Source organism: Neobacillus bataviensis LMG 21833, assembly GCF_000307875.1.
Classification (GTDB): Bacteria; Bacillota; Bacilli; order Bacillales; family Cytobacillaceae; genus Neobacillus; species Neobacillus bataviensis.
Map to the genome: position 1 here is coordinate 1 of NZ_AJLS01000003.1, position 57,671 is coordinate 57,671.

Here is a 57,671-nt window from a genome sequence, read left to right on the forward strand (position 1 = left end):
CTTGGAGTTTTGTCCTTTAGTAATTCCTGCGCATGGTAACGGACTAGTTGGCCTAGTAATTGATCTAATGATGTTAAGAACCTTTGACCTTTACCACTTTATGAATCGCCGGATACAATACATAGCCAATCCATACCCCTAGCAAATTCAAGATTAAATCATCAATATCCATACTGCCGCGCTTTGTAACGTGCTGAGTTATTTCAATTAGCAGAATGATGAAGGCAGGGATAAAAATTAACTGAAGTCTAGATGGTTTCTTGTTTAACAGCAGAGCAGCCACGCCAAACGGGACGAAAAGCAAAACATTTGCCGTTATATTATAAAAAGCAATAAGAAAGCTCCCATTTCCGGTGAGAAACTGCACGATTGTTTTGAATGGGACCCAATTTATTTGACTATAATCTTGGTTTGCCGGGCGGAAAAATAGTAAAACCAACAAGCCGCAACTGTATAAAATCAGGATACTTTTAATGATAGGTTTCGAGATTTGGATGGTTTCTTTTCGCACATAGTAAACCAGGAAAAACCCCAATATTGTTACACACATCCAAACAACGGCCAGAACAACAGGATGGAGATAGGATAAAAGCCGCAGCCAAACCGGTAACAAAGCTATAAATAGAAGCTGGGACAAACCCAATGATAACCAAAGTGAATTATTTTTCATTTTAACGATTAGTTACCCCGCTCCTTAATAGAATAATTTTTAAAATTTAGTTTTCCAAAAGTTAACGAATGAGTAACATCTAATTCATATTTTATTAATAATCTAGCGTTATAGTTAATAGTAGAGGGGATAGCATGCGTGGCTATCATGGTATTTGGCGAAGGTGGAGCCGATACTTGCTTTGAAATGTTTAACTTTTGTCATAAAAATATCATCCAACATCATCATGAGTTACTATAAATAGTAGCTCATGATAATCAACTCACCTTTTTTCCCCATTCTTCGTTCACCTTCATCAACGTATCCGGATTTCTTATATAAGTGTTGGGCTGCTTCATTCTGCAGGTTAACAGCTAAGACAATTTCGTTTATCTCGTCAAAATGTTCCTTCACGAAATCAGGCAATGCGGTAAGGACATTGCTTGCATGTCCTTTTCCTTGATGCCGGGAGTCTGTTGAAAAGGCTCTTAGCAAAATGGCATGTTGATTTTCTGAGTATAGCTTTACTCCCTCTTGTTTATGAAGAACGAAAAATGTAATGAGCGAATCTCCCTCCATAGCTAATACTGGATGCCGATCAGAATCTTCTTGCGCTAATTTTATTTGCTCTCTTGGAGTCCCTGTAAAACGAAGCTGACTTTCGGTTAATGAATATTGTTCTAAGGAGTTATGGAATTTTTCATTGTAAAAATTGAGTTGCATATATGGCTATCTCTCTTTCTATTAAGGCATCTGTTCTTCTATTTTAACTTTTTCGAAAAAAAAGCTCCATTGTTAAAAAGCTAATTTTCCCGATTCCCGAAATTTTCACATAACTCCGTTTAAGAAATCATCTTTTCATGGACTTTCCCTCCATCGTGCCTTAAAATTTTTCATCAATTTGGTTTTTATGTCATACTCTAAGGACAGACAATCATTAGGAGGATCACGATGTTTTTATCTTATCCTATTTTGGCGGCGCTTTTAGGAATGCTATTCGCCCAATTCGTAAAAATCCCCATCCACTTTATAGCCACAGGAGAATTAAAATGGAATCTTATGTTTAGTACGGGCGGCATGCCTAGTTCACATACAGCAACCATTATTTCTTTGACTACAGCAATTGGGTTAACATCAGGATTTCAATCAAACGAGTTTGCCATTTGCGTGGTCGTATCGATGATTGTTATGCATGATGCCACAGGAGTCCGAAGACATGCAGGCTATCATGCCGAAGTGTTAAATTCATTGTTAGCTGATTGGAATCGTTTGATTGAAACCTTAAAAGATCCTAATTTAAAGAAAACAGAATCCAGGGAAAAGCTTAAAGAACTACTAGGACATCAACCGGCGGAGGTTTTTTTCGGAGCAATTACAGGAATCATTATTGGTATTCTTATCTACCAAGTGTATCCATTTTAATACCATAGGAAAAGGCGAACAGTGATGATCCTGCGCGCCTTTTGAAAGTCAGAAAGCACTATTCTTATTTTAAAATTGAAAAGAATGGAAGAACCAGAATAGCCAGAGTAAGAAAAATAACCGCAGCTGCCCCAAATTTTTGTTTCTCCCTCCATAAAGCGACGGCAAAACCAGCGGTATAAATAGCAATACCGATCAACACAATGACAGTGACTATTGTCAACCTATTTCCCCACCTTCTTTGGTTTTTTGCCATAATCCACAATTTCTACTTCCGCATTGACGTAAATGTCTGCCTTAAGGAAGGATTTGTTCCAATTGAATCTTTTAAATTCCTGATTCGTTCCAAAATATTTCCGGGCATTAAGGGACAATGGATATGGTACACCTTTAAATTCTGTCTGTATTTTTTTTAACACCTTCTCATGTTCTATTTTCGTATGGCGGGCTATTGCTTTTTTTAAGATTTCTCGACTTTTTTTCTTTGAAAAATCGATTAAGGACGGGTTTGACATCACTTCAAACTTCAATGGAAGATTGATAAATATCTTTGGTCTGGGATCCTTGAGGTTCATTTTTATCTTATTGTTTTCTGTTTTCATGATTCTGACTGCAATTGATTTTTGTTTTCCGGGAAAGGGGTTAGGTATATCCAGCAAAAAATCATTAATGTTTGTTGTATCATCAAGAGTATTGACGATACTTGTTTCTTGACCGGTCAATTTACCAATCATCACGCCATTCTTAAACAGTGCAGACCCGATAAATTGAGTATCATCAAATTCTCCCGATGCATTCACTTGCCCCGCATAGTACTCATCTTCCCCTTTATATTTTGGATGCTTTTCCCTTACAGCTGTTGTGTTCATGGCTAAAAACAAATCTGTTCCCCTTTCCGTTGTTTTAAAAAAGCGAAAAAGAGTGGAATCGGGGATAAGTCCATTTTCAATTCCATGATCAATCATGTATTGATAATACTTATGTGGTCTTGTTTCCATTTTGGGATGATTTTTCAAAAAATACTCACTTGCCTTTTCTTTCGATACAGCCAAATACGCATTTAAACGAATTTCCTTATCATAGGTAGCACTGTTAATGATAGGATAAAAGGTTGGGTCTTTTGCAAGTTCCTCAGAAACAACAATAATTCTTAAAAGATCATAACTAATAATTCGAGAGATAATCGCATTAGCCGTCACCTTCGCTGCAATAAAATCATTAGCATCAAATGAGATAATCTCCCTCGGCTTTTCCGTTGAACCGCCGCCACCTTGCATACTTCCTACCTCGGGATTAGCAAGTAACATCGTAACTTTGATTTTCCCTTTATGTTTGGAATGATCCAGTCCAATCCCAATTACATAGGACTTATCTTCGAGTTCTTCACGATCCCAACAACCTGTTAAAGGAAAAACAATGATGAAAATCAGCATCATTCTACAAACCGTTTTTGTTATTTGCATGTTTAAATTCTCCTTTTAACAGTGCGGCCAGCCATAAAATGAGCGAAATGGCCGCAAATGAAGGGCCGATTATGGATTGAACCATGGATCTCCACTCAAGCATGACCTCTACAGGTGATTCCGGTATAATCCCAATCAGTAAATAAATGGCTGCAAGTGATGGGATTAAGAATTCAAAGTCCTTTATTTTAAAAATATGACCGAACACCAGAGCATTAATGTACAAAAAGGCGCTGAAGCGAATAAACGCAGATATAATCCAAATAACGAAAAAGATGATTTCAATATTCGGAATATAACTTCCAAGTGAAATATAACGAATGGCCGAATGAAACGGATAACCTATTCCCCCTAAAGATTGGTCAAACAAGCAAAGGAATAAAAGTGTAGCCACACTGATTTGGATACTAACTAAAATAAAAGCAATCCAAGTTCCCTTTCGAAAATCTTTATTTGACTTTAAGTACGGAACGAGCATAGTAAGCAGAAAAAAATCCGCGCAAAGGTTTAGGCTTTGTGTACTTTTCTTTACTATTTCAAGTTTTCCTGGACCCCAAATAGGCAGTATTCCTTGAATATTACTATCTTGTGTGCTTAAACCTAATGCAATAAAAAAGGAGATTATAACCCAAAAAATAACAAGATAGGCAACAGACCCGACATGTTGAATCCCCTTTTTGGCACCATAGGCACAAACGGCCATTAAAACAGAATAAAGAACGTAGACGGGCGTTGTACTAAAATAAAATGCCCTAATGATATCTGTATAGGTTCTCGATTCGAACGACATACCAAACGAAGTAATGATAAAAATAAAAAGACAAACAAAAAAACCAATGTACTTTCCAAGTAATTTTTGAATCAAAAAAATAAGATTTTTCCCCTCAAATAACGACATTGTCTTCAGTAATAAAAAGAGTGGAATAAAAAAGAGTCCTGCCGATAGGATAGGGACCATCCAGGCTGCATTTTGCACCTTATTAAACAAAATCGCCGGAGTATTTTCTGTTGCTTTCAAACTAACCATTAAAATCGCGATGGACACATATTCTCGAATACCAAGTTTTCCAGGCTGCTGATTCATTAGATCGTTATCCCTTTCTTTGTTTGACCATATCCTTTGGTTTTACATAACCGGGTCGAAATCTTACTTTCATGGGAACATGACGAATAATTAAATCCTTTCCTGAGAAGAAATGAGGTGTCATTGGTGCAAAATAAGGTGTGCCAAATGATTTTAATGAAACTAAATAATATAGGCCGACAATACCTAAAGCGGTGACACCATAGATTCCAAGTAATCCTGCTGCAAAAATAAACACAAAGCGAGATAAGCGAATGGCAAAATTCATGCTCGTATCACTGATAATAAAGGAGCTTAAACCGCTTAAAGCAATCACAATGATGACAATAGGGCTTATGATATTGGCTTGAACAGCGGCCTGACCCAAAATTAAGGCACCCACAATCCCGATGGTTGGACCAATCGGGGATGGCACACGGAGTCCGGCTTCGCGAATTAGCTCAAAGGCAATTTCCATCATTAGGATTTCAACTACAGATGGAAAGGGGACTCTTTCCCTAGATCCCGCAATAGCCATTAACAAATCTGGGGGGATCATTCCCACATGATAATTTGTAATTGCAATATAAACGGATGATGCAAAAAGGGAGATAAATAAAGCAAGGAATCGCAACAACCTGATGAAATTACCATATGGTGTCCGCAGATAATGATCCTCCGGTGAATGGAACATGGCCCAAAAGGTAGCAGGCAGGACGAGACAATTGGGAGAATTCGACATTAATAAAATGATGTGCCCTTCTTCAATAAAAGAGGCTGCCCTGTCGGGGCGTTCCGTATTCAATATAGTCGGAAATAGGGATCTTGGCCGCTCCTCCAGATATTGCTCCAATATATTTAATTCAAGAATACTATCTACATTAATCTTATCCAGCCGATCTTTTATCTTTTGAAGCAGTTCATCATTTATCAGATCCTTTTCATAAACAAGGACTATCTCATTTCTAGATCGTTTCGTAATAACATGTACCTCGACAATCAGGTTTTCATTGTGAATTTTTTTACGGAGCAACGCAACATTATCGATTAACTTTTCATTAAACGCCTCTTTTGCCCCTTTGACAATGACTTCATTATCGGATTTTTCAATGCCGCGTCCTTGAATTTTTGTCGTTTCAAATGTATAGCATTGATCATCCCCATCTACAAAGAGCGCAGTGACGCCACAAGTGATGGATTCCGTAATCTTCCCAATATTGGTAGATGTCGTTTGGATAGGGAAGGACACAATATCTCGAATTTTCCCTGTATGCCTCGCGTTTCCAAGCAACGGTTCTAAAATGCCTCTTTGAATCTGTTCTTCATCTGACATCGTACAAAGGTAAATGATAAAGGCACGGCGATTTTGGGAACGGATCGTAAACTCACGTATTCTAACATCCATATTTTTCGGTACAGAAAAAATCGATTTAAAAGTCTCTAAATTTTCATCATACTGTCGACTAATATCTTGTTTCTTTAATTCAATCTCTTTCACATTGGATTTTTCACTAAATTGTGGTTCTGTATTGAATGTTTTCTTAAGTGATTTTAAAATCTTTTTCATTATTCTGAACCACCCCTAATTTATATCTAGTTTTCCAGTATTAGGGGAATTTATGTATATAAAAAGGGTGCGAAACCGTGTTTCGCACCCTTTTTTATTCTACTATTAAAACCCTGTGGTCATCTCATCTGGATTGGATCCAGCGCGGCTATCCTGATTTAAGCCAGAGATTTTTTCCATATCCTCTGCGGACAATTCAAAATCAAACACATCTGCATTTTCAATAATGCGATGTTCCTTGATTGATTTTGGAATGGTAACCACTCCATTTTGAAGATCCCAGCGTAAAATCACTTGAGCGACGGATTTATTATATTTGTGGGCAATGTCGACAAGAACAGGCTCTTCCAAAAGCTTCCCTTGTTTTAAAGGAGACCATGCTTCTAGTTGAATTCCTTCCTTCACACAAAATGCCTGAAGATCTTTTTGTGTTAAATGTGGATGGTACTCCACTTGATTGACCATTGGTTTAATTTCCGCTGAACTAATTAAATCTTCTAAATGATGAACATGGAAGTTACTTACGCCAATCGCGCGAACGCGCCCATCTTTGTATAACTTTTCTAAAGCCTTCCAGGTATCTTTATATTTATCTTTACCTGGCCAATGAATTAAATAAAGATCCAAGTAATCAAGTCCGAGCTTATTAAGGCTGGTTTCGAATGCCTTTAATGTTGTTTCATAACCTTGATCCGAATTCCAAACCTTTGAAGTTACAAACAATTCTTCACGAGCGTTTCCCGATTCACGAATCGCTTGCCCGACACCCTCTTCGTTCCCATAAACCGCTGCGGTATCAATACTTATGTAACCATTACGGATTGCTGCTTTTACGGACTCGACAACCTCTTCCCCTTCTTTAACTTTAAAAACGCCTAAACCTAGCCACGGCATTTTTACACCATTATGTAATGTAGTCGTATCTTTCAAATTAGTTGGCATTATTTATTCCTCCTTTTTATACCTAATTTTAACATACAACTGAAAGGCTTTTCATTTTTCGCATACTAGATGGATGGAGAAATAAAAAACATTATTCAGTTGCTTTTTGCCAATGATCAGGTTTACTTAATGAAGCTGGTAATTTAGTAGCCATATCGCCCTTGGCTGAGTTAATTTGTGCCTGTGTGAGAAAAATACTCCCTGTAAGATTAGCACCACATAAATCAGCATCTCTTAGGTCGGCACCGATTAGGTCAGCCACTCTTAGGTCTGCTTCTCTAAGGTCAGCTGCAATCAGTAAGGCTCCTCGTAAGTTAGCACCTCTTAGGTTAGCACCTTTTAATTTTGCACCTACTAGGTCAATTCCACGGTTTATTTTTTTATTAGGCGGCACTTTCGCACGAACTAGTTCACTAGTTCGTATAAGTAGCTGATTGATCATTGCTCTATGGGCAGGTACATTTAGTTCCATAATAGATTTTGCACCTAAATAAGTTAGTTTTTCTGTTTCATCTAAAGCTTTCTGCAAGTCATGGTAAATAGGTTGAGTATCTTCTAAATTAAGAGCTTCATTTAAATAATAAAGCATTTCATGAAGCTGCTGCATGATCGGTAATACATCAAACATTTCCTTAGCCGACTCTGGATAATCCCGCCAATTATTTCCATCAAAGGTGACTTGTGATACCTTTTGCCCTGCACCAAAGCATTCATATACAGTGCAGCCACGAAATCCTTTATTTCTCAGATTGCTGTGAATCTCACAACGATAATCTCCTCGCAAGTTGGAACAAGGAGTCCCACTATCTTTATCAAGTGGAAAATCGGCAGACTTGGCATAAGGCAACGCTACACAGCATAGTCCAAAACAATTCTCGCAATCTGCACTGTAACGTTTAAAAGTATTGTCGTTTTTTGTTATTTGGTTTGACAAGCCTTACACTTCCTTTCGAAAAAGATTACCTTTTCTTATCAATATAATACAGATTTTAATTTTTTTAAATTATTATTATCTTACCGTTTTGAATAAAATATGGAAAAATAATAAATGATTTACAGCACATTGAGGAATACTAACATCATTCTCCCAAAAAGGTGGATCTTATGTTTCTTATTACAATTGGCTTTATCTCCATCCTTTGCGCCTGGAAATGGGGAGATTGGAAAAATTGGCGCCAGTATCTCAGCACCATCCAATATTTTATAATCGGTGACATGCTTTACAACTTGTTCACGCAGGATTTTCCGTTGTGGAACTATCCCAGTCCGCCAAACCTGCTGCCGAACCATTTGTTTAATAACCTCTTTATTATGTTCATTATCTATCCAAGTACGCTGCTCATTTTTTTGTTTCGTTTTCCTAAACGAAACTTCTTTAAGCAGCTACTATATATTTTGTTTTGGATTTTTCTTTGGGCAGTTTTCGAATATTTTATGGTTCGCCTTGGACTTTGCGTTTATCATCACGGCTGGACATATGGTTGGTCTATTTTATTTGCAAGCATAATGGTTCTTATGCTTTTGCTTCATTATAGATACCCTTTGTGGGCGTATATTTTATCAGTACCTATTACAGTCTTTTTCCTTTTCTGGTTTCATGTGCCGATTTTTACTATTAGATGATCATCATCGCAGCGAGATTCCTTCACCATTTCTTTATTTCACTTATGAAGGACATTTCCCACTTCTTTTCCCAACAAAATGTTCTTCATAACCCCAATGAAGGACATTTCCGCTGCATTTCCTAACAAAATGTCCTTCATACGATTTTTTAGCAGTTGAGAATTTACTCACTTTGTGATTGGATTAAGAATAAGGGGGAATCAACATGAACGGGAAAATGAGACTCATCATAACTATGCTCATTTTTGGGAGCATCGGCGTTTTTGTAAAAAGAATCGATTTGACTTCAAGTGAAATTGCATTCTTAAGAGGAGTAATCGGAAGTCTGTTCCTGCTTCTTGCTAGTTTCCTAGTGAAGCATAAGCCATCATTTAAAGCTATAAAGAAGAATGCAGTTCTTCTTCTGTTATCGGGTGCGGCGATTGGCCTAAATTGGATCTTCCTCTTTGAGTCTTATCGGTATACGACGATCTCCAACGCTACCATTAGCTATTATTTTGCACCAATCTTTGTCATGATGTTGGCACCGTGGGTTCTGAAAGAAAAATTGACGAGTAGGAAGGTTGTTTGTATTATCACAGCCATGGTTGGTCTATATCTAATCGTGAATCCTAGTGGAGCCGGCGGCGCAGGCGGCTCGGAACAACATGCACTGGGTATTTTCTACGGTCTTTTAGCGGCAGCATTCTATGCAAGTATTGTGTTAATGAACAAATTTATCAAAAATTTATCCGGCTTTGAAACTACGTTAGTGCAATTGATGGTAGCTGCTTTGGTCTTGTTTCCCTACATATGGTGGCAAGGTAATCTTGACTTTGCAGGTTTGAACTCAAAGTCTATTATTTTTATTCTGATCCTTGGCATTGTACATACAGGGTTTGCTTATTTTTTATATTTTACTTCAATCCAAGAACTAAAAGGACAAACAGTGGCTGCTCTAAGCTATATCGACCCGATTTCCGCCGTGATTATTGCGGCGATTTTCTTAAGTGAAGGCATGACAATGATTCAAATGATTGGTGGTGTTTTAGTTTTGGGTGCAACTTTTTTAAGTGAGTTACCCATCGTGAAAAAAGCGCAGTCTCCTACGACCTTTTAAAAATTTACTTTTTTAACACCTTTCCTTAACATCTTCTTCATCATTTCTTAATATCCTCAATTTACAATGGTAATGGTTGAACCATTACTTTTGAAAGAAGGGATATAGATGTTTTTGAAAAAATTGTCTGAAAGAAAACTTGTTACCATTGACTATGATAAAAATGGCATTTCACAAACCATAAAAGGGCGTGTCTATTGTCTTAATTTGCGTGAACAAATCCTTTCATTGAAAGATGAACAACAAAATTCCTTCACCGTCCGTTTATCGAGAATTAGAAAAGTTTATTAACCTTCAAATTCCTCGTTTCAATGAGAGCAATTTCATGCCCTTTTCTGCCAAGTTCTAATGAACAAATTACCCGAAACAATGCCTCCTCCTCTGTATATCCCTTAATCATGAGTTCGTTAACATGTTCTTTCAGTTCGATCCATAATATGGTATATAATAATATGAAACAATTAGCCTATTTTTTTCGTCTTAGATAATGAAGAAATTTTTGAAAGCGAAAGGAATATGCAGACTTGAAACGAAAACGGATAGGAAGTTCCATTTATTTATTTCTCCTTGTGTTGACCGCTATCCTATTCTTTATATTTTTTGATAAGGAATCCACTCCTTTTACGGACTCAAAAATAAATCATTCTGATTCTTACCCAACTGAACTTCATCCGATTGTGAAAGAACGGAGCAATCAATTGATTCAACAATCTGCGAAAAAGGGAATTGTGATTGTCATTACGGATGGTTTCCGAAGTGCCGAAGATCAGAACCGACTTTATGAAAAAGGACGGACAGCAGACGGAACGATTGTCACTTATGCAAAAGGAGGAGAATCTTACCACAATTTTGGGCTTGCCATTGATTTTGCGCTAAAAACTCCTTCAGGAGATGTCATTTGGGATAGGCAGTATGATGGAAATAAAAACGGGAAAGCGGATTGGGCCGAGGTCGTTGAAATGGCAAAGGTTCTAGGATTTCAATGGGGCGGGGATTGGACCCAATTTAAAGATTATCCCCATTTAGAGATGAATTTTGGCTTGACCATTGCTGAGTTACAAAATGGAGATCGACCTGCAGGGTCATCCATGACAGCGGATACCACGAAAGACGGACAGTAATAGTGACTGTTCGTCTTTTTTTTGGCAAAAATACTTTAGACGCTTTTCCCTTTAAATATAACTCCATTTGGCTCTAGCTTAGTTCACTATGTTATACTTTTAGAAAGTTTGTTCGTGAGAGAGGAGTTCATTTAGTGCCATTACAAAAATCCAATGCTAAAACACGATCGACCTATATATTTTTACTCGTTATTGGGATTGTGCTTGTCGCCTTTAATTTACGCCCCGCGATTACATCAGTAGGTCCGTTAATTGGAATGATTCAAGAAAATGTGGGGCTGGCCCATTGGAGTGCAGGCTTATTAATGAGTTTGCCACTACTTGTTTTTGCCACTATGTCACCCATTGTTCCAAAACTCGCCAACCGGTTAACAAATGAAATGACTTTACTACTGGGGCTAATCTCTCTTTTAATCGGTATAGGTATTCGATCCATCCCGATGACGTTTTTTCTTTTCATGGGGACTCTTTTGGTTGGCGCGGGTATTGCCATCGGAAATGTTCTTTTACCCGCTGTTGTTAAGGATAAATTCCCACATAAATTTGGTTTAATGACCAGCGTTTATTCCACTTCCATGGGTTTGATTGCCTCATTAGCATCAGGGATTAGCGTTCCGTTAGCAGATGGCTTAAATCTTGGATGGCAGGGGGCTCTGATCGTCTGGGGAATACCGGTAGTTGCGGCTATTTTCGTTTGGGCTTTTCTTCTCAAAATGAATCAAGGAAGTCAAAAAGGAATAAAACGAGTTAGTTCTGCCTCGACGATAATCTGGCGTTCACCCCTCGCTTGGCAAATTGCCATCTTTATGGGATTTCAATCCTTTTTGTTTTATGTAACGATTTCTTGGTTGCCTGAAATCTTACATAGTCGTGGAATGAGTATGGGGACAGCTGGCTGGATGCTTTCATTTACCCAATTAGTAGGATTACCTGCTAGTTTTTTTATCCCTGTCATCGCCGGACGATTTCGTTCCCAAGTATGGATTGCACTCTTGTTAAGTTTGTGTTCTATTTTTGGTTATGGTGGATTACTATTAGGTTCATCCTATCCCGTTTTAATCGCCAGCATTACTTTAATTGGGATTGGGTTGGGGGGATTGTTTCCACTCGCTTTGAGCTATATAGGTCTTCGTGCTCGGAATGCCAATCAGGCTGTGGAGTTATCAGGAATGGCACAATCCACTGGTTATATTCTAGCCGCAATAGGCCCTTTGTTTATTGGATATTTATATGATAAAACCCACATATGGACAGTTCCATTGACCACATTAATCGTGATTTCTTTAATAGTGATGGTTTTTGGGATGCTGTCTGGTCGTAATCGATTTGTTTAATAATTAATCAAGGCGAACAGCATCGAACTGTTCGTCTTTTTTCTTGGTTACTCGTGAATTTTGGCTGGTTACTCGCGAATTTGATGAGGTTACTCGCGAATATCAACTGTTTACTTGCGAATTAAGATTTAGCTTTTTCGTGACCGCACAGGTACATCTTACTTTACGAAACCCCTAAATCCTCTTTTCAAAAATTAACTATCATTCATTTGAATAATCCTATTGCTATTCTACAAACTATTAGCAAATCGTTATGCTGCCACTAGGAAAGGAAATCAAAATGAGGAAAAAAATCGTTCTTGTTATTTTAGGATATATCTTGCTAATCAATATATCTCCCGTACATGCGGCTATAAATACCCCGAGCAATCTGTATATAGTCAAATCAGGGGATTCTTTACCGGCAATTGCACATACATATGGCACGACTGTAGAAGATTTGAAACGAACGAATGGACTGCAATCCGATACATTAGCTGCGGGTCAGAAATTGTATGTTCCGATTCTTTATGAAGTGATGGCCGAGGACAGCCTTGATCAGATTTCAGCGGACTATCATTCCTCAGCTGAGGCAATAAAAATAACGAATGGTCTTACTTCTAATCAGCTATATTTAGGACAAAAATTAATGATTTCCCCTAAAAGGATGAACATGGACGGACAACATATTCTGATGACGAAGGAGGAATTTGGGAACTGGTTATTTCATAATCAATTTACTAGAAAAATAAACATCATCCAACATCATCACACCTGGTTGCCATCATATAAGCAATTTCATGGTTCCAATCATTTTAATATGCTGAAAGGGATGGAAAATTTTCATGTAAAAGAAATGGGATGGAAAACGATTGCGCAAAATATCACTACTTTTCCAGATGGGAAAGTCGCTGTTTCGAGGCCATTTAACATCGCTCCTGAAGGCACGATCGGGGTAAGAGCAAACACTACAGGGCTCACCATCGAAAATGTTGGTAACTTCGATATCGGTCATGATGTTATGACACAGGAACAAAAGGATACCATTGTGACAATCACGGCATTGCTTTGTATTAAATTCGGGTTAACTCCCTCCATTGACAGTATCACCTACCATCATTGGTGGAATTTAAGAACAGGTGAAAGGGTATTAGATAACGGTCCGGACTATAATGTTAAAACCTGCCCGGGAACTGGGTTTTTCGGCGGAAACTCCACTGCAAGTGCAAGGAATAACTTATATCCCCTCGTGGCACGTAAGATGCAAGAAATAGCAGCATCTATGGAAAAATAATAGGCGAACAATAGAGGTCATAGTTCGCCTATTTGATTCGCAAATAAATTGGCTGTATCCGCAAATAAAACTTGTAAATTTGCAAATAAACATACTGGATTCACTAACTAACCAAGATTAATCGTAAAAACAAGCCTAAAATAAAGACAAAACTAGATAAACCGCTGCACCCCACATGACCACGGCAGAGATTTTATTTAAAACGAGCATAAACCTTCCTGATTTATCGAGTTTTCCACTAAGCCGCCCCATTAGGGCTAGACCCACAAACCAAATCCACGAAACCAAGATACAAGAAACAGTAAAAATGACTTTTTCTTCTCCTTGGTAGCTTAACGAGCTTGTTCCAATTACTCCTATCGTGTCCAGAATGGCATGCGGGTTCAGTAACGAAACCGAGGCCGCGAACAACACTTGTTTCTTTAGGGGAAATTTCTTAGCGACTTCTTCTCGGTCCATACTTGGTTTGCTATTCCAGGTCGTCCAGCCCATGTAGAGTAAAAAAACAATCCCGCCCCCAATAAGAATCGTTTTTATCCAAATGGAACTCAAAATCAGTAGGGATACACCTAAAACGGATACCAAGATTAAAAGAGTATCACACAAAGCTGCTGTGATGACTACAGGTAATGCTTTTATAAATCGCGGCTGCATTGCCCCTTGATTGAAAACAAAAACATTTTGAACTCCAAGGGGCAGAATGAGTCCAAGCGCAAGAATAAATCCATGAAAAAATGGTTCTACCATCCGATGACCCCCTCTTTTCTAACGCATTTTCACACGGTAATGCCTCATTGATCTCGGGACACCTTTTAACTCCAGAACCCCGCTATAGATTAAATGCCTAATTCGGTATTCTAAATAAAAATCACCGATGCACCCGTCATTCTGGCCTATCATTTCACCAATCACTTTAGCTGCCAAGATAAAGTCCTTCTGAAGCTGCTCGTTGTGTAACCTTTCAATCGTCTTGATGATGAGCTGATCGTAATAATCTTCGGGGACACCCTCTACTCTCCCATTTTTCCAAATTCGAAGGACATCCTCTGTTTGCGCCAGTGATTCCCATTCTCGTTGAAACTTCACTCGTTCCAGATCAGATAACGGTGCCTGGGTTTTATTTTGCTCAAATAGAAGTTTTAGATTTTTCGGGTGAACCCCACTTGAATGATACATTGTCTGCACTTCATCTTCTTTTAAGAAATTCCCTTTTTCAAAGAGCTCGGTTGTATTCAACAGGATCACTTCGTTGGCTTTATCCTTTAATAATTGCAGGATAAATCGGACACCTGTTTGCTCCTCTCCATTATCGGCTGTCCATAAATAAACGGGTACATTCCCAGGTATCTCTGAAATCTCCAAAAGCGTATTGTTAAAGCTATTCTCAATTTCAAAATGATCCTGCTCCAGATTGATATTTTCATTTATCCATTCAAACCGTTTCGTTTGCCCTGGTTTCTGGTCGAGCTGCCATACTGGCCCGATGTCAAAAAAAGCTTGGAAACCTATTACCGTTTTAGGGCGTTTCAGCCCATACCTGAGTGCACCAGCTGTAGATTCAGAACAGGCGAGGTGGACGTCACCCTCTGATGGAGAAACAGCTAATCGATTCTTATGTATGAGTTGATTAATTTTTCCGAGCATCATGTTGTGCACTTCCTGACTGATGGAGTAACCTCGGCCAATCAGCGGTTCACTTTCTTCATGGTTAAAGGCGGCAAATTCCTCTTCATGATGGAGTTCGTATGTATGCCATTCTCCACGATGGGACATTTCTTTTAATGTTAAGTAGCGTAACTCTTCCACTTGATATACAAACACAATATTTGGCTCTAGAAAAAAATAGATATACGGAAACTTTTCTCTTGTTTCAATGGTAATCAGCCCCTTCTTATTAAAGAATATTACCATATTTAGACTATTAAGTAGCGGTTTTCACCTTCATTATTATGTAATTCATAAAAGATATGGTAACATCTTTACCGAATCTTTTTTTGAAGGGAGAGAGTGTTATGAACGTATTATGGGATTTTGATGGAACCATATTTGATACCTATCCATCACTTGTAGAGGGGTTTGTAAAGGTTAGTCAAAAAGACCTCGACCGTATCGAAGTCTTGAAATGGCTTAAATTAGATTCCAAAACCGCCTTTAAACACTATGGTATTAGTGAGGATCAAAGAGGCGAATTTGAAAAATTTCATAATCATTATTCGAAGCAGAGCAGCAGACCATTTGATTACATAGGAGATGCCTTAGCTTCTGTTGATCAAAATATTATTGTTACTCATCGAGATAAGGAATCGACTAAGTATCTACTTGATCAATTTCATTTGGCGAAATACTTTAAAGAAATTGTTTCTGTTGAAGAAGATGGTTTTACGAGAAAGCCTCACGTTTCTTCGTATGAATATGTCCTTAAAACCCATTCTATTGATCTGGTGGTGGGTGACCGGGAGTTAGATTTAATTCCGGCAAGACAATTAAAGATTAAAACGGTAGCCTTTCAAAATCCAAACATTGAAGCGGATTTTCATATTGAGAGTTATGAGGATTTTATTCCGACAGTTTTAAATCAACTTTAAGCATCGAAAAGAATCCCCTTGTTCCTAACCACAAGGGGATCGAAAATTTAACACTTGTTTTCAACCCATTCATATTGAATATCAGGTAAATTTTCTTCATTTTCATGCCCTCTGCCTATGATTTCAAATCCATTCTTTTCATAAAATCGTTGGGCATTCTTATTTATTTCAAACGTGTGTAATGTTAATCTTCCACTTGATTGGGCCTTTATTTTTTCTAATAATGTTTGACCTATTCCGATTCCTTGATAATCGATATGAATATAAAGCTGGCTTATTTCCCTCTCATTGTAGGCAGCCATTCCAACTACATTTTCTTCAATTAATGCTAAATCTACTTGAAACTGTTCAGGTAATATATGATCTAAAAAATATACGTGATTTTCAAAACTATGAATTTCTTTCTGACGGATGGCCTGTTCTTTACTATCTCGCCACATTCTCACTGTTTGTTCAGCATACTTCGGATTATACTGAGTGATCGTGATTTTATGCTGGTTCACACCAATACCTCCCCCTCATAAATATCAATCAAAAAAGATACTTTAATATGGATTCATTTGGAAGTAAAAATATAGAAACACTCCCGTTAACTTAACAAGAATTATGAATATGAAATACTTTTAATTTACTCCAGGTCGATTGCCAATCCTTTTTTTCCATGCGTTCTTTGTATATTTTCACTCGCTCCTCAGTCACTGTAAAAAAAGGTGTCGGCTTTACTTTTAAATGAACAACATCATGTATTCCACAAGGAGCCGTTAGGATTACATTGTTTTTTTCATCCAGTTTTACTCCTAAAGCTGTCACTGTTTCTGGAAACTTGGATATGGCATCAACCGAGGAAGAATAGGGAGGCATATTACTTTTAATGTGCATTCTGGCTTCATTCTTTATTGACCAGGGAATGTTAGGAATCAGGGATGTTAGCTTCTCTTCCAATTTCTTTTCTACTAATTCATCCATATTTGTTGGGTCAAAATAGATTACATCAATATCTGGGAGTGGAGTTCTTTCACTTAAATGGTGTAATGTATCCCATATTTTTGACCGGACAAATCCGGCACATATCCACCAATCAGGCAAATTCAATGATTTTGCTGCTTTTAATATATTCATCATCCATTGGTCTTCCTTTATAAGCGAAATAATATTTTCCTCATTCATCACTGTAAAATTACTCCTTATCCAGGATCGGAGCACAAAAAACGTCTGAGATAATAATTCAAGCGCGTTTGAAATTTTTGTGCCCCATTTAATTTAGTTCTATTGTTAAAACGAAATTTTATCGGTATTTATTGTGTATAGGTGTAAACAAATCTTCATTTGTATTTCTAACAACTGAAAAGTTGTCTACATTATAATGTCCGTGAAGGATTTTATTGTGATGAAGAATGATTTGCTCAGCAGATAAGATTTCTGAATCGGATGTAGAATGTCCATCTCCAACTAATGTCACATCAAAATGATTGATTGTTGCTGTCCGAACGGCCGAATCAACACAATGTTCTGTCTTGCATCCCATAATGACTAGATGTCCTATATTATTTTCATTTAAATAGGCTCTTAATGGTGTGCCGTAAAATGAATTTGTTGCAGCTTTATCAAATATGACAGCAGTGGAGGGAACGCTTATATCCTGGTGTATCTGGAACCCAGGCCCCTCCCCATTCGAAACATCTAAATCTCTAATAAAAATAATCTGCACTCTCTCATTTATCGCTTTTTCAATTACAGTATTAATGTTATTAATAATTTTTTCCCTCTCAAATACCCCTTGTTCTGCACTATTACCTTCTATTAATTCCTGTTGAGCATCAATAATCAGTAAGGCATGTTTCAATTAATCTCCCCCTTAAGCTAGAAGCTATTTAAACAGTATTGAATATATTCGTAACAAGATTTCCAATTACCTTCTCTATAAACTATCTTTTTTATTTTGCGGATAACCCGATAGATTTAAAGCCTTCATCAAAATTCTTTCCACCATTCCTTATCCTCTAATATGACGCCGTTCTCAGCGATATATGAAAGATTAACAGAACCGTGCTGGAGTTTTATTTCATTTTAAAAAAAAGAAATAAACTCTTCAATGCACTTTTCATCATCGGTACTTTTTTTCCTTGGAAGCTTTATATGGATGGTAGGGGTTACCTTAAAATCTTTATAACTTCCAGCATGGGCAGGATCGATCCCCAATTCTTTCCCTATTTCATCATCAATATAAACAAAGAAATCTGCCTTTTCTCCAAAGGTTTCTTTAATATATGGGCGTATGTCCCTTTCTACATCATCTTCCCATTTATCCGCAATATAGGTATCTACCATTTGTTCTGTTTCATCGTCATAATAAACTAAAAACTGTGTATGAGTGTTCTTATCCCTTACCTTGGCAGCATATTCAAATTCAAAGTTTCCCATATTATCGTAGAGCGTGTCATATATCTCAAAATTTTCATTAAATTTTTCTGCTAAATATTGCTTTGCCTGGATTTTTATCTTTTCTTCTTGATCTTTATCCGGCTTCATGCCTTGAACGAAGGAAAAGATTAAGATACCTATTCCAACTACAATTACACCCAGAATGCTCAGGAAAATTTTTAAAAACTTACTCAAACCAGCCCCTCCTCTTAACAATTTTACCATAAAGACCCAATAAGGAGGCAATTCTAAATTATTAACCTTTTTTTCGGCGGTAGCTAAACAAAATGGCGTGTGAATTATTATTCACACGCCATTTTACCTAAGAAGAAAAAATCATTAAGAGAGGCCTTCCATAGCTTGTATATACTTTTCATACCATTTTTTCCATTCTTCTTCCCGCCATTCAATGGTTTGGCCGTCCATTAGGGCCTTGATGACATCAAGGCAAAGATGCCAGCCGGCAAGGTCTTTTGGGGTATGATTAGTGATTTTTTCGATTCTTTCATTCAAGACTAATTTACATCCTTCAGGTCCTTGAGTAATCTCAAAACGAATACTGTCCGCCCACCAATCAAATTCCAAGACGGAATACACGTTGAGATCTGTTATGGAAAGTTGCTCAAAGTTCCCATTGTGCATGTCAAACTTCAGAAAGCCACCTTCACGAAGTTCACCTATTTGGAGTTCAGGGAACCATTTTACAAGTTTTTCATTGTCTGTTAGCCAAGACCATGTCTCTTCAATGGAATGGTTTAGTTGACGTTCGAATTGGGCGATGTACCCTTGTTCAACCTTTATAATGGAAGCAATCATTTTTCGTCCTCCCAAAATGACATTTCTTTTTATTTTAATACATTTCAATTAGGAAGCGTTAATTGCCATGAAACGCCAAACCGATCATTTAGCCAGCCAAACTTCTTACTGAAGCCGTAATTGCCTAATGGCATTAGGGCTTGTCCACCTTCGCTTAATTTCTGAAACAAATTGTCTATTTCTTCTTCTGAATCACAAGTAACATAGATAGAAAAAGAAGGTGTAAAGGAAAACTGATGTTTCACATTACTGTCAATGCAAAAAAATTCTTGCCCTTTTAAAGAGAAAGTAGCCTGAAACACGGTTCCTTCTTCACCTGCTTCATTTGCTCCATATCGAACAATACTTGTAATTTCAGAATCCTCGATGAGTGAAGTGTAATAACTCATTGCTTCTTCCGCCTTGCCATCTTGGAACATTAAAAATGGGATAACCTTTTCCATACTAATTCGACTCCTCCTCATTACTTATTATTATAAGAATACCTTCAACATATGAATCGAATCAACTATTTGAGTTATCTTGTATTCTCCAATAATAATGGATATGAAGATAAAAATCCCCATAGTAACTATTATTACCGCTATAAAGGCCAGTAATCGTACAATACTTGCTTTTATCTTTTTCATAAGGTTATTTCCCAAAACTCACGATCTGCTAATACTAGATCATATGATGTTTTGATGTCCGCCCACTGAATACTTCGTTTATTCGTAATCAGCAGCTCTTCCTCACCATTCCAACAAGTAAAATAATCAACAAATCCGTTTGATTTAAGGGCTTCGTCTATATACGAATAGAGCAGTGCCATACACTTATCATCGGTTGCATTTCCCTTCAAACCATTTTTTAGATGAAGGAAATTAAAGCTGCAAGCTACTTGAAATTCAAATGAAAAATGCGGACTATAGGAAAATCTTGATTTGGATTTAGGATCGTAATTATCTTCAAAGGATAAATGCGCAAAATCCAATTCTGTCTCAAAAACATTTGGTTGTTCAGAAGACACGGGGTTTAAGCCAAATGAACCTGTAGACAATTCCTTGGGTGAAGCAATGTAAATGTATTGAGTCAAGAGTACTTCCCTCCTTTATTACTGGCGAACAGTTGCAACGAATATCCACGTTTGTTCGGATTTAACATCTATTTTTAAAACATATAAAACTTCCCCAACTTTGATAGATAAAAGCCTCAATTAAATCTATTTTACAATATATTCCCATTGGAATTTAGTAAATTTAATAATATTACCATTATAGAAGGACTAATTTTTAAATATGATAAGGGTTCCTGTTAGTAAGAAAGTAGTATGATAGGGTGTCCAATTAAAGGTAATTCTTAATAATGCCTCTTTTATTGATATAATAGATACATGTTTTAGAAAACACTTGAGGTGAAGATGAAATAGAAAAATTAATGATTGATCCCGCCATAGATATTAGTCCACAAAAAGGAACGACCTATATATATACTTATGCCTGCTCTGAGGATGAGCGCTCTTTATCTGCGTTGGAAATGCGCTCATTATTTGGCGAAACGCCCCAATCTAACGTTCTGGAAAGCTTCGTAAAAATTGATCCGAGCCGAAGCCCTTTTATAAAAGAAAGAATTAGTTTGATATATGAAGCGGAAAGCCTGGACGATCTTTATCAGCAGGTGGAAGCTTTACAACTAAGCGGAGCAACATTTAAAGTCACTTATGTGAAAAATAATGGTCAGTCTAAAGCTGAAAACGAAGGATTCGAGAAACGGCGTGACATTGAACGAAAGATTGGATTACACGTCAACGGTATAGCAGATCTTCGTCACCCTGACCTATCATTTGGCGTCATGCATGTAAATGGAAGATGGGTATTTGGTGAGTATGTAAAAAGTGAGTCGGTTTGGTTTCGACATCAAAAGAAGCCAAATGGATACTCTACCGCACTTAGCACACGTGTTGCTAGAGCGGTGGTGAATATCGCCATCCCCAAACCAAAAGGGATTAAGGCCATTGATCCTTGCTGCGGAATTGGAACTGTCCTAGTTGAAGCCCGATCAATGGGCATTGATATAGTTGGAAGCGATCGAAATCAACTGATTCTTCCAGGTGCACGAGAAAACATGGCACACTTTGGTCTTACAGGAGAAATAAACTTAGCAGATATTCGCGATATCACCAATCATTTTGATGTAGCCATTATTGATTTGCCTTATAATTTGTGTTCGGTAATCACCCCGGAAGAACAGCTGGAAATGCTCCAAAGTGCACGTAGCTTTGCAGACAAAGTGGTGGTGGTGACCGTTGAACCCGTCGATGAAATCCTATTAAAAGCAGGCTTTTCGATTATTGACCGGGGTGTTGCAAAAAAAGGGTTATTTATTCGAGAAGTGATTGTTTGTAATTAAGCTGGGCTCCGGCCCCACTTGGAACCCATTCACAAATGTAAATCAAGCATAGTTTGTAGGCTAATTTGAATATCATTATTTTTTGAATGTTTATCATCTATTTCAACAATGAAATTTAACAAATCCTAAGCAAAAAAATCCACAAAGGGGCTTGTGGATTTTTTTGCTTTGATTCCGGCTGGAATTGTCATTAAGGTTCATTCTTTAGTAAAGCAATCTAGAAAATAAGTATATCCAGATAAAAAACCTGTACCTTTATTAAGGATTGTATTTGAATTTTTGTAGAACAGTTCACTTTTCATGACCATTATTAGGCTTTCTTAGTTCTGCAATCCTCGCCGGCAACCACTGCGAAACTTTGCCGCTCCAAATCAAGGAGTTGTACCTCGTAAGTATTAGGATAACGGGTTCACTTTACAGGTGCAAAAAAGCGAATCACAAATGAAAACGCATTGGAATTTACGGACGAATTCTAATGCGCCTCTTCGTTGGTTTGAGCAACATGAAAAATGTCCTTCATTCGGGTTATGAAGGACAAAACTGGGTTGAGCAACGGGAAAAATGTCCTTCATTCAGGTTATGAAGGACAAAACCCGGTTGAGCAACATGAAAAATGTCTTTCATCCAAGTTATGAAGGACAAATCTTTAATGTGATTTGTTCTGTGAATTCATTGGCGAAAAAATGTTAGAATAAAATCAGTGATTTGACCCGGTTTTTACAGTTTTGTACCCCACAAGTAAACCCGTTAGTATTAGTATGCATATTTTTAATGGTCATCAGTTTTATATTTTTCAGGTATAGTCATTACAATTCCTCCCATTAAATGTATCCTTTTCCATCGCACCACCACCAGGATTCTTTTTTCACAATCGTACTCCCTGCGAATCCTGCGGGGCTTTGACCAGATATAGGGGACATCCATCCCTGTCTAATGACTCCAGGTGGTTTTCTTGGGCATAATACTGTTTATATACATTAGAGGTGGGATATTATGAGGCTAAGAAATGGAGATTTTTATACTAATGTTTTTACCAATAAGTTATATAGGCTAAATGAAGATGGCGATAGCAACTGGTACTTGAGTTTGCGTGATGAAGAAGGTTATCATGAAACAGAAAAGACCTCAGGGCGTGATATGATTAGATTGGTAGAAGGTGGGTATAAAAAAAGCAATTAAAAAAACTACCCACTTCTGTCAGGGTACCTGTAATCAGATGCTTTTAGTGGAAAGTCGGTAAAACTTGAAACGATATAAGATATTCCAAGGTAAAAGTCCACTTTATGTCGAATATAACAGCTAAAGGGGATGGCCCAATGAATAAAGTTGATTTATTAAAAAAATTATTAAATGGTAGTCGAGGTAATATGTTTTCATTAGAGATTCCTACTACAAAAGAAGATGAAAAAGTGATTCAAGAATTGGTTAAAGTTTTAGAAACAGAACAAAAAATTAAATTGAGAGAATATGTACAGAGAGAATACTCAGTTTATTTACATGGAATTATTAAGTATGCATCCGAATAATCGGATGCTTATTTTTTTGGGGATAAGCAGCATAAGTAATCCCATTTCATCCATAATTAAATTCTTATACAGTTTCTCTACAAAAGCACTTTTAAAATTTTTATTCAAAGATAATTAGGAGAATTTTTGATTATGTGATACACTTTGTTTACCATTTTATTTACTTGTTTATATGTGCCCCACTCAATCGTGAGTGGGGCTCCTGTTTTAATTTTAAAAATAAAAAGCAGACTCTATGAAGAGTCTGCTTTATTTTGTGCTTGTTATTAAGCTTTACGCACGTTAGCTGCTTGAGCTCCACGTTGACCTTGCTCAACGTCAAAAGTAACGTCTTGACCTTCATCTAAAGATTTGAAACCTTCGCCTTGGATCGCTGAGAAATGAACGAATACGTCTTCTCCGCCTTCACGCTCGATGAATCCGAAACCTTTTTCTGCGTTAAACCATTTTACTTTACCTTGTTCCATTTTGTTTCCTCCTGCTGTGTGCTTTGCACACATATGTTACTATCCTTGCACTCAGTGATCATCAAGACGAAAGGCAAATCCTACACTATCCTTTACACCGAACAAAAATAATTCTTCTAAAGTGTAACATTTTCCAATAGCATTTGCAAGGAGACCTATGAAACCGGTAAAATCAAGCAAAACCTTCGCTTCACCTAAATGGTTTGAGCAAGTCTCCAAATAGCGAATTCTTGGTTTTTGTGTTTTTCGGCTGCCGTCAGGGCTCCGTTAGCGGTTTCCATGATGAGATCATAGATTTCTTGACCAATTTCATCAATCGTGTTTACACCCTCAATGATTTTCCCCGCATTCACATCAATATGCTCTGACATAATTTCGTAGAGTCTTGGGTTCGTTCCAACTTTAATGACAGGGACGATGGGGGAACCTGTCGGTGAGCCCTTGCCGGTGGAAAACAGGACGATTTGAGCCCCGCCCGCGGCAAGTCCGGCTACCGATTCCACATCATATCCCGGCGTATCCATAAAAACAAACCCTTTTTCTGTCGGCTTATCCGCATAGGCGACCACTTCCATCAACGTGGAATTTCCGCCCTTTTTAATACAGCCTAATGATTTTTCCTCAAGTGTCGTCAGCCCGCCCGCCATATTTCCTGGAGTTGGATTGGCAGACCGGATATCTTCACCCGTTTCGCGAATTCTTTCTTCATATTCCTTCACAATTTTTAAAAATGCTTCGCCTACTGCTGGACTTACGGCCCGGTTAGCCAAAATATGCTCGGCCCCTATTGCTTCCGTTGTCTCTGCTAAAATACTCGTGCCGCCATCTCTGACAATCGCATCGGAACAGGATCCAATCGCGGGATTTGCCGTGATTCCTGACCAGGCATCCGATCCGCCGCACTCAAGGCCAATCATTAATTCGGTCACATCTGCAGTTTCTGTCTTTTGCCCCTTACTCCGCTCGACCGCCTTTTCCAGCCAATGCTTTCCTTCTTTCAGCACGTCCGTGATGGATTTATCCTTCTGAAAGGTAATCGCATGAACATAACAACCTTCTTCACTCAGAACATCTACTATCTTCTCAGCTGGGTCATCATCGCCCATCCCTAAAAATAGGGCAGCACTGACATTTGGATGGCCTGCTGTTCCTTTCAGCGTCCTGATTGTCTGTTCTAAATCCTCTGGATATTGTGCTTTTCCCGCTTGATGTGCAACCGGAATAACCCCAGGCACAAGCTGAGCTATCTTTTTCGTCAGGCTGGCCAATTCCCCCACCGTATTAATGACAATGACATGGTTTCTGACTCCGATGCTTCCATTCGGTCTCCGATACCCTTCAAATATTTTCATGGCTGCTGCACCTCCTTTAACGAACTGATCCGTTCCTCTTCTTTTAAACCGCGGACATTAAAGACATGGACATGATGCCCCGGCTGAATCTCTTCTGTTGAAATCCCCATGCACTCCCCATATTTAAGGATTTTTGCATCTTTCGCAATAAAGGTAGTGGCAATCTTATGTCCATAAGGGATTTTCTGCATCACTTGTATTTTCTCATCGTCCCCTTGAATCGAAAGCCATTCCCCTTCTTTAATTCCCCTAAGCGCTACAGCCACATTATCGTTCTCATTCAATTTAAGCGCATTAAATTTTCGGCTCATCCTTGTTCACTCCTTCTACGATTAAAATGTCGTTCCCACGTGAGGGATAGAAAACTCACCAAGTTCAAGTTTTTCAAGACTTGTTTGCTTTCCTGAACAGACATCGATGAGCGAAGCAATCACCGATTCTACTTGGGCAGAAACGGCCTCTTCTGTGACAGAATAGTCGATGAGTTCGTCAAAAGCCTCATTTGGATTTTGCGGTGTAATCGTCATGCACGGCAAGGCAAGCGATCCTGTCAGCACCCCTCTGCTGCTGACAATCAACACAAGATTGCACCCGCTGGAAGCCATATTCGATAAAGACTCCACGATATTGCTCGAAACTGTAATCAAGTGCAGCCCCTTCTGTGCCGGGGTTTCACTATAGCCTAGTAAACTATTAATTGGATGAATTCCTGTCATCCTTGCTTCCAGGATGGAAAGGGCCTGTTCTTTTTCGGAAAAATCATCCTGTGTAATCGAACCATTGCTGACATTTTTCCAGCGTTTCCGCTGCAGACCCACGCCAATGCTTTTCAGTCTATTCCTCAAGCCCTCGTTACCAGCACGTTCAGATAATTCCAGCCCGGCTGGCTCTAAGGTTTGCGAAAGGCCGAACAGGACATAGGCCTTCTCTTCTACTAATCTATCAACAACCCCGCCTATTACAGGAGCCATTCTATTTAAAGACTCTTCATCGAGATCGACCGGTAAAATACCAATGGTCAGTGCAGAAAGCGGTAGGCGCTCACGTTTTTGATTAGCTGCTTCTCTTGACCATTGTTCCGCTATTTCCACACCTTTATTGATCGTGTTTTCTCCACCAGCCAGCTGCTGAATCCCGATGCCCTTCACTGGTTTCGTTTGTGGAATGCTCTCAAGTAATCCACTGACCTGGTTCGTTTCGCATCCCAATCCTACAAGAAGTGCTGAATACAGATTCGGGTTTGCGGAAACACCTGCAATCATATTTTTGGTTAATTTAAAATCATCCCCAAGCTGTGCACAGCCATTTCCATGGACAAATGGTACGGTGCCGGGCACCTTTTCCGAAATTTCTCTGGCAACGACACTGGAACATACGACAGAACAAATAACTCCGATGTGATTTCTGATTCCGGCAGTCCCATCACTTCTTTTGTAACCCTCAAAAGAATACTCCACTATAAACACCTCTTTCTTTAATATTAAATGGTTTCTTCCACCACGGCACTACTGCCCGATTTTTTCTCGCCTGCATGAAACTCTACTTTTCCATCTATGCCACGTTTCTTTTGATACTTATCGGCCAAAATTACGGCAAATGGTACCAGCAAGGCGGTAGTAATAGTGGCGATCGAGATTTGTGCGGATGCGACTGCCACAAGACCTTGATACACTTCCGCCTCGGCTGCCGTCATGAGTCCTGTTCCGGCTGCGACGGTTGCAGCTGCAGCAATGGCTGCAGGTGTCGCCACGGCATTTCCGGCAGTAGAAGCTTCTGCCCAAGGAGCAATGAAACTTTTCTCACGGAAGAGCTTGAAGGAAAGTACCATGGCTCCTCCTGAAAAGACAATGGTCATCAAAGCTAGAATAATGCCTGCACCCACTACCTCAGGATTAAAGAAGCTGGCCAGGTTCATCCCGGCACCTAAAGCAAAGGCAAAGAAAGGAATAACTAAAGATTCTCCAGCCGCTAAAAAGGTTCGGATTTCATGATCTAGATTTCCTAAAATCATCCCAATCAAAATAGGTAATAACACAGCAATAAAAGCAATTAACGGGAAGTTGGCGCCCATCATCCCAAGTGCCATTAGGGTGAAAAACGGTCCATCATTAAGGGAAAGGATAGCGGTCGCCCCTACATCAGAACGATTTCCGTATTGCCCAGTCAAGGCCGCAAACATGCCCCCATTTCCATTTGTCATCGCCGCGATAATGGCCATGGTCGATAAACCAAGGAAGCCATGGACAGGGTCTGATAATAACCCCCAAATCATCCCGACAGCAAAACCAGCCAAGTATTTGGAAGTCGTTAATAAAATACCTTTTTTCAGGGCCTTCCCGCCAACACGAAAATTCATTTGGCTCCCGGCACAAAACAAGAACAGGGCACACAAGGTTAAAGCGCCATCCTTAAACAGGGCCTGGGTAAAACCGCCAATTTTCATAAATTCATGGTTTCCATCCGCGTTCGGTGCGACCCCCAAACCTTTAAGGAATTCCATAATAAACGGCAGATGAAGCTGATCAATTGTATTTAACAAGGCACCAGCCAATAACGGGATAACCATCAGACCGCCGGGAAATTTATCAATTGCTTGTTTGATTTTCATGTTTCCACTCTCCTAGTGATTTTAATAATGAGGGTAAAACAAAACCTATTTAGACGATCCACCGGTGCAATCGGTTGCTAATATTTAAAGAAGATTCTGTCAATTCTTAGAAGAGTGCTTTTTCAATTAGGTCTAGCTTACATCAAACCCTAGAATTTACTTAGAGGTTAACAGAGAATGCTCATTATACTTAGTAAGATGGTGTTTTTTTACATGATTTGATAAGGTTCCAATGTTTTCAATCGTAATGGAGAGGAAATCTCCATCCTTCAGCCAAACCTTTGGGTCCCTGCCCATACCTACTCCAGGCGGTGTGCCTGTGGCGATGACATCCCCCGGCTTTAACGTCATGGACTGGGATAAGAAGGAGATAATGGTTGGAATACGAAAAATTAACTGATTCGTATTGGACTGCTGCATAATCTCATCATTTAATCGTAAAGAAATGTCCAATTGATGCGGATCCCCTACTTCATCCTTCGTGACAATCACCGGACCCATTGGAGCAAATGTATCCGCTGATTTTCCGCGGGACCATTGAGTGTCCGCAAATTGGAGATCCCTTGCACTTACGTCATTCATAATCGTATAGCCAAAGATATAGTCTTCCGCCTCCTCTTCAGAAATGCATTTCGCTTCTTTCCCGATGACAATCGTCAATTCCGCCTCAAAATCCACTTGATTAGAGTTGATTGGCAATTCAATCGCTGCCTTGTCACCAATAATGGCATTGGCATACTTTGAAAAAATAACCGGCGATGATGGCGGCTCCATGTTGGTCTCCTTGCAATGGTCCATATAATTCAAGCCGACGCAAATAATTTTCTCTGGCTGGGCGATCGGAGCGATGATCTCAACATCCGAAAGGAAGCAGGAAGGAAGATCCTTCACTTCTTGATCATTTAGATAGCAATCAATTAGCGCTTCAGCATAAGGAAGTGCAGTCTCGTTTTGTTCAATAAACTGCTTCATATCATTTGGAATCGTAAACTCTTGTGAAATACAATCCTTATACAAATCATGTAAACTACTTAATGATAAGACTTTGTCCTCTTCGATTACCACACCGAGATGCGTACTGGATTGCGCACGATAAGATATCAATTTCATTTCAGTTTCCTCCTATCTTTGCTAAAAATTTTTTTTACAAGGTGGCTGACGAAGCACTAATCCTAGGAATCCCCAATCCTTCAGCACCCAATTTTGATGTTTTCGCTTCTGGATAATAACGCTCAATCATTTGGACTCCAAGCGCTGCGCGGCGGACACGCTCTTTAACTAGCGAAATATTTGTACTCTCCCACTGCTTCCCAGAAGGGTAGACATCCGGATGATTGCGGAGCCCGAATTTGATATAAACCGGCGCCAATACCCGAATAATTTCCGGAATTTCATAATAGCGAAGAAATCCGCCTAAGTTATCCGGAACCTCTACATATAAATCAATTGGAATGTCAATGGCCTGGCGAATCGCTGCCAATTTTGGCAGGGTCAGCGCGGTTGGAACATTGTACGTGCCAGCCCCCAGGTCTTGCATTAACTTCACAGAAACAGGGTTCGCAGCGCCCATTTGCACAGATACCTTTACAACGAAGTCCTCTGGCAGCTGGCCGGCCTTTTTCATTTCCTTCGTCAGCAATAAGAGACCTTCATCCGCAATTAACGCACTTCTTAGTCCTAATTTTGCTCCTCGTTTTAAATCCTCCATGGCATAAACAAGCTGATCGGAACCTTCATGACGCAGGGCAATCGATTTTCCACCTTCCGTTAACGGCTGTGCACTGATATCCCATGTGCCGCGCGGGCCGACAAACAAACTGAGTTCCATCCCTCTTTCACTCGTCAACCTGCACATTTCCTGGATTTCTTCGTCTGTTTGCAGCATGATCCCGCTGCCTTGTGACACCCGGTGTATCGTTAAGCCGTAGCGGTCGATTTCGTCTAACATTTCTTTTAACGCAACAGGCCCCTCCACACTTGGAAGTTCAATCCGGTATTGCGCACCGTCCGGAAATGTTTTTGTCGACGTAGGAAGTTCTATATTATCTGTAGGTGGGTAACCAAGCTTTTCTAATAACTCTCTCGATTCTTTCATCTTTTTCTGCCTTCTTCCCTTTGATTTTTTTAAAAATAGGCTCTGTTATTATTTATTGTTGATTTTCGTGCAGGTTGAGAATTCTTAGGCGGAGATTTTCCGGCTAATGTATAAATAGGAAGCTTTAGAAGCAGATATAGGCGGAGATATTCCGATTAACTGCTCTAAATACGACGAAATCCAAAGATTTGGATGATATAAACGGAAAAACTTCCTTTATTTTCAGGAAAATATGGGTATTTCCCAATTTAAACGGAATTTTACCGTTTATTTTTCAAACACAGTGAAATCAACATTCAGTTTTAACAGAGCCTAAAAATAAAAGCGCTTACTATTTTAGTCTAGGAGAATACTAGAATAGCAATCTCCCATTCTGATTAGCCTTTAATAAAAACGGTTTTAATGGCGGTGAAGAATTCCTTTGCCGCTTCCCCTTGTTCTCTTGAACCGGTGCTCGATGCTTTCATGCCCCCAAACGGCGCCTGTAATTCCACTCCTGCACTCTCGGCATTGATGCGAACAAGGCCGGCATCAATATCATCAATAAATTCAAGCAGTGAACCAATATTCGATGTAAAGATGGAGGCACTTAATCCATATTTCGTATCATTAGCAATCTCAATGGCGTCTTCTAAATCCTCAGCTTGAAGGAGCGCAATAACCGGGCCGAAAATTTCCTCCTGAGCAATCGCCATATCAGGTTTTACATGGTCAAAGATGGTTGGCGCGACATAAAATCCTTTATCAAACTCAGCGCCAGTCAATGCCTCTCCACCGTAAAGCAGGGAAGCTCCCTCTTCTTTTCCTTGCTCAATATACTTTTTCACAGTAGTAAACTGACTTTCACTGGCACATGGCCCCATCCAGATGCCATCCTTTAACCCATCTCCAACGGTAATCTTTTCCGTCTCTTGCACCAGCTTCTCTTTAAAACGTTCGTACACCGCTTTTTCAACAATGACACGGCTTGATGCTGTACACTTTTGTCCTGTCGATCGGAAGCCTCCGCTGATTACAGCTTCTACCGCAGCATCTAAATCCGCATCTTTTGTCACGATCACAGGGTTCTTGCCGCCCATTTCCAATTGGAATTTAATCCCGCGGGCTGCCGCTGATTTTGCGACCCCTTCTCCAACCGCTTCAGAGCCGGTAAACGTAATGGCATTTAAGAGTGGATGATCAATCAACGCTTGACCAATGACTGAACCTGAACCTGTGATAAAATTCAAAACCCCTTCAGGAAGCCCCGCTTTTGCAAAGCATTCCACTATTTTTGCCGCCGTTACAGCTGCCTCCGTTGCCGGCTTGAACACAACAGTATTTCCATAAACAAGAGCCGGGGCCAGTTTCCAAATCGGAATGGCAACAGGGAAATTCCAAGGTGTAATCACGCCGACTACGCCTAAAGGTGACCGCTTGGTAAACATGAGTGCATCCTTATCCGACGATGGAATAACATCCCCGTCCTTCCGCATCCCTTCCCCAGCATAATAGCGGAGAATCGCCACACCGCGGGCGGTTTCGCCTTTAGCCTCTGGAAGCGTTTTCCCCATCTCGCGCGTCAATGATTCAGCAATGTCATCCAGGTTTTCTTCCACTAGATTGGCCGCTTTAAATAGCAGCTGACCCCGTGCCGCCTGCCCAAGCTTTTTCCAGGACTTTTTTGCCTTATGTGCCGCTTGTACAGCGTTTTCCAAGTCTTCAATCGTGGAATTTTGCACGTAACCGACAATTTCTTCTTTATTGGCCGGGTTGATACTTTTGATGGTCTTTTCAGATCCCGACGCTATCCATTCATTATTGATAAAGTTTTTATACGTTTTTTCGATAAAAGTCGTTTGCATAAAAATCTCCACTCCTTTTTTAGAATTTCTATTCGATCCTTTGTTTTTGTTCCCCCGTAAAGCCCGCAAGCTGTGATAAGCGGCTGGCAAGTTGGAGGATTTCTTCCCTTGCAGCGTCTTTTTTCTGTTCCCAACTACTGGTCATCATGGTAAAACTAACTCCAGCGATGATTTTATTTTCAAAATTATAAACAGGCGCTGCTACACAGTGAAATCCTAATGAAGCTTCTTGATTCTCAATCGCATAGCCATTTCTTTTCGCCTCTTGCACATTTTCATAAAGAGCATCAATGTTGGAAATCGTAAATGGTGTTTTTGACTCCCATTGATCCGGGAAAATTTCCTCGAGTTCTGTCTTTGAGCAGGGTGTTAATTGAATTTTCCCAATCGCAGAAGCGTAGGCAGGAAACCGCATACCGGGATCGGTAATCAGGCGGACCCTTGAATCCCCTTCCATTTTTCCTAAATAAACGACATCCCCTTCGTCTAAAATGCCTAACTGGATATGCTCATTAATTTTGGAAACAGATTGGCTTGCTTCTTTATAAAATGACTGCAAAATATTAAACTGCCGGAAATACGATGAGCCTATCGCAGCTAATGCAGGACCTAAGGAATAGGAATCGCCATCCTCCTTGGTTACCCACTTTAATGTTTCCAATGTATTTAAAAGGGAAAATAGGGAACTTTTATTAATGTCTGCTCGTTTGGATAATTCAATCAGGCGCAGCTGATTTGGATATTCACCAATTAGCTTTAACACTTTATCCGCCCTCTCGATTGCGGGCACCCAATACTTTTCTTTCATTGTGATCGCTCCATTCTCAGGTGGTTTAGTATAATAAACCTAGTTCCATATACCAAACTAACATCAGTTTATCATACTTGTGTAAATTTTCAAATAACTTTTTTGTTTAATTTTCGAATGAAGCAGGGGACGGTTCTTATGCATCATTCCAATCTAAAAATCTCTGATTCTACCAATCTTAAGTGCCACGGGGGACGATCCTGTTCGATGAAACATGAGAATCGTCCATGTCCCGTCGTCCCTCCAAATATTTTGAAAATTTTTTAAAAAATATATTGTAAGCGATTTCAGGTTATGTATAATAAAAATAGAAGTAATAATAATAAATTATTACAATGAGAAATTATTATTTTTAACGAGGAGGTTTATTTAAAAAATGAGCAATCACATACCTTCGCAATTACAGCCCTACATTCAACTTGTTGAATTTTTAGGATGTGTACTGGGGAACCAATGCGAAGTTGTTCTACACGATGTGAGAAATATTGAGAATTCTATTGTTGCGATTAAAAATAGCCATATTAGTAACAGAAAAGTTGGTGGGTCACTAACAGATTTAGCATTAAAAATATTAAAGAATAAATCATATGTCGAAAAGGACTATCTACTCAATTACTCTGGAAAAACGCATGAAGGGAAGATTGTACGCTCGTCTACCTTCTTCATTAAAGATGACCTTGGGAACGTTGTCGGTCTGCTCTGCTTTAACATGGATCTAAGCAAAATGGTTGAAACTAGGAATCTTTTGGACAGTTTGATCAATGGTGCATTTGAGGTATCATCCAATGGCTTAGACCTAAATGGACGGACTCCAGGCGATATTGAGAATCCCATTGAAGATTTTCACACGTCAATCGAAGAACTCACTACGTCGATTATTTTAAAAACCCTTTCAGAAACAACTATTTCTCCTGATAGAATGTCTGCCGATGAAAAAATTGAGGTAGTGAAACAATTAAATGAGAAGGGCGTATTTTTGATTAAGGGTGCTGTATCAGAAGTTGCGCTGTATTTGAAAACATCAGAAGCCACAGTCTATCGGTATTTAAATAAACTCGATACAAAACAGCAAAATGGCAAGTTTATAAATGAATTGCAACATTGACCATCTATTGAAAGTTTAATAGTAAGTCGAATAAGGAAAAATGAAAGGCGGATTTCACATGAAATATAATTTTGATGAAGTAGTCAATCGAAGAGGAACCTATTCTTTAAAATGGGATGGCGGAAAATTAATTAAAGAAATGGGTATTACAGAAAGATATGACGAACAGTCGTTACCATTATTTACAGCGGACATGGATTTACCGGTACCGCAACCATTACTAGACGCATTACATAAAACAGTGGATCATAAGATATTTGGCTATTCCGTATTTCCTGACGAGTATTATGAGGCTATCCAACATTGGTTTAGCAAAAGGTATGATTGGGAGATCAAGAAGGAGGAAATCCTATACAGTCCAGGTACTGTCCATGCTTTAAATATTGCAGTAAGAGCATTCACAGATCCAGGAGATGGGATCATTATTCAACGTCCAGTTTATCCACCATTTACGGCAGCCATAGAAAATAACCGAAGACAAGTGATGAATAATGCGCTTAAATGTGACGAAGAAGGTTATTATTCTATTGATTTCGAAGATTTTGAAGCGAAAGCGAAAGATGAAAAGACGAAGATGTTCATTCTTTGTAATCCGCATAATCCAACAGGAAGAGTCTTTAATAGGGAAGAGCTTCAAAAATTAGCCGAAATTTGTGCGAAAAATGATGTGCTTATCATTGCGGATGAAATTCACGGAGATTTAGTTAGACGTAACCAGACATTTACTCCTATCACAAAGGCTACTGACAATGATGATCATATTATCACGTGTACAGCAATCAATAAAACCTTTAATGTAGCAGGACTTCATTGCACAAACGTGATCATTCCAAATCCAGAGCTAAGAAAAAGATTCAGTGACACAATGGGCTTCCAATTAGGATCGCCATTCACGATCTCTGCCCTTATAGCCGTCTACAATGAGGGTGAAGATTGGCTAGACCAATTGAAAGAATACATCGATGGCACAATGGAATGGGTGGTAAATTTCTTAGCGGAAAGAATGCCTCAAGTAAAAGTAAGAATTCCTGAAGGGACTTACGTGATGTGGATGGACTTTAGTGCGTATGGTCTATCACCTAAAGAAGTGCATGATCGAATTTATAACAAAGCAAATGTATTACTAGAAGATGGAAGTATGTTTGGAGAAGAAGGATTACAGTATCAGAGAATTTGCATCCCATCACCTAGACCGATTATTAAGGAAGCATTTGAAAGAATCGCAAGAGAATTTGAAGACATACATGTAACTAAATTAAAAGAAGTAGTGAAGTAAAACAGGCAGTCTAAAAAATGTATGAGTGCCGAAAGGGTAAACACGGCACTTATACCTAATTTTTAAATAAAAAATCAGAATTTTCAAAAATAGGAGGAGAATACACATGAATACGGTTTATACAAAGGCAGCACCAGAAGCAATAGGTCCCTATTCTCAAGCAATAGAAGTCGGTGAATTCCTATTTACATCAGGCCAAATTCCAGTTAATCCAGTAACGAATGAAGTGGTGAAAGGAGGAATTCATGAACAGACAGAACAAGTGATGGAAAATTTAAGGAACCTATTAAAAGAAAATCAAAAGGATTTTACCAATGTTGTAAAAACTACTTGTTTCTTGAGAGACATGGCAGATTTTCCAGAATTCAATAAAACCTATGAAACATATTTTATCGATCATAAGCCGGCACGTTCGACAGTTGCGGTACGTGAATTACCTAAGAATGTGTTGGTAGAAGTGGAAGTAATTGCAGTGAAAAGTAAATAAGAGAAGAATTTCTTGCCTGGGGATTTAGCATTTTGAACAGGAGTACCTCCCCTATATTCAAATGAGTAAGTGGCCAAACAAACTCTAATACACGGAGGAAGACTCCCTATACCTATTATAGGACAAGCTGGCAATTATTTCAAAATTAATAACATGAACATCATTTTATTTTAAAAGATTATTAGGGGGAATACGATGAACGCTAAAAATTCTAATCATATAGTTGAAACGGAAGGCTTGAATCGCAGTTTAAAAAATCGCCATATCCAAATGATTGCGATCGGCGGGGCAATTGGTGTTGGTCTCTTTTACGGAGCGGCTGGGGCGATTCATTCGGCTGGACCTTCCATCATTTTTGCCTATCTAGCTGTTGGCGTAGCAATCTATCTGATTATGCGGGCTTTAGGGGAGATGGCAGTTGAAGAACCAGTATCCGGATCATATGTTACGTATGCCGGCCGTTATATTTCACCTTTCGCTGGGTTTTACTTAGGATGGACTGCTCTATTAACCATGGCGGCTGGCGGGGCAGCTGAATATGCCGCGATCGGTCATTACATTCAGTTCTGGCTTCCTGATTTCCCGGTCTGGGTATCTGCGCTATTTGTCCTTTGCTTGGTCATTTTAATAAATGTAGCGACGGTAAAGGCATATGGGGAGATTGAGTTCTGGCTTTCACTTATTAAGGTTGTTGCCATCATCGGGATGATTATCCTTGGTGGAGCGATGCTATTGTTTGGTATAGGCAATAGTGGCGATGCGGTTGGATTTAGTAATCTTACAAATAACGGCGGACTTTTCCCGATGGGTATTAGCGGCTGGATATTGTCGCTAGTATTAGTAGCTTTCGCATTTGGCGGCGTGGAAATGGTTGGTATAGCCGCTGCAGAAACGGGAGATGTGAAAAAGACAATCCCGCAGGCCATCAATGGTGTGTTTTGGAGAATACTAATCTTTTATGTGGGCGCGATCACGATTATGGTTTCCCTCTTTGATTGGGAGAGTATCGGTGCGAATGGAAGCCCATTTGTAACAGTTTTTTCAAAAATGGGCATTCCTGGAGCAGCGTCCATTATTAATTTGGTTATCCTATCAGCAGCAGTTTCCGCTCTGAATAGCGGGATCTATTCCGCTACTCGTGTCTTGTATAGTTTATCCTTACAAGGTAAGGCGCCTCATTTTATAAGTAAACTGAACAAAAGTAAAGTACCATTCATTAGTCTCTTTATTGTCATTGCCTCTCAGTTAACTGGTGTTTTAATGAACTATATTATGCCTGCTAGTGCTTTCAGCGTCTTTTCTACCATCGTTGTAGTTGGACTCGTTTCTAACTGGCTTGCCATTTTGTTTAGTCAGCTGAAATTCAGAAGAATCAAGATCGCAAATGGTGAAGTAGATAAACTCTCTTACAAAATGCCTTTTTGGCCGTACTCAAGTTATTTCGCGATCGTCTTTATGATTTCCATCATCGTTATTATGGCGTTTCTACCTTTTACAAGAGTCGCTCTCTATGTTGCTCCAGTCTGGACAATCATCCTGTTTATTGCATACAAATTGAGTAATAATAGAATGAAAGAATCAGAGAATGTTCAAGAAAAATTAGCTCAATAATAGGGTAAAAACAGCTCCAATCCCCTTCACTTCTGAACATATCTCTCTAGCGAAAAAATGTCGAGGATTGAAAAGGATAAAACTAGTTGCACCACAATTGTGGTGCTTTTTTGTTTTAAAAAAATAGCCCAAATCCATAAATATGGCTGATTTCGTAAAGAATGTTGTTATGAAACACGTTTAAACCCCTAAAAGGTGTGAAATTACACTTATTAGCGAGTTAATCTAGTTTATCGGCGAATTGTACGATTATATCGGCGAATCTATAAATATATCGGCGAATTGAACTACTTTATCGGCGAATCCAAAAATGCAACAACCTTTCAGAAAAGAGCCTTAAATAATAACTCATATATTATTTAATCTCCATTATGCGACATAGGTCACATAGAGTTTTTTAAACTGTTTTTTTATTGCTGTTATATTATCATGCGCCAGATTGCCTGGCATTTAGAAAAAAAAAAGGAAAACGAAGCAAGAGAATCGTCCCCTGCTTCGTTGAAAATTCGCTTATACAATTCCAGTAAGACTGTAAACCACAATGATAAAGAATGCAGCTATTGTTTTGATGATAGTTATAGCAAATATATCCTTATATGCTTGACGATGGGTCAATCCAGTTACGGCAAGTAACGTTATGACGGCACCATTATGTGGTAAGGTGTCCATGCCTCCAGCTGCCATAGCCATGACACGGTGCATAACCTCTAACGGTATACCAAATGCGTTTGCCGCCTCTATATACTTATCTGCCATTGCACTTAAAACGATACTCATTCCTCCGGATCCAGAACCTATGATCCCCGACAAAACATTTGTCATGACAGCACCGTTGACCAATGGATTCGAAAAGGTATCAGTGAGGGAGTTCTGGATGGCAGCATAGCTAGGTAAAGCGGCAATAACACCACCGAAACCATATTCCGATGCCGTATTCATTGTGGCAAGTAAGGAGCCGCCTATTCCAACATTAAGATTCTCTTTAACATTAATCTTTACCGCTTGGAAATTCAGTAAAATAGCACTTAAAATTCCAACAAGAAGCGCTAATTCGACGGACCAAATAGCTAGAACCTGTCCCATGTTAACGTTTCCAAAACTTTCTAGGCCGATTTTAGCAAAATCAAAACCATTTGGATACCAGTGTGGAAGATAAGTGGTAAAAAGTTTATTCGTGATCCCTACAAGTACAAGTGGGAAGAAAGCGAGCCAATCTTTTGCACTAATGGAAACTCCTGAAATCCTTGGAACCATGGATGCAGGCAAAGTCTCAACAGCAGCTGCCATTTCAGAAATCGCATCTCCACCTTTGCCATAGTAACCTTCTCCAGCCTTTTCAGCCTTGCGACGCCGACTTTCTAAATACCACATACCAACTACGAAAATAAACAATGCACCAATCATTCCTAGTATAGGTGCTGAATAGAGATCCGTTTTAAAGAAACTTGTTGGAATGACATTCTGAAGCTGCGGCGAACCTGGAACTGCATCCATTGAAAAAGTAAAAGCACTGAATGCGATGGTAGCCGGTATAAGCCGCTTCGGAATATTGGCTTCACGGAATAGCTGTGATGCAAAGGGATAAATAGCAAATACGGCTACGAATAAGCTCACACCACTGTATGTGAGAATAGCCCCCATTAACACGATGGTTAAGATCGCCCGCTTAGCACCAATAAATTTAACAATAATTTTAGCAATTCTTTGAGCGATGCCCGTCATTTCAATTACCTTACCAAAGATAGCTCCCAATAGGAAAACGGGAAAATATAGTTTGATAAAATCAACCATCTTTACCATGAATATATTAGAAAAGAATGGCAGTACGTGAGTAGGTTCTGTTAAGAATACAGCCAATAAGGCACATAACGGCGCAAAAATGATAACCGAAAAGCCTCGATAGGCAACAAACACAAGTAACCCTAGTGCCAGTAGAATAATTGCCAAATCCATAAAATCTCTCCAATTCTAATTATGAATAATAAGGTTAATATCAAATAAGATATAATGCCAAAGGTGATTCGTTGAATTTTTTAAATATCCCCCATATGCATTTGATTAGCAGGAGTCCCCTATCATGTATAAAGGACTCCAATATCTATAGGAGAATATGATTATGCTGTTACATATACCGTTTTAATGGCTGTAAAGAATTCTATTGCAGCCTGTCCCTGCTCCCGTGAATGAGAGCTGGATTGCTTCATTCCGCCAAATGGAGCTTGAAGCTCAACACCTGCTGTTTCTGCATTAACTCTAACAAGGCCGGCTTCCATTTCGCTAATGAAAGATAACATGGTACTAATGTCTTTTGTATAAATAGATGCACTTAGGCCAAATTCCACATCGTTCGCGAGTTTTAATGCTTCCTCAAAAGTCTCGACCTTAATTAATGCAAGAACTGGCCCGAAGATTTCTTCCTGAGCGATCGTCATGTTGTTTCTCACATTTTCAAATATAGTAGGCTCTACAAAAAATCCGTTTTCTGTTTCGTCGTTGGTAAGTCTATCGCCACCGTATACAAGTGTTGCTCCCTCTTCTTTTCCTATCTGAATATATGATAGAACTGTATTTAATTGATTCTCACTTGCGCATGGCCCCATCCACGAATCTTCTAGCATTCCGTCTCCTACTTTTAGTTCTTTAACTTTTGCCAACAGCCTTGCTTTAAACTCTTCATATACATGAGCCTGCACAAAAACACGACTTGTTGCTGTACATTTTTGACCAGTTGAGCGTAAGCCTCCGCTAATCGTTCCTTCAACTGCAAGATTAAGATCTGCATCATTTAAAACAATAACAGGATTCTTGCCGCCCATTTCGAGTTGGTATTTTGCCCCACGAGCAAGAGCTCCTTGACCAACCGCTTTTCCAACCGTATTAGACCCTGTAAAAGTAATTCCATTAATATCTGGATGGTCAATAATCCCTTGACCGATAATACTTCCTTGACCAGTTACCATATTCACAACACCGGGTGGAAAGCCAGCTTCCTCAAAACACTCCATTAATTTAGCGGCAGTAACGGATACTTCTTGTGCCGGCTTCAGCACAACAGTGTTTCCATAGATTAGCGCCGGAGCCATTTTCCAAATCGGGATGGCTACCGGAAAGTTCCATGGTGAGATAACGCCTACAACACCAAGAGGTACACGTGAGGTAAACATAAGCGCTTTACTATCTGTTGATGGAATAACATCACCGATTTTCCTCATTCCTTCACCAGCAAAATAACGAAGAATGGCCACCCCGCGTGCTGTTTCCCCTTTTGATTCTTGAATGGTCTTACCCATCTCTTTTGTCATGGTTTCAGCTATTTCATCAAGACGTCCTTCTATCACATTAGCTACTTTATATAAATAGTCGCCTCTTGCTGCACCAGAAAGTTTTCGCCAAAAAGTTTGTGCCTGTTTTGCTGCTGCAACAGCGGAGTCCAAATCCTCCCGTGAGGATGCTTGTACATAACCGACGATTTCATTTTTATTTGCAGGGTTGTTGCTGCTTTTGCTTTCATTTGTGAAGGAAGCTTTCCATTCTCCATTAATAAAGTTCAAATAAGTTTTTACGTCTTTCGCAATCATGTTTTGCATTTCAAATTCCTACCTTTCCTTTTTTCTGAGCTGCCAGGAAACTTTTATACTGGGTAGAGGACATTTTCTAGAGGAAGAACTTCTTTCTCTTTTGTTGGCCCTTCCAAATTCCCATAATAGGCATTTTCAATTATTGACTGAATATCTGCAGGTTTCGTAAGTCTTGGATTAATGAGAACATTTCCACTCCTCATTGAATCTTTTACTAACTTTGGCAGATATTCTAATGAAACTCCTAAGTCTTTTATATTAAGTGGGATATTCATAGCTTGATTCATTTCAATCACAGTCTCAATCGCCTTTTCGGCAGCCTCTAGTGTAGATAGTCCGGTAACGTCCTTTCCTAATGCTATAGTAGTATCTTTATACTGATCAGCACATGCCGGCAGATTAAATCTCATAACAAAAGGCAATAGTGCTGCATTCGCGATGCCATGCGGGATATTGAACGTCCCCCCAAATGTATGAGAAATAGCATGTACATTTCCTAAGCGGGACTGGGAAAATGCAACTCCGGCAAGCATGGAGGCTACCAGCATTTTTTCTCTGCTTTCAAGATCTGTTCCAACAAAGTAAGACTTTGTTAAATTTTCCCCAATCATTTTAATGGCCTGCATGGCAAAAGCCTGGCTGACAGGGTTAGCGGCCTTAGATGTATAAGATTCAATCGCATGGGTTAATGCATCCATTCCTGTTGCTGCAGTAATTTCTTGAGGCAAGTGCAGAATCAGATTTGGATCCAATAGAGCGATCTTAGGAAATAAAAGTGGACTCAGCACAGCTAATTTAAAAGAAGTTTCTTTATTTGTTATAACAGTCGAATTCGTTGTTTCGCTTCCTGTCCCTGCCGTAGTCGGTATGGCAATGATTGGAAGTGGGGGAACCGTAACTTTTCCCGCCCCTTCATAATCCAATATGTGTCCAGGATTTACAGCCATCACTGCTACTCCTTTAGCCGTATCAATACTGCTTCCTCCACCTACAGCAATAACCGCTTCACATTTATGTTCTTTAAGATAATCGACCCCTTTATGAATCGTTTCCGCTGATGGGTTCGGCTCCACCTCGTCAAAAATTTCATAATCCAGATTTACAGCCGTTAGGGATTTCTCAATTCCATCTAGAAGGCCGGCAGCTCTTACCCCTTTATCAGTAATAATGAGTAACCTAGCAACTCCTAAATCTTTAACAATCTCTCCCGTCTTTTCAGATATACCAGCTCCGCATTCTACTTGTGTTGGCATAAAATACTTAAAAGGCACTGTAGTCATATTAATTAACATCCTTTCTACAAATAATTTTGGGGTATTTATATTCCTTTGAAAAAATAAATCTTTGATACCGCTTACAATCATGATACAAAACATGGTATTATCAGTCTATAGAAATATTCTGAATATTATCATCGGTAAAAACGATTTAGGAGTGACTGCTTTGGAACTAAAACAGTTGATGATTTTTCAAACTGCTGCACAAGAACTAAACTTTACACGAACCGCCGAAATCCTATGCTTCGCCCAATCTAGCATAACAGCACATATTAAGTCGCTTGAGGAAGAGCTTGGTGTTCCCTTGTTCGAAAGATTGGGGAAACGTGTGATATTAAGTGAAGCGGGGCATCGTTTTAAGTTATATGCGGATCGAATTATTCAACTATCTGAAGAGGCGAAGGAAACGGTCGGCGGATACATTGAGCCAAGTGGGATCCTTACAATTTGCGCTTCGGAAACACAGTGTACATACCGATTGCCATCATTGCTGAGCCAATTTCAGTCTCTTTATCCAAAGGTACAACTTGTATTTCGACCCGGGATAGCAGAAACGGAGATGGAGGGGCTTCTTTCTAAAGGTCATATAGATGCAGTCTTAATATCCATGATACCTATTACGTCGGAAAGCCTAATCGTTGACCTGCTTATTCCAGAGCCTATTGTTATCGTAAGTCATCCAGATCACTTCTTAGCAAAAAAGCCTGCGGTCAGCCCGTTAGATTTGGAGGGTCAGCCGCTGCTTGTGACTGAAAAATGCGATTATCGCCGATTATTTGAGGAATCAATGGCAGAGGCAGGAGCTCAGCCGTCCAGCAAACTGGAACTTGGTGATGTGGAGGCGATAAAGAAATGTGTAATAGCAGGAATCGGAATAGCAGCGCTGCCAAAGATCGCCGTAGAGAGTGAAGTGGCTCAAGGCCGTATGGCAATATTGAAATGGGTTGGCCCTGATTTTCCTATCGTGACACAATTAGTTTGGCACAAAGACAAATGGATGTCCCCAGCTTTAAGGGCCTTTTTAGATGTGACGCGGGAAGTTATATTGAATAAGCCACACTCTCTTCCTTTATGAAGATTATTAGGGCGGGAATATTTGGTGAACATCATTAACTACGTAAACTCTAGTATTTAAAATTTCATATTAGTTTTCTGGTGAATACCAAAGATTAATAGAGGGAGGAAATGGTTTTGTCAGAAAGTAAGCGCACTTCCTATGGAAATGTTTCGCACGCATTGGATATCTTATTGTTTTTTAGAGAACATGAAGATTGCAGCCTAGGTGAAATGGCAGAAATGCTTGAGATGAAAAAAAGTTATTTGTCGAAACTATTACATGACATGGAGGAAAAGGGGTTCATTTCTCAAGATACGAGTACAGGAAAATATCAGCTGGGGTTATCCTGTTTAGAGGTGGGAAATGCTTACGAAAAAAGGCTAGATATCCGTAAAGTTGCCCATCCGCATCTCATTAAATTATCATCCGCAACTAATGAACTAGTTCACCTGGGGGTGTTGGATTCTAATATAGTCGTATTACTGGATAGGATTATGAATCAAGGATCAGGATTGCGTTTGCAATTCCATTTATCCTTAACCTCCCCTCCTTATGCAACAGGATTGGGAAAGGTTTTATTAGCCTATAGTGATCCAAAAATGGTTGACGATTATCTCTCTACGGCGAAACTGGAACCTCATTCTCCCCATACTACCGTGGACCCAAACATGATTCTTGCGGAATTGGAGCAGATAAGACTTAAAGGCTATTATTTGTCATTTGAAACATTTGAAAGCGGTATATCCTGCGTTGCCGCTCCTGTCTTTTCACGTCACGGCAAAATTGCTGCTGCCATAAGTATTTGTGCACCCTCCATCAGGATTATGTCAAAACAAAAAGAATTAGTTAACCACCTTCTAGAAAACACATCCGAAATCTCTAGTAAATTAGGGCATGGGTCTTAAAGTAGATTTCGGAGTCAAAAAACAAAAACAATCAGGCACCGCAACTGGTTTCCCTTTTCAAAATGGAATATTTCTGGATATAATGGATATGTAATAAAAAAGAGAAGTGCTGCTAACACTTCTCCCTGCAACTCCATACTATCACTTTCTACTAATCTAAAAACCTATCAATTTTCGACAAATCCCAAAGCATGACACCGGTAATTCCAACTTTATTATTTCTGATTGAAAAGGAAAAAGAAGCAGAGAACCGTCCCCTGCTTCACTTCTTCACACTTTACCCCTCATACCCATTAACAAAAAACTGAATCGTTTCGACCTCAAATTCATTTAATTCTCTTTGCAGATCCTTCGACATTTCTGCCGTAATCGCTGCTTGATCCCCTTTAGTTTGCTTCGTCAGGTTTGCTGCATTCTTTAGCGTGTTAAGCATGGATTGAAACTCCTTTTTCATCATCGGCGCTTCGTGGTGGGAGAGGAAAAAGGTTTCGGCATCATAGGTTTCAATTTGTTCGATTAATCGCTGCGTTTTCTCTATTGTGTAGTTCCATTTTTCCGAATAAAGATTGGCATAGAGACAATCCCCTAGAAACAGCACTTTTTCCTCAGGTATATAAATAACGCAAGAATCATCCGAATGATCCCCGCCCACATGCTCAATTATGGCCGTTAGGCCGCCAAGGTTGATGGTCATGCGATGATCGAATGTGACAGCCGGCGCAGGGAGAATGATCTCACGTTGATTGCCAAGCTCCTTTTTGATGGCATCGGCACAAAACGGGATTTCGATTCCCTCTTTGACCCGTTGATCAAGGAATTCATCTTCCCAGGAAAGCTGCTGCATGTCGATCACGTTCTCTTGCGTTTTTTCAAAAGCAAAGATGGGCATCGGCATGTCGTTCATCCCAAAAACATGATCCCAATGCCAATGCGTGAGCACAAGAAAATCTCCCTTTATTTGAAGGTCTGCTAATTGTGCCAAAAATAGCTGCGCATGGCTGGAAGAATTTCCGGCATCAATCAATAATGTCCGTTCCTCCCCTGCTACTGCTGCTAAAATAGGCCTGTCCGTTTCTTGATAAGGCGGTAAATACACAATGCGGTTTGAAATCCTTTGAAGTTTCTGCATGACTAGTCTCCTTGATAAAATGAGAAATAAATGTTCAGCTTTCCATGCTAATAGTAATTAGTAGTCTGAACCACATCATATCAAATACTTGCTAGAAGGGGAAAGGGGATTTCTCTTAATTATCACTGGCATAAGCGGACGACAAACTTCCCCCTTCAAAAATCACGTAACCCCCTCTATAGCAACAAAAGCAACCAATCCAATCAAACATTTGATTAACAAGAAATGTACTAATTAATCGTTTGATTAAATGCGGCCAAAACCCTTATGTTAAGCGAACTCAGGTCAGTTTGTCCGAGAAATTTCTGTCGATGATAGGTCTCAATCTTCGATAATTATCTTCAAAATTACTTATAAAAACTATGAACCTACAAAAATTTCCACATTTTGATACTAAACAAACGATTAATTAAAACTACCCTCATCACCGATAAATAGAGAGTTTCTATTATAAATTGTGTCGAAATATGTCACCCCGATCACACCAGCACTTCTTCTAACCCACTAACCTAAGTGTCCGATGAAGCAGAGAACCGTCCCCATGGCCTCTGCGGGTATGGAAATTAGCAGTATTTTACTGTCAATGGAAGTAGTATCCAAGTATAGTAGGGAGTAAAGTTGATTCCTGTGCGTGACAGGCGCGGATAGATTTACTTAAGCTCGTTGAATTTTCCCCTTAGGGTGCTTGTAATAGCCCCTGCTTTCCCCATGTTCATTACCTTCTCTCTAACCCGAACAATTGGCATAATTTCCATTGTCGTACTGGTAATGAAGATTTCATCCGCTTGGAGCATTTCATCTGGCGTAAACTGTTGTTCAATGAACGGAATTCCAGCCTGTAGTGCTATGTCCTTTACGGCCATTCGGGTAATCCCCGACAAAATCTGTTTTGAAAGAGGAGTAGTCATAATGGCAGAGTTCTTTACCATATATACATTGGAACTCGTTCCTTCGGTTACTTTGCCATCCCGTACTAATATGGCTTCTAGGTATCCATCCTCATGAGCAGATTGCTTAGCCAAAATATTCGGCAACAAGTTTAGTGATTTAATATAGCAGTTTTGCCAGCGCTCATCGGGGTAAAAGGTGACACCGGCCCCATTTTCTCCAATCTGAATTGTGCGAAAGGGTTTGACGGTCATGGAAACAGATACAGGGCAATTCGGAAACAGATGGTTTCTTGGTGCTATTCCCCTTGTCACTTGAACATAAAGGTCGAGATTTGTTAAGCCGCTTTTTTGAATGAGTTCGAACATCGTATTTTTTAAGGCACTCCGGTCAGGATCAATCTGTAACTTTATGGCATGTGCGCTTCGATACAATCTATCTATATGTTCTTCTAACATAAATGGGGTTCCATTATAAACCCTGATCATCTCATATACGCCATCACCAAATTGATGGCCTCTTTCATCAATTGGTACTACTAGGTCAGCTGGATCAATATATGTACCGTTAAAATATGCTGTAATCATGTATCATACCTCCTTAAGAAGATGGTCCTGCGAATATCTGATAAGGGATTTCCTCTCGAATCCTTCCATGATTCCCTTCAGTGGTAGTTGCTTTACAAATAGAATTCCAAATCGCTTCTTCCACAGCATCTACGGACATCTCAAACAATTGAGAAATAAAACGGCCATCTTCTCTTAAAAAGTTAAAAGATAGAGTACCCTGATTAGATGGCCATTCATGTGGAATTCGATGGGCAGTTGAAAACGCAATGACAATATCACCACTGCCGTGGGCGGCATAGGAGCCCGTTCTTGAAAGTCCAAATGAAGCGCGTTTGGCTAATCGTTTCAGCTGCCTATCATTTAGCGGTGCATCCGTCGCAAGAATCATCATAATGGACCCATCTGGCATTTTTTCTCGGTCCTCTGTCTCTAGTAATCCACCACCCGGAATTCTAAGGTCCTTCCTTTCCCCAAAATTGCTTAACACGAAAGCGCCCACAGTATATTGTCGTTCGCCAAAGTCAGCCATTCGTGAACTTGTTCCAATTCCGCCTTTATACCCTAAACAAGACATGCCCGTTCCAGCCCCGACACACCCCTCTTCCACTATCCCAGATGCAGCCGATACAATCGCTTGGTGGGCGTGCTCTGGTTTAACGTGCAGTCCGCGGATATCATTGAGGTAGCCATCATTGCATTCTCCCACAATGACATTGGCAGTGCCCGTCGTGGTGCCGATTTGCGGATTTTGATCCAGCAGGTAGCGAATCGTCCCTTCCCATACCGCGGGAACGGAAAATGTATTGGTTAAAAGGATGGGGCTTTCGATCACACCCAATTCCTGCAGCTGAATGGTTCCAACCGTTTTTCCAAAACCATTAATGATGTAAGAGTTTCCTACCACTTTTTCTTGAAAAATATTATCTGAGTGGGGGAGGATTGCGGTTACCCCCGTTTGCACCTTCCGACCATCGTCTGTCTCATGTGAAAGTGTTACATGCCCTACCTTAACCCCTTGTATATCTGTGATAGAATTATATTTTCCTGTTTTAAATCTTCCAATCGTTATGCCGAGGTCGCGTAACCGCATTCTATCCATTTCCAACACCGCCGATTCTTTTTTACAAGTATATTTTGGTTACTAGGTTACACCTGATCCCTCTCTAAAATTTTGACTACGTGATACAAAAGTCTTACACCGTAACCAACCCCACCTTTAGGGCAATCATCCAATTCTTCCGTTGACCATGACGTTCCTGCTATATCCAAGTGGACCCAAGGACGATTTTCAACAAACTCACTTATGAAGAGTGCAGCAACAATCGCATATCCACCCTTATTTGAGCCAAAAGCACTGTTTTTCAAATCGGCCACATCAGATTGAATAACACTCCGTAATCCATCATCAAACGGAAGCTCCCAAATTCTTTCCATAGAGCGATGAGAAGCTTCGTTCATGACGCTTCTTATCACTGAATCGTTTGTAAAGAATCCAGCGATTCGCTTGCCCAATGCATCAATGACCGCACCTGTTAACGTGGCAATATCAATAACGCATCCAACATCATGCTTTTGGATGAGGTAGGTAATCGCATCTGCTAGGGTCAGTCTTCCTTCGGCATCGGTATTATTAACCTCGACAAATTTTCCGGACATCGACTGGACAATATCTCCCGGCAAATAGGATTTGTCCGAAACACGATTCTCGCATGCAGCCACGACAGCAACTACATTGATTTTAAGCTTCATCTCTGAAATGACTTTCATGGCACCAATAACCGCGGCTGCACCGCCCATATCCCCGTGCATGTTTGTCATGGATGCCTCTGATTTTAGGGAGTAACCGCCAGTGTCAAAAGTAATTCCCTTTCCGACCATCCCCACTTTCCTATCGCTGTCAGGGTCACCAAAGTGTTCCATCACAATGAAAGCCGGCTGGTGGGCAGATCCTTTTCCAACTGCTAAAAATAGATTCATGCCTAACTTTTCAATCTCTGCAGCATCATAAACCGTTACGTTAAAATTCGCTTCCTCTCCAACCTTTTTAGCCTCTTCCGCCAGCTTTGAAGGGGTCATGTAGTTTGGCGGTTCGTTGATGAGATTTCTAGCCATCATGGTACCTGTTGCACAATGTTGCGCTTCCAGCAATGCATGGTCCAGATTCTCATTTTTACTGAGGAAATCAACTCTAGTTTCTGCCTTTTCACTTTTAGCAGTTTTATATTTTTCAAACGTATAATTGGCCAGATAAGCGGCCTCAAACGCCTTTTCTGCGATGACTTCGTTTCCAACTTCACCGGTGATATTATCGTAAAATACAATCGCATTCTCTGATTGCAGCTTGCGGCATGATGAAAAACCTTTGGCAAATACCTGGTAGATGGTTTCGTGCTTCAACTGCTCGGGTTGACCTAAACCTAGTAGAATGACATTCACCGATTTATCTCCATCTACATGTGTGAACTGATAGATTTCCTGTGACTTTCCGCTAAAAGAACTAGCACTGATGTGCCCTTTCAGCATTCTGATTTCCTTGGATACGACCGTAACCGGGGTCGTAAATGGAATGATCATCGTATCATATAAATCTTTTTGGTAGTTTTGAACTCTTTGAACAAGCATCATCCGAATCCTCCTTTTAATTTTTGGCTCTGTTATAACTGAATGTTGATTTTACTGTGTTTGAACAATAAACGGAAAAATTCCGTTTAAATTGCGAAATACCCATATTTACTTAAAAATAAAGGCAGTTTTTCCGGTTATATTCTCCAAATCGTTGGATTTTGTCTTATTCTGAGCAGTTAATCGGAATATCTCCGCTTAAATCTGCTTCTTATGCTTCCACTATATACATTAGCCGGAAATTCTCCGTCTATGAATTCTCATACCTACACGAAAATCTCCTATGAACTATAACAGAGCTTAATTTTTAATACTGACTAAATAAAGACGAAAATCCTCCAGAGTGTAAAAAGCAAGCTCCTACACTTCTTACTTTTCCGGTCGCCAGTAAATCTTTCATCCCTAAAAATGCTTTACTTGTATACGTTTTTTCTAAAAATATTCCCTCTAACCTAGCTAATTCGTAAATCATCTGATCCGCTTCGGCTGTCGGACGATTCCATCCCTCTCCCCGATACTCTTCATAAATGGTCATTATCTCATGTAAAGGATAGTTTACTGTTATGTTGGTCAACTCTTCCATGCCGCTGATTAACTCGACTAGTTCATCATGTAATTTTTCCTTAGCATGTTCGACAGATACGACATGAACGTGAAAGGGCAAATCCAATACCCCGGCGCCAAAAATCATCCCAGCAGCCAGGCCTCCATTGCCCCCAGGGACAAAAATATCGGTAATGTGGAGATTATCGTTTGTTATTTGATGGAAAAGTTCCAGCGCACCATCCACATATCCCAACGACCCCAATGGTGTAGATGCACCATTATAGATCACATATGGTCGTCGTCCAGAAGATTGATAATCCTGCTTCACCTTGTCAACCTGCTGGCTCCTGAAGGCTTCATCCACTTCCCCTAAATAGATTTGCTTGATTCCCAAAATATCATTGAGAATCATATTTCCTTTTAAGTGCTTGGGTGCATCATTATTATGGACGAGAGCACATTCAATCCCTAATTTCCGGCAGGCTGCTGCCGTGAGCATGCATAAATTAGAATCAATCTGGCCAGAGGCAATCACAACGTCACAGTCGCGCTCCAAGGCATCACCCAATAAATACTCGAGATTGCGTACCTTATTACCGCCAGCCCCCAACCCGTTTAAATCATCTCTCTTAACAAAGACATTCGGAACATGAATCATTTGTTCCAAATTCACCAGCCTTTGTAACGGGGACGCCTGGATGGCAAGCTTTGCCTTGGGAAACGCTTGTAAAACAGACTCCAACTCATTAGAATTCATGCCCATTCAATCCTTTCGGTAAAGGGATAAAAGTAAAGGGAGCCGAGGCTCCCTTTACACGTCAAACATTATTTCGCAATCTCCGCATTATGGAAATTCAGTGAGCTATCTGACGTGATTTCTACACCCTTCACATAACTTTTCTTCGCTCCAACGGATACTTGGACATCCATGAACGCCCAAGGAGCATCCTTCCAGATTAGAGATTGTATTTCCTTCAGCTGGCTTTCTCTTTCTTTTAGATCAATCGTGACATGGCCATCTTTAATGAGCTGTGTCACCTGATCATTTTTATAATAGGCAGTATTCCAGCCTGTTGGTGGGAACTGCTCGCCGCTCAATAATGGCTGGATGGCCATTAATGGGTTACCAGTACCTGTAGACCAGCCTCCAAAATATAAGTCAATGTTAGGGTCTGTATTGATTTTATCCGTTAAGACACCTGGTTCCATTGGCTGAACTTTTACCTTGATGCCGACTTGGGCAAGCTGCTGCTGGATAAACTCCATCGCTTTGATTCTTTCAGATGTATTTTTACTCCAAAGGACCGTTTCAAAACCATCTTTATAACCAGCTTCTTTCAGTAGTTCCTTTGCTTTTTCAGGATTATATTGGTACTGCTCCTGTTTGGAATAGAACTCCATTTGCGGAGAAATGACAGACTCGGAAATAATCCCGTATCCTCCTTTTACCACTTCCACAAACGCCTTTTTATCAATTGCATAGTTGATGGCCTGTCTAACCTTTACGTTATCAAAAGGCTTTTTCGTGTTATTCATAGAAAGATATTCCACATACACAGAAGGCTCTTTCACGAGTTCAATTCCGTTTTGGCCATCCACGCTTTTTGCCATTTCAGCCGGCACAGGATAAATATAGTCAGCTTCGCCGGCTTTCAACATGGCAATACGTGCCCCGTTTTCAGGAACAGGCTTAAAGGTGATTTGGTCAATTTTCGGCTGACCGCTTTGCCAGTATTCAGGATTTTTCTCAACGGTCAAATGGTCGTTGCGTACCCATTCTTTTAAAATATATTGGCCAGTTCCGACTGGATGCTGGGCAAGCTCTTTCGGGTTTTCCAGTGCTTTGGGGCTGGCAATGCCAAATGTAGCTACGTTATTTAGAAATCCGGAAAAAGGTTTATCTATTGTTACTTCAAGCTTATGGCTGTCGATTACCTTTGTTTCTTTGATCATCGACATCATGCTGTATCCAGCCATATGATTGTCAGGATTGGCAATCCGATCCAGGTTTGCTTTTACGGCTTCGGCATCAAATGGTGCACCATCATGGAACTTAATACCATCCTTCAAGGAAATCGTATAAACCAAGCCATCGCTGCTTACTTCAAAACCAGAAGCAAGAAACGGCTCCAATTTCCCTTCCTTATTAAACTTAAAAAGTGTTTCGTACATGGTTTTGGCCATGATATCCTCAACGTTTGCTTGATAATCGTGAGGGTCCAATGTGTTACCATCTGAATCAATGGCAACGGTAAGGTCATTTCCATTCTTTTTCGCAACCTTTTCCGTGGAATCCTTTGGATTCTTCGAGCTTGCGTTATTGCTTTGACAGCCCGCCAGCACAACTGAAAAAACCAGCAGTACCGCTAAAAGTATTTGTACTCTTTTCAATGACATGGTGATTCCCCTTTTATAGTTAAAATGATATTACCTCAAATCATCGTTCGAAACATCAGAGCAGGGCATTAGAAAAGCACAAGGCGCCCGCCCATCGGCGGCAAGCACAAGACGAGCCTGCCGAAAAATTGCTTTTTAACCTTTTGGACGGATTGGCTTGTGACCTCGAGCCGATGGTGCCTGGAGCTGGACATTTCTCAAAGTCAAAACTTATAAATTCAGATATTATGATAATGCCGAGCCGGCCATTGAAATGACGACCCGCAGCATTTGATAACATGCCATGATTTCATTTGCTGTAAAGGTAATGGAACTAGGAGATGTTCTCGCAACAAGCGGCGAAATATCCGCAGCATCCGCTAAGCCCGGCTGTAAAAATTCCACCTCCACATGGAATGGGGCCTTGATGGCGAAAGGCTCAATTTCACTCCGCTTACGAATCCCTGCTGCGGCCTTCTCCCGGATGATTTCCTGGGCACGAGCTGGATGGAGATTCTGCGCCGTCGTTCGGAACACACTTTTCTTCACAATCGCAGTCTCGATATTCGGGCTGAGCGCTTTTGCTTCCAATGCCAGCAGCTGGCACCCAGATACCATCACAACAGGTACGTTGAAATGGCCGGCAATCAGGGAGTTCACACCCAATTCGCCGTATTTCACGCCATTAATGGTGATCCCCTTTACGACCCGGCTGTCATAGCTGTGGCTTAAAATTCCATTTTCACCCGCTTGGGTATGATACCCCACGAATAGTGCGGCATCGAAGGTTTCATCAATGCCCTGCATCATCGATAATCGTTTCGGCGATCCGATGATAAGTTCCGCCTCGGGTAATAGGCTTTCCGGAATGATGTTGCGCATCGTCCCGTGGGAATCATTGACAACAATTTCTGTTGCGCCGGCATCCAGCGCCCCGCGAATCGCAGCATTGACTTCCTCTGTCATAAGCATTCTGGCCCGGTCATGTTCTCTGCCATCCCGCATCGTGTGTTCCATGTGGACAACACCTGAAACACCTTCAATATCAGCTGAAATAAATAGTTTCATCTTTTTCTCCTTTCTAAAGAAATACTGCACGTTTCAGTTAGCGCTTCAGCCCGGAAAGGATGGTTTCCGCATATTGATATAACGCTGGTGAACCGCCGGTGTGAACGAACAGAACCTTTTCGCCTTCTTTAAATTGACCAGTACGAACGTAGTCGATTAACCCGGCCATGGCTTTACCCGTATACACCGGGTCAAGTAAAATCCCTTCCGTCTGTGCCACAAGCTGGACAGCCTCTATCATTCCTTCAGTTGGAATCGCATAGCCTTGACCGACGTATTCGCCATTACAACGGATGACATTCTCGGAAATTTTGCCCGCTACATCATAATAGCTGCACACTCTTTCTAACAGCCCGGAAATCAATTCTTCTTGGAGTTCTGTACTCCGGCTGACGTTAATGCCAAGGATGTTATGTTCATGACGGCTTCCCGAAAAGCCGAGAATTAAGCCCACTTGTGTCCCGCCGCTGCCGCTCGGGACCACGATATGATCAAAATACAGATTCTCTTGCTCTGCTTGTCTAGTAATCTCATTGGCACAAACCGCATAGCCCAATGAGCCAATTTCATTCGAACCGCCAACGGGGATCATGTACCCTTTGCGTCCTACCTTCTGCAATTCTGCGTTTAATTCTGCCATCGCTGAAGTCAAATCCTGCCCCGCTTGCAAAGTCTTAACCTTTTCTACACCTAATAGATGGTAAAGTAGGTTATTTCCGCTCGCCTTGTCGTTGTACGGATGAGTTTCCGTCTCTTCTAATACAAGCTGGCATTTCAATCCTTCCTTCACGGCGGCAGCCAAGGTCAAACGGGCATGATTGGACTGGACTCCTCCGGCAGTGATTAATGTATCTGCACCTTGTTCAAGGGCATCAGCAACGAGATATTCCAGTTTTCTTGTCTTATTTCCCCCTGCCGTAAGACCAAGCAGATCATCCCGTTTGATATAAATATCTGGACCGCCTAATGCGCGCGAAAGGTGTTCCAGTTTTTCAATCGGTGTCGCGGATGGTGTATAGTTTCGTTTTGGGTATCTTTCTACTAAATTCATGGTGGCCTCCTTTGAATCTTGTCATCTATATAAATGGCAGGCAACATAGCGATTCTCACTAACCATTTTCCACTCCGGCACAGTGGTTTTGCATTCTTCTGTCGCAAATGGGCACCTTGTGTGGAACGTGCAGCCCGATGGCGGGTTGGCAGGACTCGGAATATCGCCTTTTAAAATCATTCTCTCCCGAACGGCCCGCGGATTCGGAATCGGAACAGCCGATAACAGCGCTTTTGTATACGGGTGCAACGGCTCTTTGTATAAGGACTCTTTATCCGATAATTCCACGATTCTCCCTAAATACATCACACCAACCCGGTCGCTGATATGCTCCACCACACTGAGGTCATGTGAGATAAACAAGTAGGTCAGATCAAATTGGCTTTGCAGGTCTTTTAGTAGGTTTAAAATTTGCGATTGAATCGATACGTCCAGGGCAGATACAGGCTCATCCGCCACAATTAATTGCGGATTCACCGCCAGTGCCCGGGCAATCCCGATCCGCTGCCGCTGTCCGCCGCTAAATTCATGCGGATATCGATCGGCAAGGGCAGCGTTTAATCCGACCACATGTAATAATTCCTCCACCCGCTGTTTCCGCTCTTCCTTTGGAAAATTATGAACGATTAATGGTTCCTCAATAATCTCGCTGACCTTCATCCTTGGGTTTAATGAAGCATAGGGGTCCTGAAACACCATTTGAAACTCTTTGCGAAGCGGTCGTAATTGCTCATCGGACAAAACGGTCAAATCGTTGCCGTTGAAAAACACCTGTCCTTCGGTTGGGTCAATCAACCGCATAATCATTCGGCCTGTTGTCGACTTCCCGCAGCCGCTTTCCCCCACAAGACCCAATGTTTCGCCTTTTTCAATCGTGAACGAAAGCCCGTCGACCGCTTTGACTATTTCCGTTTTCTTGGTAAACATTCCTTTATTTACAGTAAAATGCTTTTTTAAATTTTTCACCTCAACTAACGGGCTCATCACTGCGCCTCCTTCTCTTCGTAAAGCCAACAGCGTGCGGTGTGATTCTCATCAAGAGCTTTTAATTCCGGCTCCCTTTCCCAGCACTCTTTCATGGCATTCGGACAGCGTGGTGCAAACTTACACCCTTTTGGCATTTCATCTGGTGCAGGAACGTTTCCGGAAATGGAGGCAAGCCGTACATTCTTGACACCTAGCTTTGGGATAGAGTCTAATAGCCCTTTTGTGTATGGGTGTTTTGGATTTTCAAAAATCGTATAGACATCCGACTCCTCCACGACTTTCCCAGCATACATGATGACAACGCGGTCACACATCTCAGCCACCACACCGAGGTCGTGGGTAATCAGTAAAATGGATGAATTATTTTCCTTGCGAATCTCCCGCATCAAATCCAATATTTGCGCCTGGATAGTCACATCGAGTGCCGTAGTCGGTTCATCCGCAATCAATAATTTAGGCTGGCATGACATCGCCATCGCAATCATCACACGCTGCCGCATTCCACCTGATAATTGATGAGGATATTCATTCATAATCTCCTGAGCCCTCGGGATTCCGACCAGCTCCAACATATGGATTGCGTGTCCTTTTGCTTCCTGTTGATTTTTTTTCAGATGCAATTGGATGACTTCTACAAGCTGTTTCCCGATCGTGTAAACCGGGTTAAGTGACGTCATCGGCTCTTGAAAAATCATCGCAATTTCATTTCCGCGGATAGCGCGCATTTCTTTTTCCGACAGCTTTATCAAATCCCTGCCTTCAAATTCAATCTCACCACCGACAATCTTACCAGGTGTATCCTTTAAAATCCGCATAATCGAAAGGGAGGTAACACTCTTGCCACAGCCAGATTCGCCGACGATTCCCACTACTTCCCCTTCACCAACCTTGATGGTTACCCCATCAACGGCTTTGACCACTCGTTGGTCACTGAAAAAGTGTGTCCTTAATTCCTTTATTTCAAGAAGCGCCTTGCTCATTCTCCGCTTCCCTCCTATCAATCTTTAATTTTCGGGTCGAGAGTATCACGCAGGCCATCGCCTAATAGATTAAAAGCCAAGACGGTTAAAAAAATGATGAGACCCGGAAATAAAATCATGTGCGGAGCCGTATCGATGTAATCACGGCCTGTACTTAGCATCGCTCCCCATTCGGGTGATGGCGGCTGTGCTCCTAAGCCAAGAAAACTTAAACTAGCAGCTGTTAAAATAGCCGTTCCAATTTTCATGGTAAAATAAACAATAATACTTGAGATGGTACTTGGAAAAATGTGTTTCCAAATGATACGCCTTGGCTTTGCACCAATCGACCGAGTTGCTTCAACATAAAGGGTCGACATGGCCGTCAGCGTGCTAGAACGAACGATTCTAGCAAAGGTCGGAACACCAAAGATTGCTACAGCAATGACAACATTCTCAAGTCCCGGTCCTAGAATAGCAATAATACCAATCGCCAATAAAATCCCCGGAAAGGCAAACAGGATATCGCAAAATCTCATAATAAGTCCGTCAATCCATTTCCCATAATACCCACTGATTAGTCCGAGCAGCGTTCCAATGGCCGCCCCAATGAAAACGGAGAAAAGTCCAACAAATAATGAAATTCTCGTCCCGGCAATGATTCGGCTAAAAATATCACGCCCGAATGAATCAGTTCCCGCTAAATGCTTGAGCGAGGGGCCCTGAAGCACCTGTGTGTAATCCGGCTGATCAATTTTGTACGGAACAATATACGGCCCAATAATGGCTAAAATAATTAAAATCGCAACAAAGATTGCGGAAATGAAAGCCAATCTTTGCTTTTTAAACTTCCTCCAAAATTCAAAAAGGGGTGATGCAGTGGGCCTTTTTGTAGGAGGACTGGAAGGTGAAATGTTCAGAATTTCCTTTTCCTCAAGTGCTGGCATGTTAATACCCCCTTACTCATAACGAATTTTTGGATTGAGAAAACCATACAGCAGGTCAACAAATAAATTAATTAAGATAAACTCAACCGAAAACAAAAGCATTTCCGCTTGAATAACGGGATAGTCACGAAAATTGACGGAATCAATCAACAGTCTGCCAAGACCTGGCCAGCTAAACACCGTTTCAATGACAACGGAGCCGCCTAATAGAAAACCAAATTGCAAACCGGTCATGGTGACTACGGGAATCAAGGCATTTTTCAACGCATGCCCCCATACGACGTTCCCTTCCGTTAATCCTTTAGACCTTGCCGTCCGAATATAATCTTCTCTTAACACGTCCAATACAGAAGAGCGCGAAAAGCGGGCAATAACCGCCGCTACCCCTGTACCGAGCGTAATCGAGGGTAAAATATAGCTTTTCCAGGATTCCAATCCTCCCGTTGGCAGCCATCCTAGCTTAACGGAGAAAATTTGAATCAGCACTAGACCAAGCCAAAACGATGGTAAGGAAAGGCCGGAAACAGCACCAAACATCCCTGCATAATCCTGCCATTTATTTCTTTTCTTCGCTGAAACGATGCCAATCACCAGGCCAATGATAACGGCCCAGATCATGCTCCAAAAGGTCAGCCAAAAGGTAGGCATAAATCGGGAACCAATTTCATCCATCACGAATTGTTTTGTCCGAAGTGAATTGCCAAAATCCCCTTGCAGCATATTTCCCATATAGGTTAGATATTGCTCATACAGCGGTTTATCCAGAC

At 40.4% G+C, this 57,671-nt stretch carries 58 protein-coding genes and 1 pseudogene (1 of these 59 running past the window's edge); 16 read left to right on the forward strand and 43 right to left on the reverse strand.

Going from position 1 to position 57,671, the window contains the following annotated elements; all coding sequences use genetic code 11:
• Positions 1–73 precede the first annotated feature (73 nt).
• Complete coding sequence (locus BABA_RS00320; protein ID WP_007083109.1) at positions 74–670, reverse strand: VanZ family protein; 597 nt, start codon at positions 668–670, stop codon at positions 74–76.
• Between the two features lie 234 nt (positions 671–904).
• On the reverse strand, positions 905–1,372 hold the full coding sequence (locus tag BABA_RS00325; protein ID WP_007083110.1) for a GNAT family N-acetyltransferase: 468 nt from the start codon (positions 1,370–1,372) through the stop codon (positions 905–907).
• Between the two features lie 228 nt (positions 1,373–1,600).
• Here BABA_RS00325 and BABA_RS00330 point away from each other — a divergent pair, with 228 nt between their 5' ends.
• A complete protein-coding gene (locus tag BABA_RS00330; protein WP_007083111.1) occupies positions 1,601–2,071 on the forward strand; it encodes a divergent PAP2 family protein in 471 nt (156 codons plus the stop codon).
• Positions 2,072–2,135: 64 nt separating this feature from the next.
• Here BABA_RS00330 and BABA_RS27800 read toward each other — a convergent pair whose 3' ends face one another.
• From BABA_RS27800 to BABA_RS00360, 7 genes are all read right to left on the reverse strand, one after another.
• The gene (locus BABA_RS27800) at positions 2,136–2,294 is read right to left on the reverse strand and encodes a hypothetical protein (protein WP_157273066.1); all 159 of its coding nucleotides are present in this window, start codon (positions 2,292–2,294) and stop codon (positions 2,136–2,138) included.
• 1 nt (position 2,295) lies between these two features.
• Positions 2,296–3,534, reverse strand: a complete 1,239-nt coding sequence (locus BABA_RS00335) for a Ger(x)C family spore germination protein (protein WP_007083112.1) — start codon at positions 3,532–3,534, stop codon at positions 2,296–2,298.
• On the reverse strand, positions 3,509–4,618 hold the full coding sequence (locus BABA_RS00340) for a GerAB/ArcD/ProY family transporter (RefSeq protein WP_007083113.1): 1,110 nt from the start codon (positions 4,616–4,618) through the stop codon (positions 3,509–3,511). The genes BABA_RS00335 and BABA_RS00340 overlap by 26 nt, the downstream gene beginning before the upstream one ends.
• Before the next feature lie 7 nt (positions 4,619–4,625).
• Entirely contained in the window at positions 4,626–6,164 is a 1,539-nt protein-coding gene (locus BABA_RS00345) for a spore germination protein (protein ID WP_007083114.1), read from the reverse strand.
• Between the two features lie 105 nt (positions 6,165–6,269).
• Positions 6,270–7,106, reverse strand: a complete 837-nt coding sequence (locus BABA_RS00350; protein ID WP_007083115.1) for an aldo/keto reductase — start codon at positions 7,104–7,106, stop codon at positions 6,270–6,272.
• Positions 7,107–7,197: 91 nt separating this feature from the next.
• Positions 7,198–8,040: a pentapeptide repeat-containing protein gene (locus BABA_RS00355; RefSeq protein ID WP_007083116.1), complete on the reverse strand. Its 843-nt coding sequence runs from the start codon at positions 8,038–8,040 to the stop codon at positions 7,198–7,200.
• A gap of 119 nt (positions 8,041–8,159) precedes the next feature.
• Entirely contained in the window at positions 8,160–8,396 is a 237-nt protein-coding gene (locus tag BABA_RS00360; protein WP_007083117.1) for a hypothetical protein, read from the reverse strand.
• On the opposite strand from BABA_RS00360, the gene BABA_RS28450 reads away from it, so the two are divergent.
• From BABA_RS28450 to BABA_RS00385, 5 genes are all read left to right on the forward strand, one after another.
• Entirely contained in the window at positions 8,322–8,729 is a 408-nt protein-coding gene (locus BABA_RS28450) for a CBO0543 family protein (protein WP_420805969.1), read from the forward strand. The genes BABA_RS00360 and BABA_RS28450 overlap by 75 nt on opposite strands.
• A gap of 205 nt (positions 8,730–8,934) precedes the next feature.
• Positions 8,935–9,828, forward strand: coding sequence for a DMT family transporter (locus tag BABA_RS00365; RefSeq protein WP_007083118.1), 894 nt, complete (start codon positions 8,935–8,937; stop codon positions 9,826–9,828).
• A gap of 524 nt (positions 9,829–10,352) precedes the next feature.
• Entirely contained in the window at positions 10,353–10,949 is a 597-nt protein-coding gene (locus BABA_RS00375) for a M15 family metallopeptidase (RefSeq protein WP_007083120.1), read from the forward strand.
• Positions 10,950–11,083: 134 nt separating this feature from the next.
• Entirely contained in the window at positions 11,084–12,283 is a 1,200-nt protein-coding gene (locus BABA_RS00380) for a CynX/NimT family MFS transporter (protein ID WP_007083121.1), read from the forward strand.
• Positions 12,284–12,563: 280 nt separating this feature from the next.
• On the forward strand, positions 12,564–13,556 hold the full coding sequence (locus tag BABA_RS00385) for a LysM peptidoglycan-binding domain-containing protein (protein ID WP_007083122.1): 993 nt from the start codon (positions 12,564–12,566) through the stop codon (positions 13,554–13,556).
• Between the two features lie 135 nt (positions 13,557–13,691).
• On the opposite strand, the gene BABA_RS00390 is transcribed toward BABA_RS00385, so the two are convergent.
• A complete protein-coding gene (locus BABA_RS00390) occupies positions 13,692–14,303 on the reverse strand; it encodes a LysE/ArgO family amino acid transporter (RefSeq protein WP_007083123.1) in 612 nt (203 codons plus the stop codon).
• An 18-nt stretch (positions 14,304–14,321) separates the two neighbouring features.
• On the reverse strand, positions 14,322–15,377 hold the full coding sequence (locus tag BABA_RS00395) for a DUF1835 domain-containing protein (protein ID WP_211214147.1): 1,056 nt from the start codon (positions 15,375–15,377) through the stop codon (positions 14,322–14,324).
• 191 nt (positions 15,378–15,568) lie between these two features.
• Between BABA_RS00395 and BABA_RS00400 the strand changes: the two genes are divergently transcribed.
• Positions 15,569–16,141 carry an HAD-IA family hydrolase gene (locus BABA_RS00400; RefSeq protein WP_007083125.1) on the forward strand — a complete coding sequence of 191 codons (573 nt, stop codon included), beginning with the start codon at positions 15,569–15,571 and terminating at the stop codon, positions 16,139–16,141.
• A gap of 47 nt (positions 16,142–16,188) precedes the next feature.
• Here the strand turns inward: BABA_RS00400 and BABA_RS00405 are convergent, their stop codons facing one another.
• The 7 genes from BABA_RS00405 to BABA_RS00435 form a co-directional block, all read right to left on the reverse strand.
• Positions 16,189–16,644: a GNAT family N-acetyltransferase gene (locus BABA_RS00405; protein WP_007083126.1), complete on the reverse strand. Its 456-nt coding sequence runs from the start codon at positions 16,642–16,644 to the stop codon at positions 16,189–16,191.
• Positions 16,645–16,735: 91 nt separating this feature from the next.
• On the reverse strand, positions 16,736–17,308 hold the full coding sequence (locus tag BABA_RS00410) for a nucleotidyltransferase family protein (protein ID WP_040344759.1): 573 nt from the start codon (positions 17,306–17,308) through the stop codon (positions 16,736–16,738).
• 118 nt (positions 17,309–17,426) lie between these two features.
• Entirely contained in the window at positions 17,427–17,984 is a 558-nt protein-coding gene (locus tag BABA_RS00415) for an isochorismatase family protein (RefSeq protein WP_007083128.1), read from the reverse strand.
• Positions 17,985–18,208: 224 nt separating this feature from the next.
• The gene (locus tag BABA_RS00420) at positions 18,209–18,757 is read right to left on the reverse strand and encodes a hypothetical protein (RefSeq protein ID WP_007083129.1); all 549 of its coding nucleotides are present in this window, start codon (positions 18,755–18,757) and stop codon (positions 18,209–18,211) included.
• Between the two features lie 144 nt (positions 18,758–18,901).
• The gene (locus BABA_RS00425) at positions 18,902–19,378 is read right to left on the reverse strand and encodes an SRPBCC family protein (protein ID WP_007083130.1); all 477 of its coding nucleotides are present in this window, start codon (positions 19,376–19,378) and stop codon (positions 18,902–18,904) included.
• A gap of 44 nt (positions 19,379–19,422) precedes the next feature.
• Entirely contained in the window at positions 19,423–19,821 is a 399-nt protein-coding gene (locus BABA_RS00430; RefSeq protein ID WP_007083131.1) for a VOC family protein, read from the reverse strand.
• 182 nt (positions 19,822–20,003) lie between these two features.
• Positions 20,004–20,453 carry a hypothetical protein gene (locus tag BABA_RS00435; protein ID WP_007083132.1) on the reverse strand — a complete coding sequence of 150 codons (450 nt, stop codon included), beginning with the start codon at positions 20,451–20,453 and terminating at the stop codon, positions 20,004–20,006.
• A 341-nt stretch (positions 20,454–20,794) separates the two neighbouring features.
• On the opposite strand from BABA_RS00435, the gene BABA_RS00440 reads away from it, so the two are divergent.
• On the forward strand, positions 20,795–21,766 hold the full coding sequence (locus BABA_RS00440; protein ID WP_007083133.1) for a TRM11 family SAM-dependent methyltransferase: 972 nt from the start codon (positions 20,795–20,797) through the stop codon (positions 21,764–21,766).
• Between the two features lie 206 nt (positions 21,767–21,972).
• Here the strand turns inward: BABA_RS00440 and BABA_RS27910 are convergent.
• Positions 21,973–22,068: pseudogene (locus BABA_RS27910) on the reverse strand (radical SAM protein); the annotation flags it as partial.
• Between the two features lie 691 nt (positions 22,069–22,759).
• Here BABA_RS27910 and BABA_RS00445 point away from each other — a divergent pair.
• Positions 22,760–22,945 carry a hypothetical protein gene (locus BABA_RS00445; protein ID WP_007083134.1) on the forward strand — a complete coding sequence of 62 codons (186 nt, stop codon included), beginning with the start codon at positions 22,760–22,762 and terminating at the stop codon, positions 22,943–22,945.
• Positions 22,946–23,082: 137 nt separating this feature from the next.
• Positions 23,083–23,292 carry a hypothetical protein gene (locus tag BABA_RS00450; protein ID WP_007083135.1) on the forward strand — a complete coding sequence of 70 codons (210 nt, stop codon included), beginning with the start codon at positions 23,083–23,085 and terminating at the stop codon, positions 23,290–23,292.
• A gap of 266 nt (positions 23,293–23,558) precedes the next feature.
• On the opposite strand, the gene BABA_RS00455 is transcribed toward BABA_RS00450, so the two are convergent.
• From BABA_RS00455 to BABA_RS00495, 9 genes are all read right to left on the reverse strand, one after another.
• Entirely contained in the window at positions 23,559–23,759 is a 201-nt protein-coding gene (locus tag BABA_RS00455; RefSeq protein ID WP_007083136.1) for a cold-shock protein, read from the reverse strand.
• Positions 23,760–23,953: 194 nt separating this feature from the next.
• Complete coding sequence (locus BABA_RS00460; RefSeq protein WP_007083137.1) at positions 23,954–25,111, reverse strand: UxaA family hydrolase; 1,158 nt, start codon at positions 25,109–25,111, stop codon at positions 23,954–23,956.
• A complete protein-coding gene (locus BABA_RS00465) occupies positions 25,108–25,422 on the reverse strand; it encodes a UxaA family hydrolase (RefSeq protein WP_007083138.1) in 315 nt (104 codons plus the stop codon). The genes BABA_RS00460 and BABA_RS00465 overlap by 4 nt, the downstream gene beginning before the upstream one ends.
• 21 nt (positions 25,423–25,443) lie before the next feature.
• The gene (locus tag BABA_RS00470; protein ID WP_007083139.1) at positions 25,444–26,568 is read right to left on the reverse strand and encodes a UxaA family hydrolase; all 1,125 of its coding nucleotides are present in this window, start codon (positions 26,566–26,568) and stop codon (positions 25,444–25,446) included.
• A 23-nt stretch (positions 26,569–26,591) separates the two neighbouring features.
• Entirely contained in the window at positions 26,592–27,719 is a 1,128-nt protein-coding gene (locus tag BABA_RS00475) for a 2-keto-3-deoxygluconate permease (protein WP_007083140.1), read from the reverse strand.
• Between the two features lie 156 nt (positions 27,720–27,875).
• Positions 27,876–28,829, reverse strand: coding sequence for a fumarylacetoacetate hydrolase family protein (locus BABA_RS00480; protein ID WP_007083141.1), 954 nt, complete (start codon positions 28,827–28,829; stop codon positions 27,876–27,878).
• 34 nt (positions 28,830–28,863) lie between these two features.
• A complete protein-coding gene (locus BABA_RS00485; protein WP_007083142.1) occupies positions 28,864–29,814 on the reverse strand; it encodes a U32 family peptidase in 951 nt (316 codons plus the stop codon).
• Between the two features lie 377 nt (positions 29,815–30,191).
• A complete protein-coding gene (gene gucD / locus BABA_RS00490) occupies positions 30,192–31,658 on the reverse strand; it encodes an alpha-ketoglutaric semialdehyde dehydrogenase GucD (protein ID WP_007083143.1) in 1,467 nt (488 codons plus the stop codon).
• Positions 31,659–31,686: 28 nt separating this feature from the next.
• The gene (locus tag BABA_RS00495; protein ID WP_007083144.1) at positions 31,687–32,466 is read right to left on the reverse strand and encodes an IclR family transcriptional regulator; all 780 of its coding nucleotides are present in this window, start codon (positions 32,464–32,466) and stop codon (positions 31,687–31,689) included.
• A gap of 376 nt (positions 32,467–32,842) precedes the next feature.
• Between BABA_RS00495 and BABA_RS00500 the strand changes: the two genes are divergently transcribed.
• The 4 genes from BABA_RS00500 (at position 32,843) to BABA_RS00515 (ending at position 36,945) form a co-directional block, all read left to right on the forward strand.
• Positions 32,843–33,571 (forward strand): helix-turn-helix transcriptional regulator, encoded by a 729-nt coding sequence (locus tag BABA_RS00500; protein ID WP_007083145.1) that lies wholly within the window; start codon positions 32,843–32,845, stop codon positions 33,569–33,571.
• A 58-nt stretch (positions 33,572–33,629) separates the two neighbouring features.
• Complete coding sequence (locus BABA_RS00505) at positions 33,630–34,847, forward strand: MalY/PatB family protein (protein ID WP_007083146.1); 1,218 nt, start codon at positions 33,630–33,632, stop codon at positions 34,845–34,847.
• 106 nt (positions 34,848–34,953) lie between these two features.
• Entirely contained in the window at positions 34,954–35,334 is a 381-nt protein-coding gene (locus tag BABA_RS00510; RefSeq protein WP_007083147.1) for a RidA family protein, read from the forward strand.
• A gap of 195 nt (positions 35,335–35,529) precedes the next feature.
• Positions 35,530–36,945 (forward strand): amino acid permease, encoded by a 1,416-nt coding sequence (locus tag BABA_RS00515; RefSeq protein ID WP_007083148.1) that lies wholly within the window; start codon positions 35,530–35,532, stop codon positions 36,943–36,945.
• A 510-nt stretch (positions 36,946–37,455) separates the two neighbouring features.
• Here the strand turns inward: BABA_RS00515 and BABA_RS00520 are convergent.
• From BABA_RS00520 to BABA_RS00530, 3 genes are all read right to left on the reverse strand, one after another.
• Positions 37,456–38,898, reverse strand: coding sequence for a GntP family permease (locus BABA_RS00520; protein ID WP_007083149.1), 1,443 nt, complete (start codon positions 38,896–38,898; stop codon positions 37,456–37,458).
• A gap of 161 nt (positions 38,899–39,059) precedes the next feature.
• Positions 39,060–40,532 carry an alpha-ketoglutaric semialdehyde dehydrogenase GucD gene (gene gucD, locus BABA_RS00525; protein ID WP_007083150.1) on the reverse strand — a complete coding sequence of 491 codons (1,473 nt, stop codon included), beginning with the start codon at positions 40,530–40,532 and terminating at the stop codon, positions 39,060–39,062.
• A gap of 44 nt (positions 40,533–40,576) precedes the next feature.
• Entirely contained in the window at positions 40,577–41,803 is a 1,227-nt protein-coding gene (locus BABA_RS00530; RefSeq protein WP_157273067.1) for an iron-containing alcohol dehydrogenase, read from the reverse strand.
• 163 nt (positions 41,804–41,966) lie between these two features.
• Here BABA_RS00530 and BABA_RS00535 point away from each other — a divergent pair, with 163 nt between their 5' ends.
• A complete protein-coding gene (locus BABA_RS00535; protein WP_040344753.1) occupies positions 41,967–42,875 on the forward strand; it encodes a LysR family transcriptional regulator in 909 nt (302 codons plus the stop codon).
• A 110-nt stretch (positions 42,876–42,985) separates the two neighbouring features.
• Positions 42,986–43,762 (forward strand): IclR family transcriptional regulator, encoded by a 777-nt coding sequence (locus tag BABA_RS00540; RefSeq protein WP_420805968.1) that lies wholly within the window; start codon positions 42,986–42,988, stop codon positions 43,760–43,762.
• 277 nt (positions 43,763–44,039) lie between these two features.
• On the opposite strand, the gene BABA_RS00545 is transcribed toward BABA_RS00540, so the two are convergent.
• From BABA_RS00545 to gsiC, 12 genes are all read right to left on the reverse strand, one after another.
• Positions 44,040–44,891 (reverse strand): MBL fold metallo-hydrolase, encoded by an 852-nt coding sequence (locus BABA_RS00545; RefSeq protein ID WP_007083154.1) that lies wholly within the window; start codon positions 44,889–44,891, stop codon positions 44,040–44,042.
• Positions 44,892–45,541: 650 nt separating this feature from the next.
• The gene (gene dat / locus BABA_RS00550; RefSeq protein ID WP_007083155.1) at positions 45,542–46,366 is read right to left on the reverse strand and encodes a D-amino-acid transaminase; all 825 of its coding nucleotides are present in this window, start codon (positions 46,364–46,366) and stop codon (positions 45,542–45,544) included.
• 13 nt (positions 46,367–46,379) lie between these two features.
• On the reverse strand, positions 46,380–47,447 hold the full coding sequence (locus BABA_RS00555) for a DmpA family aminopeptidase (protein WP_007083156.1): 1,068 nt from the start codon (positions 47,445–47,447) through the stop codon (positions 46,380–46,382).
• Positions 47,448–47,494: 47 nt separating this feature from the next.
• Positions 47,495–48,973 (reverse strand): leucyl aminopeptidase, encoded by a 1,479-nt coding sequence (locus BABA_RS00560; protein ID WP_040344755.1) that lies wholly within the window; start codon positions 48,971–48,973, stop codon positions 47,495–47,497.
• Positions 48,974–49,277: 304 nt separating this feature from the next.
• Positions 49,278–50,273: a pyridoxal-phosphate dependent enzyme gene (locus BABA_RS00565; RefSeq protein WP_007083158.1), complete on the reverse strand. Its 996-nt coding sequence runs from the start codon at positions 50,271–50,273 to the stop codon at positions 49,278–49,280.
• Positions 50,274–50,341: 68 nt separating this feature from the next.
• Positions 50,342–51,913, reverse strand: coding sequence for a glutathione ABC transporter substrate-binding protein (locus BABA_RS00570; protein WP_007083159.1), 1,572 nt, complete (start codon positions 51,911–51,913; stop codon positions 50,342–50,344).
• A 225-nt stretch (positions 51,914–52,138) separates the two neighbouring features.
• On the reverse strand, positions 52,139–52,990 hold the full coding sequence (locus BABA_RS00575; protein ID WP_235749531.1) for a M55 family metallopeptidase: 852 nt from the start codon (positions 52,988–52,990) through the stop codon (positions 52,139–52,141).
• Positions 52,991–52,997: 7 nt separating this feature from the next.
• A complete protein-coding gene (cuyA, locus tag BABA_RS00580; protein ID WP_007083161.1) occupies positions 52,998–54,011 on the reverse strand; it encodes a D-cysteate sulfo-lyase in 1,014 nt (337 codons plus the stop codon).
• 21 nt (positions 54,012–54,032) lie between these two features.
• On the reverse strand, positions 54,033–54,998 hold the full coding sequence (locus BABA_RS00585; RefSeq protein ID WP_157273068.1) for an ABC transporter ATP-binding protein: 966 nt from the start codon (positions 54,996–54,998) through the stop codon (positions 54,033–54,035).
• Positions 54,995–55,978 carry an ABC transporter ATP-binding protein gene (locus tag BABA_RS00590; protein WP_007083163.1) on the reverse strand — a complete coding sequence of 328 codons (984 nt, stop codon included), beginning with the start codon at positions 55,976–55,978 and terminating at the stop codon, positions 54,995–54,997. The genes BABA_RS00585 and BABA_RS00590 overlap by 4 nt, the downstream gene beginning before the upstream one ends.
• 17 nt (positions 55,979–55,995) lie before the next feature.
• On the reverse strand, positions 55,996–56,904 hold the full coding sequence (locus tag BABA_RS00595) for an ABC transporter permease subunit (RefSeq protein ID WP_007083164.1): 909 nt from the start codon (positions 56,902–56,904) through the stop codon (positions 55,996–55,998).
• A gap of 12 nt (positions 56,905–56,916) precedes the next feature.
• A protein-coding gene (gene gsiC / locus BABA_RS00600; RefSeq protein ID WP_007083165.1) for a glutathione ABC transporter permease GsiC crosses the window boundary here: on the reverse strand, positions 56,917–57,671 show its 3' portion. It continues 166 nt past the right edge of the window; the window shows 755 of its 921 coding nt (coding positions 167–921); its start codon lies off the right edge, out of view; it ends in the stop codon at positions 56,917–56,919.

Excerpts from the sequence above, each read along its gene's own strand:
- BABA_RS00320 (WP_007083109.1), bottom strand. The coding sequence starts at position 670 with ATGAAAAATAATTCACTTTGGTTATCATTGGGTTTGTCCCAGCTTCTA.
- BABA_RS00325 (WP_007083110.1), bottom strand. The coding sequence starts at position 1,372 with ATGCAACTCAATTTTTACAATGAAAAATTCCATAACTCCTTAGAACAA.
- BABA_RS00330 (WP_007083111.1), top strand. The coding sequence starts at position 1,601 with ATGTTTTTATCTTATCCTATTTTGGCGGCGCTTTTAGGAATGCTATTC.
- BABA_RS00335 (WP_007083112.1), bottom strand. The coding sequence starts at position 3,534 with ATGCAAATAACAAAAACGGTTTGTAGAATGATGCTGATTTTCATCATT.
- BABA_RS00340 (WP_007083113.1), bottom strand. The coding sequence starts at position 4,618 with ATGAATCAGCAGCCTGGAAAACTTGGTATTCGAGAATATGTGTCCATC.
- BABA_RS00345 (WP_007083114.1), bottom strand. The coding sequence starts at position 6,164 with ATGAAAAAGATTTTAAAATCACTTAAGAAAACATTCAATACAGAACCA.
- BABA_RS00350 (WP_007083115.1), bottom strand. The coding sequence starts at position 7,106 with ATGCCAACTAATTTGAAAGATACGACTACATTACATAATGGTGTAAAA.
- BABA_RS28450 (WP_420805969.1), top strand. The coding sequence starts at position 8,322 with ATGCTTTACAACTTGTTCACGCAGGATTTTCCGTTGTGGAACTATCCC.
- BABA_RS00360 (WP_007083117.1), bottom strand. The coding sequence starts at position 8,396 with ATGGTTCGGCAGCAGGTTTGGCGGACTGGGATAGTTCCACAACGGAAA.
- BABA_RS00365 (WP_007083118.1), top strand. The coding sequence starts at position 8,935 with ATGAACGGGAAAATGAGACTCATCATAACTATGCTCATTTTTGGGAGC.
- BABA_RS00385 (WP_007083122.1), top strand. The coding sequence starts at position 12,564 with ATGAGGAAAAAAATCGTTCTTGTTATTTTAGGATATATCTTGCTAATC.
- BABA_RS00390 (WP_007083123.1), bottom strand. The coding sequence starts at position 14,303 with ATGGTAGAACCATTTTTTCATGGATTTATTCTTGCGCTTGGACTCATT.
- BABA_RS00400 (WP_007083125.1), top strand. The coding sequence starts at position 15,569 with ATGAACGTATTATGGGATTTTGATGGAACCATATTTGATACCTATCCA.
- BABA_RS00410 (WP_040344759.1), bottom strand. The coding sequence starts at position 17,308 with ATGAATGAGGAAAATATTATTTCGCTTATAAAGGAAGACCAATGGATG.
- BABA_RS00425 (WP_007083130.1), bottom strand. The coding sequence starts at position 19,378 with ATGATTGCTTCCATTATAAAGGTTGAACAAGGGTACATCGCCCAATTC.
- BABA_RS00430 (WP_007083131.1), bottom strand. The coding sequence starts at position 19,821 with ATGGAAAAGGTTATCCCATTTTTAATGTTCCAAGATGGCAAGGCGGAA.
- BABA_RS00440 (WP_007083133.1), top strand. The coding sequence starts at position 20,795 with ATGATTGATCCCGCCATAGATATTAGTCCACAAAAAGGAACGACCTAT.
- BABA_RS00445 (WP_007083134.1), top strand. The coding sequence starts at position 22,760 with ATGAGGCTAAGAAATGGAGATTTTTATACTAATGTTTTTACCAATAAG.
- BABA_RS00450 (WP_007083135.1), top strand. The coding sequence starts at position 23,083 with ATGAATAAAGTTGATTTATTAAAAAAATTATTAAATGGTAGTCGAGGT.
- BABA_RS00455 (WP_007083136.1), bottom strand. The coding sequence starts at position 23,759 with ATGGAACAAGGTAAAGTAAAATGGTTTAACGCAGAAAAAGGTTTCGGA.
- BABA_RS00460 (WP_007083137.1), bottom strand. The coding sequence starts at position 25,111 with ATGAAAATATTTGAAGGGTATCGGAGACCGAATGGAAGCATCGGAGTC.
- BABA_RS00465 (WP_007083138.1), bottom strand. The coding sequence starts at position 25,422 with ATGAGCCGAAAATTTAATGCGCTTAAATTGAATGAGAACGATAATGTG.
- BABA_RS00475 (WP_007083140.1), bottom strand. The coding sequence starts at position 27,719 with ATGAAAATCAAACAAGCAATTGATAAATTTCCCGGCGGTCTGATGGTT.
- BABA_RS00480 (WP_007083141.1), bottom strand. The coding sequence starts at position 28,829 with ATGAAATTGATATCTTATCGTGCGCAATCCAGTACGCATCTCGGTGTG.
- BABA_RS00485 (WP_007083142.1), bottom strand. The coding sequence starts at position 29,814 with ATGAAAGAATCGAGAGAGTTATTAGAAAAGCTTGGTTACCCACCTACA.
- gucD (WP_007083143.1), bottom strand. The coding sequence starts at position 31,658 with ATGCAAACGACTTTTATCGAAAAAACGTATAAAAACTTTATCAATAAT.
- BABA_RS00495 (WP_007083144.1), bottom strand. The coding sequence starts at position 32,466 with ATGAAAGAAAAGTATTGGGTGCCCGCAATCGAGAGGGCGGATAAAGTG.
- BABA_RS00500 (WP_007083145.1), top strand. The coding sequence starts at position 32,843 with ATGAGCAATCACATACCTTCGCAATTACAGCCCTACATTCAACTTGTT.
- BABA_RS00505 (WP_007083146.1), top strand. The coding sequence starts at position 33,630 with ATGAAATATAATTTTGATGAAGTAGTCAATCGAAGAGGAACCTATTCT.
- BABA_RS00510 (WP_007083147.1), top strand. The coding sequence starts at position 34,954 with ATGAATACGGTTTATACAAAGGCAGCACCAGAAGCAATAGGTCCCTAT.
- BABA_RS00515 (WP_007083148.1), top strand. The coding sequence starts at position 35,530 with ATGAACGCTAAAAATTCTAATCATATAGTTGAAACGGAAGGCTTGAAT.
- BABA_RS00520 (WP_007083149.1), bottom strand. The coding sequence starts at position 38,898 with ATGGATTTGGCAATTATTCTACTGGCACTAGGGTTACTTGTGTTTGTT.
- gucD (WP_007083150.1), bottom strand. The coding sequence starts at position 40,532 with ATGCAAAACATGATTGCGAAAGACGTAAAAACTTATTTGAACTTTATT.
- BABA_RS00530 (WP_157273067.1), bottom strand. The coding sequence starts at position 41,803 with ATGACTACAGTGCCTTTTAAGTATTTTATGCCAACACAAGTAGAATGC.
- BABA_RS00540 (WP_420805968.1), top strand. The coding sequence starts at position 42,986 with ATGGTTTTGTCAGAAAGTAAGCGCACTTCCTATGGAAATGTTTCGCAC.
- BABA_RS00545 (WP_007083154.1), bottom strand. The coding sequence starts at position 44,891 with ATGCAGAAACTTCAAAGGATTTCAAACCGCATTGTGTATTTACCGCCT.
- dat (WP_007083155.1), bottom strand. The coding sequence starts at position 46,366 with ATGATTACAGCATATTTTAACGGTACATATATTGATCCAGCTGACCTA.
- BABA_RS00555 (WP_007083156.1), bottom strand. The coding sequence starts at position 47,447 with ATGGATAGAATGCGGTTACGCGACCTCGGCATAACGATTGGAAGATTT.
- BABA_RS00560 (WP_040344755.1), bottom strand. The coding sequence starts at position 48,973 with ATGATGCTTGTTCAAAGAGTTCAAAACTACCAAAAAGATTTATATGAT.
- BABA_RS00565 (WP_007083158.1), bottom strand. The coding sequence starts at position 50,273 with ATGAATTCTAATGAGTTGGAGTCTGTTTTACAAGCGTTTCCCAAGGCA.
- BABA_RS00570 (WP_007083159.1), bottom strand. The coding sequence starts at position 51,913 with ATGTCATTGAAAAGAGTACAAATACTTTTAGCGGTACTGCTGGTTTTT.
- cuyA (WP_007083161.1), bottom strand. The coding sequence starts at position 54,011 with ATGAATTTAGTAGAAAGATACCCAAAACGAAACTATACACCATCCGCG.
- BABA_RS00590 (WP_007083163.1), bottom strand. The coding sequence starts at position 55,978 with ATGAGCAAGGCGCTTCTTGAAATAAAGGAATTAAGGACACACTTTTTC.
- BABA_RS00595 (WP_007083164.1), bottom strand. The coding sequence starts at position 56,904 with ATGCCAGCACTTGAGGAAAAGGAAATTCTGAACATTTCACCTTCCAGT.